The following is a 47856-nucleotide window of genomic DNA, read 5'->3' on the forward strand; positions in this document are numbered from 1 at the left end:
CATTGAGGGCCGGGCCGGTACGGGAGCACGCAATACCGCGTCATAAAAGGCTCGCGGGGAACGCGGTATCGGTGTCAGAACACTGGCCCTGCAATCGTCCGACAGGGGGATCAATCGTCGGTCAATCTGGCGCAAGGCCGTAATCTGAGCGCTCAGTCTAATGGCGCGGGTCTGACATGGTCCTGAAAGTGCGGATCTCTTTTTCGCCAGGGCGTAGCGGAAAGGGGCGGCCTGAACGGAGGCAAAAAAAAAGCTCCATAAGGAGCTTTTGAAAGGCCGGGCGGGCGCAGCAGTCCCGTCCGGCGGGGGATGGCCGTTTATGCGTTGATGTCGTTGTCCTTGGATTCGCGCACGAACAGCGTGCCGATGACCAGGGTCATGACTGCAATGATGATCGGATACCACAAGCCGTCGTAGATGTTGCCGGTTGCGGCAACCACGGCGAAGGCGACCGGGGGCAGGAAGCCGCCGAACCAGCCGTTGCCGATGTGGTAGGGCAGGCTCATCGACGTGTAGCGGATGCGGGTCGGGAACATTTCCACCAGCATGGCGGCGATCGGGCCGTACACCATGGTCACGTAGAGCACCAGGATGGTCAGCAGCACCACGACCATGACGTTGTTGCTTTGCGCCGGGTCAGCCTTGGCGGGGTAGCCGTGGCTGCGGATCGCGGTGGTCAGCGACTTGTCCAGTTCGGCGGCCTTGGCCTTGAAGTCCGCCGGGGCCATGGTCTTGCCGTCGAACGAGGCGAACTCGTCGTTGCCGATCTTGACCTTGGCGACCGAGCCGGCCGGCGCTGCTTCGTTCTTGTAGTTCACCGAGTTGCGGGCCATGAACGACTTGACCACGTCGCAAGAACTGGTGAACGACGAGGTACCCACCGGATTGAACTGGAACGAGCAGGTGGCCGGGTCCGCGATCACGGTGACCGGGGCCGTGGCCTGAGCCTTTTCCAGCGCCGGATTGGCGAAGTGCGTGATGCCCTGGAAGATCGGGAAGTAGGTGATCGCGGCGATCAGGCAGCCTGCCATGATGATGGGCTTGCGGCCGATCTTGTCGGACAGCGCGCCGAAGACCACGAAGAACGGAGTGCCGATCAGGAGCGCGATGGCGATCATGATGTTGGCGGTATTGGCGTCGACCTTCAGCGTCTGCGTCAGGAAGAACAGGGCGTAGAACTGGCCCGTGTACCAGACCACGGCCTGGCCGGCGGTCAGGCCCAGCAGCGCCAGGATCACGACCTTCAGGTTCTTCCATTGGCCGAACGATTCAGCGATCGGCGCCTTGGAGCCCTTGCCTTCTTCCTTCATGCGCTTGAAGGTCGGCGATTCGCTCAGTTGCAGGCGGATCCACACCGAGATGCCCAGCAGCACGACCGAGATCAGGAACGGAATGCGCCAGCCCCAGGCCTTGAATTCGTCTTCGCCCATGAACGTGCGGATGCCGAGGATGACCAGCAGCGACAGGAAGAGGCCCAGGGTCGCGGTGGTCTGGATCCAGGACGTGTAGAAGCCGCGGCGGCCATGCGGCGCGTGTTCCGCGACGTAGGTCGCGGCGCCGCCGTACTCGCCGCCCAGCGCCAGGCCTTGCAGCAGGCGCAGCACGATCAGGATGGCGGGAGCGGCCAGGCCGATGCTGGCGTAGCTGGGCAGCACGCCCACGAGGAACGTGGACAAGCCCATGATCACGATCGTGACCAGGAAGGTGTATTTACGTCCGACCAGGTCGCCCAGGCGGCCGAACACCAGCGCGCCGAACGGCCGCACGGCGAAACCGGCGGCGAACGCCAGCAGGGCGAAGATGAAGCCCGCGGTGGGGTTCACGCCCGAGAAGAAGTGTTGCGCGATGATGGCTGCGAGCGAGCCGTAGAGGTAAAAGTCGTACCACTCGAAAACCGTGCCCAGCGACGACGCAAAGATGACGCGGCGCTCATCCTTGGTCATCGGGCGCGGATCCGCGGATGGACCGCGGCCTGCCATGGTTGTTGTGCTCATGATGTCTCCTCGGTTTTTATGGCCGGCGGTTGTCCGCCGTGCTCCGCCCGCAGCCGGCGAGACCGACATTGAGCTATACGCAACATTGGGGGGCGAGGCTGACGAGGTTCTGACGAGATCCTTACTTGAGTCTTAAAATTGAAACAATAAGTAACTGTTCCCTGGGGCGCTAGGGATAGTCCTAGGGTGCAGCGGACGAATCCGGGGCCTCGGCATAAAGCGGAAAGACCACGCGGATGCGCATGCCGGGCAGGTTCGAATGCGCCGTGGGGTGATCGTTGATTTCGACGCTGGCCTGATGTTTCTGGGCGATCTCCCGCACGATGGCGAGGCCCAGTCCGCTGCCGTCGGACTGGGTGCCCAGCACGCGGTAGAAGCGGTCGAACACGCGTTCGCGTTCCTCTGGCGGAATGCCGGGGCCTGAGTCTTCCACCTCCAGCACCGCATGCCCGTCCTGGACCTGCGCGCGCACGGTGATATGGCCGCCGCGCGGCGTGTAGCGCAGCGCGTTGTCCACCAGGTTGTTGAGCAGTTCGGCCAACAGCAGGGGGTTGCCGTTGATCTCCACCGGGTGGTCGGAGCCTTCGAAGCCCAGATCAGTGCTCAGCGCGAGCGCCTGCGGCACCCAGTGCATGGCCTGTTCGTAGGCGATGGTATTGATGTCCGTGCGCGTGAGGCCGATGGCGCTGGGGTTTTCGGCCCGTGCCAGCAACAGCAGCTGGTTCACCAGGCGCGTGGCGCGCTCAGAACCGGTCACCAGTTGGCGCAGGCTGGACTGCATTTCCTCGGGGCTGGCGTCGCGCAAGGCCAGTTCGGCCTGAGTGCGCAGCCCGGCCAGTGGGGTCTTCAACTGGTGCGCGGCGTCGGCGACGAAGCGGCGTTGCGCCTGCACGTTGGACGAAAGCCGGTCCAGCAGGTCGTTCATCGCGGCCACCAGGGGCGCGATCTCGGTCGGCGCGGCGCGCTCGTCGATGGGGGAAAGGTCGTCGGGCCGGCGCGCCCGCAGACGCTGCTGCAGCGCGTTCAACGGCGCCACCCCGCGCGACAGCCCGAACCACACCAGCAGCACGGCGACGGGCAATACCACGAACTGTGGAATGATCACGCCCTTGATGATGTCGTTGGCCAGTTGCGTGCGTTTTTCGACGGTTTCGGCCGCGATCAACAGCGCCGGCTGCGTATCGGGCAAGTGCAGGTCCACCCAGGTGAACGCAAGCCGGATGCCGAAGCCGCGCAAGGTGGCGTCTTCGTATTGCACTTCGCCCGGGCGGGGCTGGCCCACGGTGGAGGGCAGGGGCAGCGCGCGGTCACCGCCCAGGTATTCGCCGCGGCTGCCCAGCGCCAGCCAGAACACGCTGTCGGTCTCGTCGGCGTGCAGCACCTCGCGTGCGGTGTCGGTCATCTTCAGCACGGCCCGGCCGTCCTGCGCGTGGACCTGCAGGGTCAGGACGTGGAGGTTGTTGGCCAGCGCGCGGTCGTAAGGCACGTTGGCGATGTTCTGGGCCACCACGTAGGTGATGGCCACGCTCATGGGCCACAGGAGGAATAGCGGCGCCAGCATCCAGTCCAGGATCTCGCCCAGCAGGGAGCGCTGCGGCGGCGCGAAGCTCGGACCCTTGGCCCCCGCCCGCATGACATCCAGTGCTTCCTGGTTCAGCGCTTCCGGCGGCGCCGCTTCAGCTTGCGAGGTACGCCGCACCCTGGTCCCGCTCAAGACAGTAGCCCAGGCCGCGCACGGTCACGATCTTCACGCCGCTGGGTTCCAGCTTCTTGCGCAGGCGGTGGACGTAGACCTCGATGGCGTTGGTGCTGACCTCTTCGCCCCATTCGCACAGGTGGTCGACCAGCTGGGTCTTGCTGACCATGCGGCCGCTGCGCGTCAGGAGGATCTCGAGCAGGCTGACTTCGCGCGCCGACAGGTCCAGGGTCTGGTCGTCGACCATGGCGACGCGGCCTGTCTGGTCGAACAGCAGGCGGCCGTGCTTGATCATGGTGGCGCCGCCGCCCGCGCCGCGCCGGGTCAGGGCCCGCACGCGGGCCTCGAGCTCGGATAGCGCGAAAGGCTTGGCCATGTAATCGTCGGCGCCCAGGTCCAGGCCCTTGACGCGCTGCTCGATGCTGTCGGCCGCCGTCAGGATGAGCACCGGCAGGGCGGAGTTGCGGGCGCGCAGGCGCCGCAGCACTTCCAGCCCGGCCAGTTGCGGCAGGCCGAGGTCCAGGATGAGCAGGTCGAACGCCTGGGCCGCCAGCGCTGAATCGGCCGCCAGCCCATCGCGCACAGCGTCCACGGCGTAGCCATTGTGGCGCAACGAACGGGACAGGCCGTCGGCCAGGATGCTGTCGTCTTCGGCGATCAGGATGCGCATGGGCTACAGTGAGAAAAGACCCCGCGGCGCAAAGGGGACAAAACGCCGGGTTCGTCTGGCATTCTGGCATAGGGCGCCATGCTTGCCACTCAGGGTATACGTGCAAAACACTGGCACACTGGTTTTATGTACAGTATAATCCGATGCCATAATCTGACCCGTTGCTCAAAGCACCCGCCTAAACCTGCGGCACTTCCCTAGACACCAGATACGTTACAGACAGGACTCTACATGGACGACAAAACCACCAAGGCCGCCGCATCGGAAAAGGCCAAGGCGCTTGCCGCCGCGCTTTCGCAGATCGAAAAGCAGTTCGGCAAGGGCTCGATCATGCGCTACGGCGACAACGATGTTTCGCATGACATCCAGGTGGTTTCCACGGGCTCCCTGGGGCTGGACATCGCGCTGGGCGTCGGTGGCCTGCCGCGTGGCCGCGTGGTTGAAATCTACGGTCCGGAATCCTCGGGCAAGACCACGCTGACCCTGCAAGTGGTCGCTGAAATGCAAAAGCTGGGCGGCACCTGCGCCTTCGTCGACGCCGAACACGCGCTGGACGTGCAATACGCCTCCAAGCTGGGCGTGAACCTGGCCGACCTGCTGATCTCGCAGCCGGACACGGGCGAGCAGGCCCTGGAAATCACCGATGCGTTGGTGCGCTCCGGTTCGGTTGACCTGATCGTCATCGACTCGGTGGCCGCGCTGGTGCCCAAGGCCGAAATCGAAGGCGAAATGGGCGATTCCCTGCCCGGCCTGCAAGCCCGCCTGATGAGCCAGGCGCTGCGCAAGCTCACCGCCACCATCAAGAAGACCAACTGCATGGTCATCTTCATCAACCAGATCCGCATGAAGATCGGCGTGATGTTCGGCAACCCCGAAACCACCACCGGCGGCAACGCGCTCAAGTTCTACGCCTCGGTGCGCCTGGACATCCGCCGCATCGGTTCCATCAAGAAGGGCGACGAGGTCGTCGGCAACGAAACCCGCGTCAAGGTCGTGAAGAACAAGGTCGCGCCGCCGTTCAAGCAGGCCGAATTCGACATCATGTACGGCGCCGGCATCTCGCGCGAAGGCGAAATCATCGACCTGGGCGTGGCCGCCAACGTCGTGGACAAGTCCGGCGCCTGGTACAGCTACAACGGCAACCGCATCGGCCAGGGCAAGGACAATGTCCGCGAGTACCTGAAAGAGCACAAGGCACTCGCCATCGAAATCGAGAACCGCGTCCGCGAGAACCAGGGCATCGTCAGCCGCGCGGCCGAGTTCGTGCCGACCGCGGAAGACACCGCCGAAGAGTAATCGGATCGGGGGCGGGCCTTGCGCAGCGGATTCATATCTGCCGCCAGCGGCCCGCATATCTCGTCGGGGCAGCCCGAACATGTGCGGCAGGCGCCAGGACGGGCCTGCCGTTATGCATAGCAAGCAGGATACGCATGAGCTGGAAACCGCCGCCCGCTACAGCCGAACGCCTACGCGCCAAGCTGGACGATGAATTCGAAACCGTGGCCAAGCCCCAGGGCTTGCGCCGCACGTCGGATGCGCGCCGCGAGCAGGAAGTGGAATCCGGCGAGGCGCCGGATTCATGGAGCCGCAGCTCGGAAGCGGGCAGTGTGCGGCGCGGGCGCCGCGCCGCTGCGGCCGAGGACGGCCCGGATGCCGATGGACAAACAGCCCGCAAGGGGCCTTCGTTGAAGATGCGGGCCGTAGGCTATCTGTCGCGACGTGAACATGCCCGCGAGGAATTGGCGCGCAAGCTTGCCGCCCACGCCGAGGATCCGGCCGAGGTCGAGGCCGTGCTCGATGCCCTGGAAAAGGAAGGCTGGCTGTCCACCGAGCGTTTTGCGCAAAGCCTGGTCCATCGGCGCGCCGCGCGCCAGGGGGCGGCGCGCATCGTGCAGGAATTGCGCCAGCACGGGGTGGACGACAACCAGGTCGCCGAATTGCGCGAACAGCTGCGGGCCACCGAGTACGACCGCGCGCTGGAGGTCTGGAAGAAGCGCTTTAGCGCCAAGCCGGAAGACCGTGCGGCCTATGCCAAGCAGGCCCGCTTCCTGGCCAGCCGCGGCTTTGCGCATGACGTGATCCGCCGGATACTGGGCGAGGGCGACGAGGATTGAGCAGCCCTGTTCAGGGCTTGTCCGTATGCCTATGAAAATCCGTCGCGGCGGATTCTCCAAAAGCGAGCCGGCGGGCGGGGCGGGCCTTATTCCTGGATGGCAGACAGGAAGTCCGGGTCCTTGGCCAAGGCTTCGGTGCTGAGCCGTATCGAATCGTTTAGCGAAGTGAAGAAATTGGCGAACTTGTTCGTGCGTCGCTTGGTTTCCTTGGTTTGCGTATACACGGGCTTCTGCGTGGCCTTGTCGGTCACGACATAAGCAATACGCAGTGTCCAGTCCACCGAATAACCCAGGTCGTCCGCCAGGAATTCCTCGACTTCGGCGGTCAATAGACGGCGTTGTTGGTTGCCATTGACCTTGACGCCGATGAAGCGCAGTTCGGCAAAGGTGGCGTCCCGGACAAAGTCCTTGACGTCCTTTTCGAGCAATATGTTTCCGATCGCGGTGTTGCGGACCTGATTCGGAGCGATTTGCGGAGCGCGGTAGCTGCCAGCGGAGTTCGGTGAGCTGGCCTGCTGGGAGGTCGACAGGCCGGCGTTGGCGTAGCGCTGGGATTTGGGCTGTTCTGCAGTCTCTTTCTTGTTGGGTTCGTAAGTGAAGTCACCGACTTCGACGGCCCCTTCAGCGCTGATCACCGACGAAGGCGAGTACTGGACCGGGAGCGTGTTCGGAACGTTGCCACAACCCGCCAGCAAGGCGATGGAAGCAAGAATGGTCGAACGCCCGATAACGCGCGCTGAGAACAACGATTGCAAGAACATGTTTTGCTGCCGACTCGAAGGTTTGAGGGAGCAGCATTCTAAACCTTATGTACCAAATTGAATCTTATTATTTTTTAATGTATCGCGAGTCGGCGGCGCACGGCAGGGGCGCTATTTCGCCGATTTGATCCCCGACAAGGTCTTGAAGCACACATTCCGGGTGATGGTCAGGAACTCATCGATATACGACGCGTCCGTGTCTTCGCTGCGCACCGTGGCGTACAACGTGCGCCATACGCCTTGCGGGCCCAGTCGACACTGCCGCAGCCAGCCCTGATTCATGTATTCCGTCAGCGCCCAGTTGGGTAGCGCGGCCACGCCGCGGTTGCTGGCCACCAGTTGCGCAATGATGGGTGTGAGCTCCGCGCGGCGGATGGCGGCGGGTTCCACGTCGGCCGGGTCGAGGAACGCCGTGAAAACGTCCAGGCGCTGCTTGTCCACCGGGTAGGTGATCAGCGTCTGGTCGGCCAACTGGTCCGGCATGACGAACTTGCTGCCGGCCAGGGGATTGGATTCCGACACTGCCAGCACCAACTCATATTTGAACAGCGGCAGGTATTCCACCGCGTCCAGCGGTTGGGGATCGGACGTAATGACCAGATCCAGGTCGCCGCGCACCAGGGCGGGCAGGGGAGCGAAGGAAAACGCCGCCGACAGATCCAGCGCCACGTCTGGCCATTGCACCCGGAAAGCATCCAGCGCCGGCATCAACCACTGAAAGCAGGAATGGCAGTCGATCGCCAGGTGCAGCCGCCCTGTGCGGCCCGCGGCCAGCCGCTGCAGGTCCCGTTCCGTCGCGCGGATGCGCGGCAGCACCTCGTCCGCCAGCGCCAGCACCCGCAGGCCCGCTGTCGTCAGCCGCGCCGGCCGCGTGCGGCGGTTCAGCAAAGGAGTGCCCAGCCGGGTTTCCAGGTCGCGCAACTGGTGCGACAAGGCCGACTGGGTCAGATGCAGGCGCTCGGCAGCTTCCTGCAGGCTGCCGCCGTCGCGGATGGCGGTGAGCGTTTCAAGATGGCGGATTTCAAGCATGGGTGACTGCAGGGATCGGGAATAAGCTCATATTGTATGAGATTTCCTCATTTTATGAATGTAGACATTGATTTTGATTCATTTTGGTTTGGCCTCAGAATAGCTGCCACTTGAACAAATTTTGTCTAAGGGCGGTGATGTCATGACTATTATTCATAATTTGGGGTTCCCCCGCATCGGTGCTCAGCGTGAACTGAAGCGCGCGGTTGAGGCTTATTGGGCCGGCAAGCAGACCGCCGAAGAACTCGAACAGACCGGTCGCGACCTGCGCGCCAAGCACTGGAAGCTGCAGGCTGCAGCCGGCCTGAAGTTCGTACCGGTGGGTGACTTCGCCTGGTACGACCAGATCCTGGAATGGACCACGCTGCTGGGCGCCGTGCCCGCCCGTTTCGGCCAGAAGGACAACGAGCCCGTCACGCTGGACACGCTGTTCCGCATGGGGCGCGGCCGCGCGCCGTCGGGCAAGCCCGCCGCCGCCTGCGAAATGACCAAGTGGTTCGACACCAATTACCACTACATCGTGCCGGAACTGGTGCCGGGCCAGACCTTCCGCATCGCCCGCGAATCGCTGTTCGAACAGATCCAGGAAGCACAGGCGCAGGGTTACGCCGTCAAGCCCGTGATCCCCGGTCCGCTGACCTGGCTGTACCAGGGCAAGGGCGACGCCTTTGCCGCTGGCGCCGCCGACGCGGGCAAGCTGCAACTGCTGGCCGCGTTGCTGCCCATCTACCAGGAAGTGCTGGCGCGCTTCGCCAAGCTGGGCGTGCAGTGGGTGCAGATCGACGAGCCCATCCTGGCGCTGGATCTGCCGCAAGCCTGGCGCGATGCGTTCAAGCAGACCTATGACCAGTTGTCCGCCAGCCCGGTCAAGCTGCTGGTGGCCACCTATTTCGACGGCCTGAAGGACAACCTGCCGACTGCGCTGGGCCTACCCGTGGCCGGCCTGCACGTGGACCTGGTCCGCGCGCCCGAGCAACTGGCGGAAGTGGTTTCCGGCCTGGGCGCCGAGCAGGTGCTGTCTGCCGGCGTGATCAATGGCCGCAACATCTGGCGCACCGACCTGGACGCCGCCATTGCCACGCTGACCCCGATCAAGCAGCAATTGGGCGACCGCCTGTGGCTGGCGCCGTCATGCTCGCTGCTGCACGTGCCGGTGGACTTGGCCCATGAAACCGAGCTGGACGCCGAACTCAAGAGCTGGCTGTCCTTCGCCGCGCAAAAGCTGGAAGAACTGAGCCTGCTGGGCCGCGCCCTGGACGGCGCGACGCAAGCCGCCGCGCAGGACGGCCTGGCCAGGCAGCGCGCCGCGCTGGCCGCCCGCCGTTCTTCGACCCGCATCCATAATCCGGCCGTCGGCCAGCGCATGGCCGGCGCCGCCGCCGTGTCGCGCGATCGCGCGCCGTTCGCCGGCCGCATCGCCCGCCAGCAGGAACAGCTGGGCCTGCCCGCCTACCCGACCACGACCATCGGGTCCTTCCCGCAGACTGCCGAAATCCGTGCGCTGCGCCGCGACTGGAAGTCGGGCGCGCTGACGGACTCGGGCTACGAGACTGCCATCCGCAAGGAAATCGAGGAAGTCATCCGCTTCCAGGAGAAAGTTGGCCTGGACGTGCTGGTGCACGGCGAACCCGAGCGCAACGACATGGTGGAGTACTTCGGCGAGCTGCTGGCCGGCTTTGCCTTCACCAAGAACGGCTGGGTCCAGAGCTACGGCTCGCGTTGCGTCAAGCCGCCGATCATTTTCGGCGACGTGGCCCGTCCCGCGCCGATGACGGTGGGCTGGTCGTCGTACGCGCAGTCGCTGACCGACAAGCCGGTCAAGGGCATGCTGACCGGGCCGGTCACCATCCTGCAATGGTCGTTCGTGCGCGACGACCAGCCGCGCGAGCAGACCTGCCGCCAACTGGCGCTGGCGCTGCGCGACGAAGTGGTGGACCTGGAATCCGCCGGCATCAGCGTCATCCAGATCGACGAGCCCGCCATCCGCGAAGGCCTGCCGCTGCGCCGCGCCGATTGGCAGGCCTACCTGGACTGGGCCGTGGATTGCTTCCGCCTGTCGACCGCCGGCGTGCGCGACGAGACGCAGATCCATACGCACATGTGCTATTCGGAGTTCAACGACATCATCGAATCCATCGCCGCCATGGACGCGGACGTGATCACGATCGAAACGTCGCGCTCCAACATGGAGCTGCTCAAGGCCTTCGAGGACTTCCGCTATCCCAACGACATCGGTCCTGGCGTGTACGACATCCATTCGCCGAATGTGCCCGAAGTGGATTGGATGGTCGGCCTGATGGAGAAGGCTGCGGCCCGCCTGCCCAAGGAGCGCCTGTGGGTCAATCCTGACTGCGGCCTGAAGACGCGCGCCTGGCCTGAAACCGAAGCCGCGCTGATCGGCATGGTGGAGGCGGCGCGGGCCTTGCGCCAGGCGGCCTGAGCAGACAGCTAGCCGTTGCGCCGCCGGATTCCATGGGTCCGGCGCCCACCCTGATCCGCGCATGCCGCGCGCGGATCAGGGTTTTTTCTTTGCAGCCGCAAGGTCTCTGTGATGGCTGCAAACCACAGCTTGGGCGCGGCGCCGATGTTTTTTTCAATCCTGCTTGAACGAAATTTCGCGGCATGGGTCAATACGCAAAATCCCATTGCTGGATCCTTGTCGTTCCTATGATTCTCCAAGGCCCCTGTCGGCCCGATCTGCTGCTAGCAGAGACGCTGCCCGACATTCTGGAAGCCACGATCCGCCGGCATCCCGCCGCCGCTGCCATTCATTGGCTGGATCAAACCCTCACTTACGACATGCTCGGCCAGCGCGCCGACCTGGCCGCGCATCATCTGATTGCGGCCGGCGTGCGCCCCGGCGATATCGTGGGCCTGTGCCTGCCGCGTGGGGCGGACCTGCTGGTGATGCAGGCGGCCATCGCCAAGGCCGGCGCCGCCTGGCTGCCGTTTGAATCGGATACGCCACCGGACCGCATGCAGGTCTGCCTGCAGGATGCGGGGGCCAACGGCTTGATCGCGGGCGCCGAGGTCCGGTTGGACGGCATGTCTACCTGGACCACCTGGGCGCTGTCGGAACCGGTGGACGGCGCCTTGCGCAGACGGGACGGGCTGCGGCCCGAGCATCCCGCCTACGTCATCTACACCTCGGGCTCCACCGGCAAGCCCAAGGGCGTACCCATCAGCCACGCCAGCATCTGTCATTTCCTGCGCAGCGAAAACGAAGTGCTGGGCGTGCGCCATGAAGACAAGGTCTACCAGGGCTTCTCGGTGGCCTTCGACATGTCGTTCGAAGAGATTTGGATCAGCTATCTCGTGGGCGCGTCCTTATGGGTCGCGCCCAAGATGCTGACCACGGATCCGGAAGGCTTGCCGGACGCCCTGGCGCGGGAAGGTGTCACCGTGCTGCATGCGGTGCCGACCTTGCTCGCCCTGTTCGCGCGCGACGTACCCGGACTGCGCATCGTCAACCTGGGCGGCGAGGTCTGTCCGGACTTCCTGGTGCCGCGCTGGGCCACGCCCGGCAGGCGCCTGTTCAATACCTACGGTCCCACCGAGACCACGGTGTCCGCCAGCCTGGCGGAACTCCTGCCCGGCCAGCCCGTGACCATAGGCGCGCCGCTGCCCAACTACGGCATGCTGGTGCGCGGCGAGGACGGCGCGGTGCTGCCGCAAGGACAAGTGGGTGAGCTGTGCATCACCGGTCCCGGCGTGGCCGGCGGCTATCTGGGCAGGCCCGAGCTGACGGCCGAGAAATTCCTGGCGAACCCTTGGCCTTGCGCCGATTACGACACCCGCATGTACCGCAGCGGCGATCTGGCGCGGATTGATGAGCATGGCCAGATCCACTGCCTGGGCCGCAGCGACGACCAGGTCAAGGTACGCGGCTTTCGCGTCGAGCTCGGGGAAATCGAGGCCGCGCTTTACCGTTTGCCGGGCGTGGGCGCCGCGGCCGTGGTGCTGCGCGATCTGGCGGGCATCGAGCAACTGGTGGCCTTCCTCAAGCCCGAGGGCGAGGCGCGACTGGACCCGCATGCCTTGCGCGGCGCGCTCGCCGCGGACTTGCCCGCCTACATGATTCCCGCCCGGTTCGAACTGGTGGCCGACGTTCCGCGCCTGACCTCGGGCAAGATCGACCGCAAGGTGCTGAAGGCGCGCGAGCTGGACGCCGTGTCCGAGCCCAGCGGCGAAGACGATGAACCCGTCACGCCGGGCGAACTTGCCTTGCTCGAGGCCTTGCGCCCGCTGTTCCCGGGGCAGCCGTTGCGGCTGGCCAGCGACTTCTTCCGCGACCTGGGCGGCCATTCGCTGCTGGCCGCGCGCCTGGTGTCGGCCTTGCGCAAGCATCCGCATTTTTCCGCGCTGACCATGCACGAGCTGTACCAGCATTCCGTCCTGGGCGTGCTGGCAGCCCGGCTGGACGCGCTGGCCGCGGCCGAAATGGCCGCGACCGCACCGGCCGGCGTCGCCGGAACTGGCAACGATCCGGCGGCCGCGCCCGAGTGGCGCCGCTGGACCTGCGGCCTGGCGCAGTTGGCAGCCTTGCCGCTGCTGATCGGCGTGCGCATGCTGATCTGGCTGACGCCGTTCTTCACCTACCACTACTGGACGGGCGACGAGGGCGACTCCGTCTGGCGCGCGGTGGCCCTGTCCATCGCCAGCTACCTGGCGTGCAACCTGCTCAGCTTCGGCGTGGCCGTGGCCTGCAAGTGGGGCATCCTGGGCCGGCTCAAGCCCGGCCGCTACCCACTGTACGGCTGGCTGTTTTACCGCTGGTGGCTGGTGGATCGGGTACTGGACATACCGCCCGCGCATCTGCTGGCCGGATCGCCGTTGCAGGTCTGGTACTTGCGGGCGCTGGGCGCGCGCATCGGCCGCGACGCCGCCATCAGCCGCGTCTCCGTGCGCGCGCCCGACCTGCTGTCGGTGGGGAACGGCGTGAGCATCGGCGCGGCGGTCAACCTGGAGAATTTCTCGGTGCGCGGCGGGCAGTGGAGCGTGGGGCCGATCACGCTGGCGGACCAGGCCTACATCGGTTCCTATTCGGTGCTGCAGGGCGATGTGACGATGGGCGAGGGCGCCCGGTTGGACGGCCTGTCTTCCCTGGCGCAGGGCGCCCGCGTGCCCGCAGGTCAGATCTGGAGCGGCGCGCCGGCGCGGCACGATCAGCAGGCCCGCGCTCCCGAGCTGCCGCCGCGGCCCAGGCGCCAGGGCATCTGGAGCCGGCTGGACTGCGTGGCCTACGCGGGCGGCGGCACGCTGATCGCCGCGCTGTTCTTCATGCCGGTGTTTCCCAGTTTCGTGCTGATCGACTGGATCGACGCGCGTTGGCTGGACCTGATGGGCGCGCGCGTGCCCTGGCCCCAGGCCTTCCTGAGCTATCTGCTGCTGGCCTTGCCCGCCAGCGCCTTGCTGCTGATGTTGACTGTGCTGGTGTCCGCGTTGCTGCGCTGGACGCTGCTGCCCCGGCTGGCCAGCGGCCGTTGGCCCGTGTACGGACAGATCTATTTGCGGCGTTGGCTGACCAACCAGATCCAGGAATCGAGCCTCAGCGTGCTGCACGGCCTGTACGCGTCGATCTATGCCGGCAACTGGTACCGCCTGCTGGGCGCCAAGGTCGGGCGCGGCACGGAAATCTCCACCGCCATGGGCGTGGTGCCGGACATGCTGACCCTGGGGCGCGACAGCTTCATCGCCGACGGCGTCATGCTGGGCGACGAGGAAATCGACGGCGGCTGGATGACCATGCGCCCCACCGTCATCGGCAACCGCAGCTTCGTCGGCAACGGCGCCTACGTGCCGGACGGTTCTGTGCTGCCCGACGACGTGCTGATCGGTGTGCAGAGCCGAGCGCCGGCCAATGCCCGCATGGCCAGCGGCCAGACCTGGCTGGGCAATCCGCCGCTGGCGCTGCCCGCGCGCGAGCAGACCGCGGGCTTTCCGGCACACCTGACTTTCCGGCCCAGCGTGGGCCGCAAGATCCTGCGCGGGGGCGTTGAAGGCATGCGGATGATCCTGCCGCTGGCCGTGGTGATCGCGGTGGGCTATCTGACTGTGATGAAGGTCATCCCCATGGCGGCGCGCGAAGGCTTCGTCTCCGCCTTCGACGAACTGATGCTGGCCGGCGTGCTGTACGGCGTCGGCGCCTTCCTGTTCCTGGTGGCGCTGAAGTGGACGCTGATTGGCCGCTACCGGCCGCGCGCCGAGCCGATGTGGACGCCCTTCGTCTGGAAGAGCGAAGCGGTCACCAGCCTGTACGAATCCATCGCAGTGCCGAACTTCTTCAACTTCCTGCGGGCCACGCCCTGGCTGCCGCTGGCCTTGCGCTGCATGGGCGCCCGCATTGGCAAGCGGGTCTTCATGGACACCACCGACATCACCGAGTACGACTGCGTATCGATTGGCGACGACGCGGTGCTGCACGCCTGGTCCGGTCCGCAGACCCATCTGTTCGAAGACCGGGTGATGAAGATCGGCCTGGTCCGCATCGGCGACGCCGTCAACGTGGGGCCGCGCAGCACCATCCTGTATGACACCCGGGTCGAAACCGGTGCGCGTCTCGGTCCGCTGACGCTGGTGCTCAAGGGCGAGGCCATTCCGGCGGGCCAGGCCTGGATCGGCAGTCCGGCCACGCCTTGGACCCAGGGGTGATCCCGGCCCTGAGGCTGACCGGGGAGGGCGCTCCGGTCGAGATGTGGCTGTTACACCTGCCGGCGGCCCGGCCGGCGCAGCGGCAGGCGGCCAGGGACTGGCTGGCCGAGGAGCTGGCGCGGCGCGATCCGGCCATGCCGCCGGAATGGACCGAAACCTCCAAAGGTCCGCGGATGCGGCAGGGCGCGCGCTGGCACAGTTCGTTTTCCTATTGCGGCCCCTATATTCTTTGCGGCCTGTCCCGGCAGGGCGCGCCGGGCGTGGACCTGACCAGCGCACAGGCCTGGCCGGGCGATGCCGACGTGCTGGCCCTTTACTGCGGCCCGCAGGCGGCCGCCGAACTGGCCGCCAGTCCGCCCGGCGGCCGGGCGGATGCCTTCGCCCGGGCCTGGAGCGCGCTGGAAGCGCGCCTGAAAGCCTGCCAGCGCGGGCTGGAGGAGTACTCGCCGCAGCGCGAGCGGCACCTGGCCGCCGCCCAGCTTACCTGCCAGGTCCGGCACCAGGGCTTGTGGGCCGCCGCTGCCCTCTGCGGCAGCGCGCCAGGCGCCGGGCAGGGGTCTTGATCGCAGGCTGCCTGCGCTATACTTTGAAGGTTTTGTTGCCGCGCACCATGCGCAGGCATCTCGCCCCGCAGGCCCCCAGCATGCCCTTGCCACCGCCGGACTATCCTCGCCAACCATTGCATACGCGTTCCATACGCGTGCAGTCGTATGCGCGCGAAGACGGGCTCTGGGACCTGGAAGCCGAGCTGATCGACGTCAAGGCGTACGATTTCCCCAAGCGCGACGGCGAGATGTTCAAGGCCGGACAACCCATCCACCACATGCATCTGCGCATCACCATCGACGAGACTTTCTCGATCGTGGCGGCGCAGGCCGTCTATGACGCGGCTCCCTACGGCGAGCATTGCATGGCCATCGAACCGGCTTACACTGATCTGATCGGCATGAACCTGCTCAAGGGGTTCCGCGGGCAGGTCAAGGAGCGGTTCGGGCACGTGGCGGGCTGTACCCACATGACCGAACTGTCGCAGGTGCTTCCCACCGCGGCAGTCCAGACCATGGCCAATCGCCGGCGGCAGGAAAACAACCCGAACCGGCGTCCATTCCAATTGGACGGTTGCCATGCGCTAAGCACCAGCGGCCCGGTGGTGGCTGAGCACTATCCCAAGTGGTACACCGGGGGTAGCGCTGAGGCATCGGCCGATTCGTCCTCCGATTCACCTTCTTTTTCTCATACGTCCTGACAGGTAACACATGAAAATCCACGAGTATCAAGGCAAGGAACTGCTGAAGCAATTTGGCGTCCCCGTGCCGCGCGGGATTCCCGCTCTTTCCGTCGACGAGGCCGTGGCTGCCGCTGAAAAGCTGGGTGGACCGGTGTGGGTCGTCAAGGCACAAATCCACGCGGGCGGCCGCGGCAAGGGCGGCGGCGTGAAGCTGGCGCGCTCGCTGGACGACGTTCGCAAGCTGGCCTCGGAAATCCTGGGCATGCAGCTGATCACGCACCAGACCGGCCCGGAAGGCCAGAAGGTCCGTCGCCTGTACATCGAAGACGGCGCTGACATCCAGAAGGAATACTACGTGTCGCTGGTCACCGACCGCGCCACCCAGAAGGTCGCCTTCATCGCCTCCAGCGAAGGCGGCATGGACATCGAGGAAGTGGCCCACTCCACTCCCGAGAAGATCATCACCGAATACATCGACCCGCTGACCGGCCTGTCGGCCGAGCAAGCCACCAAGATCGCCAACGCGATCGGCCTGCCCGCTGATTCCACCGCCCAAGCCGTGGACGTGTTCCAGAAGCTCTACAAGTGCTACATGGACACCGACGCCTCCCTGGTCGAAATCAACCCGCTGAACCGCGACAGCAAGGGCAACATCATCGCCCTGGACGCCAAGTTCAACTTCGATCCCAACGCCCTGTTCCGCCACCCGGAAATCGTCGCCTACCGCGACCTGGACGAAGAAGATCCGGCTGAAATCGAAGCCAGCAAGTTCGACCTGGCCTACATCCAGCTCGACGGCAACATCGGCTGCCTGGTGAACGGCGCCGGTCTGGCCATGGCCACCATGGACACCATCAAGCTGTTCGGCGGCGAGCCGGCCAACTTCCTGGACGTCGGCGGCGGCGCCACGGCCGAGAAGGTCACGGAAGCCTTCAAGATCATGCTCAAGAACAAGAGCGTGAAGGCCATCCTGGTCAACATCTTCGGCGGCATCATGCGCTGCGACGTCATCGCCGAAGGCGTGATCGCTGCTTGCAAGGCCGTCAACCTGAACGTGCCGCTGGTCGTCCGCATGAAGGGCACCAACGAAGAACTCGGCAAGAAGATGCTGGCCGACTCCGGTCTGCCGATCATCAGCGCCGACACGATGGCCGAAGCCGCCACCCGCGTCGTAGCCGCCGTCAAGTAAAGAAAAACCCAAGGATTCACAAATGTCGATTCTGATCAACAAGGACACCAAGGTCATCACCCAGGGCATCACGGGCAAGACGGGCCAGTTCCACACCCGCATGTGCCGTGAGTACGCCAATGGTAAGGCCGCCTTCGTGGCCGGCGTGAACCCCAAGAAGGCGGGTGAAGACTTCGAAGGCGTGCCGATTTTCGCTTCGGTGAAGGACGCCAAGGCTGACACTGGCGCGACCGTGTCGGTCATCTACGTGCCGCCCGCGGGCGCCGCCGCCGCCATCTGGGAAGCCGTCGAGGCCGAACTGGATCTGGTGATCTGCATCACCGAAGGCATCCCGGTCCGCGACATGCTGGAAGTCAAGAACCGCATGAAGGCCAAGGGCAGCAAGACCCTGCTGCTGGGCCCGAACTGCCCGGGTCTGATCACCCCCGACGAAATCAAGATCGGCATCATGCCCGGTCACATCCACCGCAAGGGCCGCATCGGCATCGTCAGCCGTTCGGGCACCCTGACGTACGAAGCCGTGGCGCAAGTCACCGAGCTGGGCCTGGGTCAATCCAGCGCCGTCGGCATCGGTGGCGATCCCATCAACGGCCTGAAGCACGTCGACGTGCTGAAGATGTTCAATGACGATCCCGACACCGACGCCGTCATCATGATCGGCGAAATCGGCGGTCCGGACGAAGTCAACGCCGCCGAGTGGGCCAAGGACAACATGAAGAAGCCGGTCGTCGGCTTCATCGCCGGTGTCACCGCTCCTCCCGGAAAGCGCATGGGCCACGCCGGCGCGCTGATCTCCGGCGGCGCCGACACTGCCGACGCCAAGCTGGAAGTCATGGAAGCCTGCGGCATCCGCACCACGCGCAACCCGTCCGAAATGGGCAAGCTGCTCAAGTCGGTGCTGTAAAAAGCTCCAGGCCGGGTGTCCGGGCGCTTTTGCGTCCGGCGTCGCGAGCCTGCTGGCGCAAGCCTGGTCCTGGCGTCAAACCCCTGATTTCCAGCGACCTGCAAGCACCATCCCAAGCCCGCCATGGCGGGCTTTTTTTCGTCTTTTTTCCGCAATCCTAGGGAAATCCCGCGTCCATGCCGCGGCCTGGCAAACATACGGAAAGCTGAACGAAACTATAATGAAAGAAATTCCACGCGTACCAAGCAAGAATGTCGCCGGGCTCGCACCAAGGCGGTCAGTACGTTTTTTTCGTCTTATTTCACCCATTCATTTGGTTTGTCCTAGGGGGATCACACCTAGGAAAGAGAGGCATGGAACTCAGTTCAGCGGCATTCTGGATAGCGTTGCTCCAGATCATTTGGGTCAACATTCTGCTATCGGGCGACAACGCCGTGGTTATTGCGCTGGCGGCGCGTTCGCTGCCTCCGGCCCAACAGAAAAAAGCGATCGTGGTCGGCTCCGCCGCAGCGATCATCATGCGTATCGTGCTGACGCTGGTGGCGGCCAAGCTGCTCTTGCTGCCGTGGCTCAAGCTGATCGGCGCGCTGCTCCTGGTCTACATCGGCGTGACGCTGCTGTTGCCTGAAGGCGAGGAAGACGGCGCGGGCAAGACGCAAGGCAATCTGCTGACCGCAATCCGCACTATCATGATTGCCGACCTGGTCATGAGCCTGGACAATGTGGTGGCCGTCGCCGCCGCCGCCATGGGCGATACGACCTTGCTGGTATTGGGCTTGGCCATCAGTATTCCGCTGGTCATCTTCGGCAGCACGCTGCTCCTGAAGGTCATCGAGCGTTTCCCGGTCATTGTCTGGGTAGGCGCGGCGCTGCTGGGGTTCATCGCGGGCGAACTGCTGGTGGGCGATCCGGCCTTGCAGGAACCGGTGGCGCGTATCGATGCGGCACTGGGGATCACGCAGCATAGCTTTGCGCTGATGACGGGCGTGCTGGGCGCGGTCCTGGTGCTGGCTATCGGTAAAGTTTTGCTGATGCGCCAGAAAGCTGACTGAAAGCTGAATTATACTAATAAGTTGTACTGAATAAGCTCGCCGCGCCTAGCGCGGCGAGCCATGCCGGACCGGGACCGGCCACTCTTTTCATAAATGCCTTCGGGGGTTCATAGTGCTTGAGTTTCTACAGACGCTGAGTTGGACAGCGGTATTCCAGATCATCCTCATCGACATCCTGCTCGGCGGTGACAATGCCGTCGTGATCGCGCTGGCCTGCCGCAATCTGGCGCCCAAGCAGCGCATGCAAGGCATTCTGTGGGGTACCGCGGGCGCCATCATCCTGCGCGTGGTCCTGATCGCCTTCGCCCTGACGCTGCTGTCGATTCCGTTCCTGAAGGTCGTGGGCGGTCTGCTGCTGGTCTGGATCGGCGTCAAGCTCCTGGTCCCCGAGGACGACGCCCATGGCAACGTGAAGGGCGGCACATCCATTGCCGCCGCGATCAAGACCATCATCATCGCCGACTTCGTGATGAGCCTGGACAACGTGATCGCCATCGCCGGCGCAGCCCAGAACGCCCATGCCGACCATCAGATCGGTCTGGTTGCCTTCGGCCTGATCGTCAGCGTGCCGATCATCATCTGGGGCAGCACCCTGGTGCTCAAGCTCATCGACCGCTATCCGCTGGTGGTTACGTTTGGCGCGGCTTTGCTGGGCTGGATCGCCGGTGGCATGCTGATTACCGACGTGGTTGTCGAACGTCAATTCGGTGTTCAGCCCACTACGGTTAAAATCGCTGCAGAAATTATCGGCGCCTTGCTCGTTGTTGTCCTTGGACGGTGGCTGGCAAGCCGCAAAACCGCTTCCAAGGAATCAGCACATGAGTCTGCGTAGATCCGTCGATCCCCAGCAATCCGAATCGGGCCTGAGCCTCCTTCAGGGCCTTTTCGTGCTGGCCATCCTCGGGGTAGTCGCGACGGTCATCGTCTCCAATTTCGTTTGATGCCGTCTCGTGTCTCTACCGCAACGCCTGGTCATCGCGACCCGCGCCAGCCGGCTTGCCCTGTGGCAAGCCGAGCATGTGCGCGACCGGCTGCGCACGCTGTACCCGGCGTGCGCGGTTGAGCTGCTCACCCTGACGACCCGAGGCGATCAGATCCTCGACCGCACGCTCTCCAAGGTGGGCGGCAAGGGTCTCTTCGTCAAGGAACTCGAAAACGCGCTGCTCGACGGACGCGCCGATCTGGCCGTGCACTCCTTGAAGGACGTGCCGGTCGATCTGCAAGCCCCGTTCGAGCTTTGCGCCGTCCTCGATCGCGCCGATCCGCGCGATGCCTTCGTCTCCAACACGCATGACACGCTGGCCGATCTGCCGGCGGGCGCCGTCGTCGGCACGTCCAGCCTGCGCCGCGAATCCCAGATCCGCGCGCGCTATCCCGAACTGGTGGTGAAGCCGCTGCGCGGCAATCTCGACACGCGCCTTGGCAAGCTGGACAAGGGCGAATACGACGCCATCGTGCTGGCTGCGGCAGGCCTGGAGCGACTGGGCCTGGGCGCGCGCATCCGCAGCCTGCTTGAACCGGAAGATAGCCTGCCGGCGGCCGGGCAGGGCGCCCTGGGCATCGAGATCCGCGACGACCGCGACGACATGCGCGCATGGTTGGCGCCGCTGGTCAGCGCCGATACCACTTCCTGTGTGGTGGCCGAGCGCGCCGTGTCCCGCAAGCTGGGCGGCTCTTGCCAGGTACCCCTGGCGGCGTACGCCGAGATCGCCGGCGGCACCTTGTCGCTGCGCGCGCTGGTGGCGTCGCCCGACGGCGTGCGCATGGTCCATGCGTCCCGCAGCGGGCCCGTGGCGGATGCCCAGGCCATCGGCGAGGCGGCGGCCCAGGCACTGCTGGACGCGGGCGCGCAGGACATCCTGCGCGAACTGCTGCAAGACGAACCCAGGCCCGACTGATGGTCACGGCGTCCGCAGCCGCCGAGCTGCCGCGGGTCGCCATCCTGACGCGGCCCGATGGCCGCAACGAGGCGCTGGCCGGCCGCCTGCTCGGCGCCGGCTGGACGCCCTGCATACTTCCTGCCCTGGAAATCCAGGCCTTGCCGGCCATGGATGGCGGGCCGCCGCGCCCCTCCGACTACGACATGGTCGTGTTCGTCAGCGGCAACGCGGCCAGGCTATACCTGGAGCAGTGGGCCCAGGCGGACGGGCCCGTCCCTTGGCCGGCCGAGGTCATCGCCGCCACCGTCGGGCCGGCCAGCGCCCAGGCCTTGCGCCAGTCCGCCTGTTTTGGCGCGAATACAACAGTTCTGCATCCCCCTGAAAATGCTCCCAGCCATGATTCCGAGGCGCTCTGGGAGGTTCTGCAGGTTCTGCCGCAACGACCCCGCCGCGTGCTGCTGGTGCGCGGCACGCAGGGCAGGGACTGGCTGGGCGACAGGCTCGAGGCGCACGGCGCGGCGGTGACCCGCCACGCCGCCTACCTGCGCCGCCCGGCGAACTGGGGCGCCGATCAACTTGCCAGCCTGCGGCGCTGGGCTGGCGCGGGCATTCCTGCGACCTGGCTGATCACCAGCGGCGAAGGGGCGGACGCGCTGCGGGCCGGCCTGGATGCCGCCGGCCTGGCGGACTGGTGGGCGCGTTGCCGCTTCGTGCTGACGCATCCCTCCCTGGAGCGCCGCGTGCCACAGGCCTGTCATGAAGGCGGGGCGCGGCCGATGGTAAAAATCTGCCTGCCCAACGACGAGTCGATATTCCAGGCTTTTGTTGCTGCTTGATTCGTTGCATCGGACTGACACCGAATACAATCGCGTCATGACAGACAAGACTCCCGCTACCGATCCGGTCGTTCCGACGGCCGCCCCGGGTGCAAGCGCGCCCGCGTCGGCCCCGGCCGATTCCGTCAAGGCCCGCCCGGCCAAGCGTGGCAGTGGCCCGCTGGTCCCCGCCCTCATCATTCTCATCCTGCTGGCAGCCGGCCTGGGTTACGCCCTCTGGATGCAGCGCACCCAATTCGTGTCCGCTGGCCGCGAGGTTGCCACGCGCCTCGAAACGCTGACCACCGATCTCGCGCAGGCCCGCAAGGACACGCGCGAGGCCCTGGCCCTGGCGCAAGCCCAGGCCGGCCGCGTCGGCGAGCTCGAAGACACCGTGCGTGAAACGCAAAGCCAGTACAACGCTCTGCAATTGGCCTGGCAGAACTTCAACGACAGCGCCAGCGACGAACTGCTCGCCAACGACGTCGAGCGCTTGCTGACCATCGCGAATCAGCAACTGCGTCTGGCCGGCAACGTCTCCAACGCGATCGTGGCGCTGGAAACCGCGCAATCGCGCCTGGCGCGCGCCGACCGCCCGCGCTTCTCCAGCCTGCAGCAAGCCATCAACGGCGACCTGGACCGCCTGCGCGCCGTGTCCACCGTGGATATTCCCGCCCAGTCGGCCCGCATCGACCGCCTGGTGGCCCTGATCGGCAAGGCGCCCCTGCTGGTGCCGGACGCCGCCGCGCCGGGCGTGGCGCCTGCCGGCGAAACCGCTCCCACGGCCACGCCGGCCCCCGCGGTGGATCCGCTGGCCGGCCTCCCGGCCGACGCGCCCTGGTGGCAGCGCTGGCGCGCCGAGATGGCCTCCTGGCCCGGCCGCGCGGGCGCCGCGCTGGCCCATGAACTGGGCGGCCTGATCACGATCCAGCGCGTGGACGAGCCCGCGGCCCTGCTGCTGTCGCCCGAACAGGCCGACCAGGTGCGCGGCACCCTGCGCCAGCGCCTGCTGACGGCGCAACTGGCCATGCTGATGCGCCAGCCTGCCGTGTGGAAGAGCGAATTCGACAACGTCGGCGTCACGCTCGCGAAGTATTTCGACAACCGTTCCCCCGACACCGTCGCCGCCCAGACGCTGGCGCGCGAACTGGCGCAGACCGACATCGCCGTGCGCATGCCGGAAGTGGCCGACAGCCTGAACGCCGTGGCTGCGCTGCGCGCCGCGGGCTTCAAGACCAGCGGGCAGGACTGAGGCTTATGCGTACCTGGTTCTGGACACTGCTGCTCGCCGTCGTCGCCGTCGCCCTGGCGGTGGTGCTGCGTTCACACTCCGGCAACGTGCTGTTGCTGGTCTGGCCGTGGCGCATCAACATGTCGCTGACGCTCGCGGTCCTGCTCATCGTTGCGGCCTTTATCGTGCTGTACGTGGGCCTGCGCCTGCTGGCATGGCTGCTGGCCATCCCCGACCGCGTGCGGGCCTGGCGCGGCAAGCGCGCCCAGGCGCGCGACCACGAATTGCTGGAGCGCGGCTGGATCGGCCTGCTGGAAGGGCGCTACACCACCGCCGAAAAAGATCTCACCAAGCTGCTGGACCAGACCAAGGTCCAGACGCGCCGCGTGCTGGCGGCCTTGTCCGCAGCCCGCGCCACGCATGGCTTGGGCGAATTCGACCGCCGCGACCGCCTGCTGGCGACCGCGCAGGAACAGGCCGGCACGGACGCCGGCCTGATCGAAGCCACCGCCACGGTGTCGGCCGACATGCTGCTGGACCAAGGCCGCGCCGAGCGCGCGCTGGGCGTGCTGGAGCCGCTGGCCGACGGCGGCGCGCGCCATCTGCACACCATGCGCCTGCTGCTGCGCGCGCATACCGCCCTGCATCACGACGAACAGGTCTTCACGCTGGCGCGCGGCCTGGTACGCCGCAATGCCCTGGCCCGTGCCGAAGCCGACCTCCTGATCGACGCTTCGGGCGCGGCGCGCCTGCGCGCCGCAGCGGCTGGCGGCAGCGAGGCCTGGCGCGCCATCTGGAAGGACCTGAAGGCCGAGGAACGGCTGCTGCCGGAAATCGCGCTGGCGGGCGCGGCCGCGTTCGAGGCCGCCGGCGAAGCCAGCGAGGCCGCGCGCGTGCTGGAAGCCGCAGTCGCCGTGAAGTTCAATCCGGCTTTGGTGGCGGCCTACGCCCGTTGCGAAGCCGAACAGGTTTCGCGCCGGCTGGCGCGCGCCGAGACCTGGCTGCAACAGCGTCCCACCGATCCCGACCTGCTGACCGCGCTGGGCATGCTGTGCCTGAACGGCCAGCTCTGGGGCCAGGCCGAACGCTATCTGCTGCGCAGCCTCAGCCGCCGCAGCGACGCGCAGACGCATGCGCTGCTGGGCAGCCTGTATGACCGCCTGGAACGTCCCGCCGACGCGGTGCGCCACTGGCGCCTGGCAACGGCGGCCAGCATGGCGTTGCCGGTGCTGGCGGCGGATGCCGCCTTGCCGGCCGCGGATACCGGTTCCGATCCCTATCGCGTGGACGCCGAAGGCGGTTATGCGGTGGGTCTGTCCGATACCGACGGCGACGCCGAACTGGGCGGCGATTACCCCGCGCTGCCTCCGGCCGTGGCGGCCTCGGCTTCCGACTACGTGCTGGATCCGGACGCCCGCGTGAATAAAGAGCAGCGCGAACGCGCACTGGCTCCCGAAGACGCCCCGCTGGCTGGCGGCAGTACCTCCGACATCGACGAGTACTTCGATAGCGCCCCCATTCCGGCGGCGGCTTTCGATGATCCCGTGCCCACGTACGCGCCGGCCACGCCCGCAGGGTCCAAGCCCGCGCCGGCCGACGCGCCCGTGCCGGCTACCAAGCCGCCGTTCAAGGACGACGGCTCGATTTGAACAATCCTTCAGACACACAACAAGGTTGAATCATGAGTCTTGATCGCGTCTCCCCTGGCAAGAAGCTGCCGGAAGACTTCAACGTCATCATCGAAATCCCCATGAACGCCGACCCGGTGAAGTACGAGGTCGACAAGGACACGGGCGCGATTTTCGTTGACCGCTTCATGCTGACCGCCATGCACTATCCGTGCAACTACGGCTACATTCCGCAAACCCTGTCCGAAGACGGCGACCCCGCCGACGTGCTGGTGCTGACCCCGTTCCCGATCCAGATCGGCGCGGTCGTGCGCTGCCGCGCCATCGGCGTGCTGGAAATGGACGACGAATCGGGCGGCGACGCCAAGCTGTTGGCCGTGCCGATCGAAAAGCTGTACCCCCCGTACCGCAACATCAAGTCCTACGAAGATCTGCCGGCGGAAGACATCTCCCGCATTCAGCATTTCTTCGAGCACTACAAGGACCTGGAAAAGGGCAAGTGGGTCAAGGTCAAGGGCTGGAAGGGCCTGGACGCCGCGCACGAGGAAATCGTCCGCAGCGCCGAGCGCTACAACAAGGCCTGATTACGGTTTCCTGGTTCTGGCCGGCGTTGCTCCGGCCGGGGACTTGGTGCGGCGCGGCCGCGACGGCATGATGCCGATCGCCGCCGCGCCGTTGCTTTGCGGGGCCTGCAGATTGCGCGACACCTGCGCGGCCGCGATCTGGATGCGCGCCTGTAGTACCCCCAGCCGCTCGGCCGAGGTGCGCGCTTCCGCGGCGATGAACACCAGACTGCCCACGACCTTCTGTTCGGCGCTGAAGATGGCCGAGCCTATGCCTATCAGCCCCGGGTCGACCTCGCCATGCGACACGTACACGCCGGCGGCGCGCAGGCGCTTGAGGTTGGCGCGGAACTCATCCCAGTCCTCGCCCAGCCCGGCCTCGCGGATTTCGGCCGCGTGCCACAGCATCAGGTTACGCAGCTGGTACGGCGGCAGGTTGGCCAGGATGGGCTTGGCCGTGGCGCCATGGAACATGGTGTAGGGACGGCCGCGCGCATAGCTGGATTCGATGGAGTCGTCGGTCCAGTAGCGGTCCACGCACATGACCTTGTCGCCGTAGTAATTGCACAGCATCAGGTTGGCGTGCAGCTCGTCGCCGGTGGCGCGCATGACCTCGCGCGCCGCCCGCATCAGGGGATCGTGTCGGCGCAGATGACGGTCCAGCTCGATGATGCGCGATCCCAGCACATAGGCGCCGCCCGCAGTGGGCGCGAGCAGCCCGCTTTCGGTCAGCGACTTCAGGTAGCGGTAGGCCGTGGCGCGCGAGCAATCCAGATGCGCCATGACGTCTTCCTGGAACGCGGCGGTGGTGTCGTCGCGAAAGAGGTCGAGGATGGACAACATGCGGTCTGGAGTGCTCATTGCGGAAGGGCGCGCCTAGTGAATGTGGAAGCCGCCATTGACGTCGACCACGATGCCGGTTGAGTAGGAGGACAGGTCCGAGGCCAGAAAAAGTATGGCCTGGGCGACTTCGGCGGGCGAGCCGAAGCGCTGTAGCGGAATGCCCTGTTTGAGTTCTTGTTCCCAATTTTCGCCGAATTTCCCCAGCGTCATGTCCGTCTCGATGATGCCGGGCGCCACGCAGTTGGCGCGCACGCCGCGCGGGCCGAGTTCCCGGGCCAGCGCCTTGGTGAAGCTGATGACGCCGCCCTTGGAAGCGGCATAGTGCGACCCCCCCAGGAGGCCGCCGCCGCGCAGCGCGGCGGTGGAGCCCAGGTTGACGATGGCCGGGCGCCGCGGGCTTTGCAGCAGCTCGGGCAGCGCCGCATGCGTGATGTTGTAGGTGCCGGTCAGGTTGACTTCGACCATGCGGCGGAACTCGTCCTCGGGCAGGTCCCAGATGCGCGTGGCGGCGACGATGCCGGCGTTGTTGACCAGTACGTCGATGCCGCCCAGTGCATCCCTGGCGCGCTCGATCGCTGCCTCGCAGGAGGCCGTGCGCGACACGTCGCAGTGCAGGTCGATGCGGCCGGCGGCCAGCGTCGCGCTGGCGCCTTCCGGATAAGCCTGGTCCAGCACGGCGACGGCCGCACCCTGCGCGATGAAAAGGTCGACGATGGCGGCGCCTATGCCACGGGGGTTGGCGCCCCCCGTGACGATGGCGCGCTTGCCGGCCAGCAGCCCAAGCGCGCCGTCCATCACGATTTCACCAGCGGGCAGGCGCCGTCCTTGAGCGGGCGGAAGGCCTGTTCGGCCGGAATCTTGCGCACCAGGTTGTAGTAATCCCAGTCGCGCTTGGACTCCGAAGGCTTCTTGACCTGGAACAGGTACAGGTCGCGCATGATGCGGCCGTCCTCGCGGATGCGGCCGTTCTCGGTCATGAAGTCGTTGATGGGCGTCTCATGCATCTTCTTGAGCACCGGCTCGGAAGCGTCCGTGCCCGCTGCCTTGATGGCGTTCAGGTAGTGCATGGCGGCGCTGTAGTTGCTGGCCTGGACCATGGACGGCATACGGCCGGTGCGCTTGAAGTAGCGCTCGGACCATTGCCGCGACTTGTCGTCCAGGTCCCAGTAGAAAGGTTCCACCAGGTTCAGGCCCTGCGCGTATTCCAGCCCCACGCTGCGCACGTCCACGATGCTCATGAAGAGGGCGGCCACGCGCTGCTTGCTGCCCATGATGCCGAACTCGAAAGCCTGCTTGATGCTGTTGATGGTGTCGCCGCTGCCGTTGGCCAGGCCGATCACCTGGGCCTTGGACGCTTGCGCCTGCAGCAGGAACGAAGAGAAATCCGCGCTGGCGATGGGATGGCGCACGCTGCCGACCACCTGCCCGCCCTTGGCCTTGACCACCGCCATGGCGTCGCGCTCCAGCGAATGGCCGAAGGCATAGTCGGAGGTGATGAAGTACCAGCTCTTGCCGCCGTCTTCCATGACGCCATTGGCCACGCCGGTGGCGTAGGCGTAGGTGTCATAGGTCCAGTGCATGCCGTTGGGCGAGCAGGCCTTGCCGGTCAGGTCGGCCGAGCCGGCGCTGGTGAAGATCACCACGCGCTTCATCTGGCGGGTCAGGTCCTGCACCGCCAGCGCGATGGCGGAATTGGGCACGTCCAGGATCAGGTCCACCTTGTCGTTCTCGTACCAGCGGCGCGCGGTCGCCACGCCGATGTCGACCTTGTTCTGGTGGTCGGCCGAGATCACTTCGATGGGCTTGCCCAGCACGCTGCCGCCGAAATCCTCGACGGCCATCTTCACGGCTTCCACGCCGAACTTGCCGGACAGGTCGGCCATCATGCCGGACTGGTCGCCCAGCACGCCGATCTTCACGACGTCATCCGACACTTGCGCCTGGGCGGATACGGACAGGGCGCCCAGCACGCAGGCGGCCAGGCTGTTCTTCAAACGGGTCTTCATGGGTATGTCTCCTCGGGGGCTTTGTTCTTGCGCGCCGCCCTGTGCCGGACGGTCGCGCCGGGTCTTCTTGTGGGGGCTTATTCCAGCGTCTGGCCGGCGTAGGCGTCGATGAACATATTGGGTTTCAGGAAGAAGCTCAGCACCAGGGCGCCGTTGGGCGCGCGCGCCACATGCTGGTTGCCGCGCGGGCGCCACACGTAATCGCCGGCGCAGACTTCGCCTTCGGCGTCGACGATCGAGCCTTCCAGCACGAAGGTTTGTTCGACCTCCACGTGCTCGTGCAAAGGCAGTTCGGTGCCAGGCTGCCAGCGGAACAGGGCGGTCAGGAGGCCGGTCTCCTTGTCCTGCATCAGCACCTTCATGTCTATGCCTTCCACCTGCGTCGGCTTCCATGGCAGATCAGCAACCTTGAGGAAGCGTGAAGCCAGGGGCGGCAAGGCGTTGGCTGCGGGGCAGCCGGGAGTTTCCAGGGCCATGATGTCTCCTACCAGAACTCTTTATGAGAGATAAAGTAAAAATCTTGTTATTGAGTGTTTAAAAATAGTCGCGTATATTGAGATTTATGTCAATCGTGTTTTCGCCTGACGAGAGCATGCAGCGACACAGGCCGGGCCAAGAAATCCGGCACATATAAGACCAAGGAGACAAGCTTGAAACACGACTATCTGGACCGCACCTTCGGTCTGGCGGGGCGCGTCGCGCTGGTGACCGGCGCAGCACGGGGACTGGGTTACGCCATCGCGCGGGCATTGGGCCAGGCGGGCGCCCAGGTGGTAATCAACGATCTGTCGGGCGACGCTTGCGCCGCCGCCTGCGAGCGCCTGGCGGCCGAGGGCATCAAGGCCCATGGCGCGCCTTTCGACGTGGCCGACGAAAAGGCGGTGGCCGATGCCGTCGCACAGCTGGAGATCGCTGGGCTGGCGATCGACGTGCTGGTCAGCAGTGCCGGCAACCAGAACCGCAAGCCGGTGGTGGAAATGAGTTCCGCCGAATGGCAGGCCTTGCAGAACGTGCACGTCAACGGCGCCTTCCATTGCGCGCGGGCGGTTCTGCCCGGCATGGGCAAGCGCGGCTTTGGCCGCATCGTGCTGATGTCGTCCGTGGCGGGGCAGGCCACTATGCCCAACATCGCCGCCTACGCCACCGCCAAGGGCGCGATCGCGGCCTTCGCCCGCGCGCTGGCGGTCGAATACGGCGCCAGCGGCATCACCTGCAACGCGCTGGCGCCCGGCTTCGTGCGCACCGATTTCACGCAGGGGCTGCAGGACAATCCGCAGTTTCAGTCCTTCCTCGCCACGGCGGTGCCCGCTGGCCGTTGGGCGGCGCCGGAGGACATTGCGCCGGCCGTGGTCTACCTGGCCTCGCCGGGCGCTTCGTTCGTCAACGGACACGTCCTGGCGATCGACGGCGGCCTGCTGGCCCGCATGTAGGAGGGCGCCCATGAACACCCAAGCGGTCCTGTCCGCGCAGGGATTGATCAAGCGGTTCGGCGGCTTCAACGCCGTCGACGGCGTCTCCTTGTCCCTGCGCGAAGGCTCCATCCATGCCTTGATCGGCCCCAACGGCGCAGGCAAGACCACCTGCTTCAACCTGCTGACCAAGTTCCTCGCGCCCGACGCGGGCGTCATCCACTACCGCGGCCGCGACATCACGGCGCTGGCGCCCGAGCAGATCGCGCGCCTGGGCATCGTCCGCTCGTTCCAGATATCGGCGGTGTTCCTGGGCCTGACGGCGCTGCAGAACATGCGCGTGGCGCTGATGCGTCAGCACGGCGACGGCTGGCGCTTCTGGCGCAGCCGCAGCAGCATCGACCGCCTGAACGGCCGCGCCATGGAGCTGCTGGACGCCGTCGGCCTGAGCGGCCTGGCGGATACCACGGCGGCCCTGCTGCCTTATGGCCGCAAGCGCGCGCTGGAGATCGCGATGACCCTGGCGCTGGAACCGGAAATCATGCTGCTGGACGAACCCATGGCGGGCCTGGGCCAGGAAGACGTGACCCGCATCGCTGCGCTGATCCGGCGCGCGTCGGCCAACCGCAGCATCCTGATGGTCGAACACAACCTGTCGGTGGTGGCGGACCTGTCCGACACCATTACGGTGCTGGCGCGCGGTGCGGTGCTGGCCCAGGGCGACTACGCCACCGTGTCCAGCGACGAGCGCGTCATCACCGCATACATGGGCTCGGACGAGGAGGCGCACTGAGATGCTGGAGATCAAGGACCTCAACGCCTGGTATGGCGAATCCCACGTGCTGCACGGTGTGGACATGGAAGTGCGGCGCGGCGAACTCGTCACCATCCTGGGCCGCAACGGCGCGGGCAAGACCACTACGCTGCGCGCCATCATGGGCATCATGGACAAGCGCCGCGGCTCCATCCGCCTGAACGGCCACGAGACCGTGGGCATGGCGCCGCACCGCATTCCACGCTTGGGCGTGGTGTATTGCCCGGAAGAGCGGGCCGTGTTCCGCAGCCTGGACGTGACCGAGAACCTGATGCTGCCGCCGCGTCTGGCCGACGGCGGCATGTCGCTGGACGAGATCTACGCGCTGTTTCCCAACCTGCGCGAGCGCAGCGCCAGCTCCGGCGGCAACCTGTCCGGCGGCGAACAGCAGATGCTGGCGATCGCGCGCATCCTGCGCACGGGCGCCCAGCTGATCCTGCTGGACGAACCCACCGAGGGCCTGGCGCCAGTCATCGTGCAGCAGATCGGACAGGCCATCCGCACCTTGAAGGAGCGAGGCTTCACCATCGTGCTGGTCGAGCAGAACTTCCGTTTCGCGACCAAGGTGGCCGACCGCCACTACGTCATGGAGCACGGCTGCGTCGTCGATCAGCTGTCGGCCGAAGAAGCGCGCAACGATCCAGAGCGGATCAAGCGCCGCCTGGGTGTCTGAGGGGAGAATCCACGTGTTCGAAATTTTCGGCGTGCCGTCCACGGCACTATTCGGCCAGCTGCTGCTCGGCCTGATCAACGGCTCGTTCTACGCGCTGCTGTCGATCGGACTGGCGGTGATCTTCGGCCTGTTGAATATCATCAACTTCGCCCATGGCGCGCAGTACACCGCGGGCGCGTTCCTGGCCTGGATGCTGCTGAACTATCTGGGCGTGAATTACTGGGCCGCGCTGGTGCTGGTGCCGCTCATCATGGCCGTGTTCGCCATTGTGGTCGAGCGCCTGCTGATCTCGCGCACCTACCGCATGGACCATCTATATGGCCTGTTGCTGACCTTCGGCATCGCGCTATTGATAGAAGGCGGCTTGCGCCAGGCCTACGGCGTGTCGGGGCTGCCCTACACGATACCCAAGGCGCTGACCGGCGGCATCAACTTGGGCTTCATGTTCCTGCCCTGGTATCGCGGCTGGGCGGTGGCGGTGTCGCTGGTGCTGTGCCTGGCCGTCTGGGTGCTGATCGAGAAGACCCGCGTGGGCGCCATGCTGCGCGCGGCCACGGAAAACCCGACGGTGGTGCGCTCCTTCGGCATCAATGTGCCGCTGCTCATCACGCTGACCTACGCGTTGGGCGTGGCGCTGGCGTCGGTGGCGGGCGTGATCGCCGCGCCCATCTACCAGGTCAGTCCAATGATGGGCTCCAACCTGGTGGTGGTGGTGTTCGCGGTGGTGGTGATCGGGGGCATGGGCTCCATCATGGGCGCCATCGTCAGCGGCTTCGGCCTGGGCATCATCGAAGGCCTGACCAAGGTGTTCTATCCCGAGGCCGCCAATCTGGCGATCTTCATCATCATGGTGCTGGTGCTGCTGTGCAAGCCCGCGGGCCTGTTCGGCAAGCCCCTGCAAGTGCAGAACGTGCTGGCCGCCGAGGCGACGCGCGAGCCGGTGCAACTGAGCCGCCGCGGCATGCGCGTGGCGATGGCAGCGCTGGCCTTGGCCGCCGTGGCCGCGCCCTGGTTCATCTATCCGACCTTCCTGATGAAGGTGCTGTGCTTCGCGCTGTTCGCCGCGGCCTTCAATCTGCTGGTGGGCTATGTGGGCCTGCTGTCGTTCGGCCATGCCGCGTTCTTCGGCGCGGCAGCCTATGCCACCGGCATCGTGATGAAGCTATTGAGCGCCACGCCCGAGCTCGGCCTGCTGGCCGGGGTGGTGACGGGCGGCTTGCTGGGCCTGGCGTTTGGCGCCATCGCCATCCGCCGCCAGGGCATCTACTTCGCCATGATTACGCTGGCGCTGTCGCAGTTGGTGTACTTCATCGCGGTTCAGGCGGGCTTTACCGGCGGCGAGGACGGCCTGCAGAGCGTGCCGCGCGGCAAGCTGTTCGGCATCTTCGACCTGGAAGGCGTGATGCCCATGTACTACTTCACGCTGGCGGTGTTCGCGCTGGGCTATGCCTTCGTGCTGCGCGTGTTGAATTCGCCCTTCGGCGAAGTGATCCGCTCGGTGCGCGACAACGAACAGCGCGCACGTTCGCTGGGGTACTCCACGTCGCGCTACAAACTGATGGCGTTCACGCTGTCGGCCTCGGTGGCGGGGCTGGCCGGCGGCCTGAAGGTGCTGGTGTTTGGCGTCGCCTCGCTGACGGACGTGCATTGGCACGCCAACGGCGAAGTGGTGCTGATGGCGCTGCTGGGCGGCATCGGCACGGTGTTCGGCCCGCTGGCCGGCGCCTTCACCTTCGTGTCGCTGCAGAACTACCTGGCGCCGCTGGGCTCATGGGTGCTCATCGTCCAGGGCGCGATCTTCGTACTCTGCGTCCTCTTGTTCCGCGATGGCATCATGGGTCTGGTCTCGCGGGCCTGGCTGGCGCTTACCCGCAAGAGAAAGGAATTCTGATGTTCTTGCATGTCGTAATGCTGCAACTGTCCAGCGCCGCCGATGCGCGCTTCCATGACCGCGTCCAAGGCTATTGCCAGCGTATCCTGGCCGAGTGCGACGGGGTGGCGGGATACGCCTTCCGGCCCAACCAGGCCAGCCGTTCGGACGGCCTGACCCACGCCGTGGTGGCGGCGTTCGCCGACAGTCCCGCGCATGACCGCTACCAGGTCTCCCCGGCGCACCAGGAAATGAAGGCCTACATGGCGGGCTTCATCGAGCGTCTGGTGGTGTACGACGGGGAAATTCCTACTTTCAGCTGAACGTCCCGGACCGCGCCTTGCCCTCCGGAAAGGGATAAACTCGCGGATGGCTTTTCCCAGTCCGGCCCGCCTCCAGAGGGGTACCCGCGGTAGCGGCCGCCTCGCGGGCCTGGCTGTATTCTTCTGCCGGATTCCGGCCACGTATTCTTCATAGGTCGAGTGAACATGGACTACGTATTGCCCCCCCAGCCGCCCGTCGCGGTTCCCGTTGCCGGCAGCGCCGCGCTGTTCCCGGTGCGCCGCGTCTATTGCGTCGGCCGCAACTACGCCGAACACGCCAAGGAAATGGGCTTCACCGGCCGCGAAGATCCGTTCTTCTTCTGCAAGCCCGCCGATGCCGTGCTGAGCGTGGCCGACGGCGAAACCGGCAAGATGCCGTATCCGCCCAAGACTTCCAATCTGCACTACGAGATGGAACTGGTCGTGGTGCTGGGCAAGGGCGGCCGCGACATTCCGGTGGAGCAGGCCAATGATTGCGTGTGGGGCTATGCGCTGGGCCTGGACATGACCCGCCGCGACCTGCAAGGCGAAATGAAGAAGCAGGGCCGTCCCTGGGAAATCGGCAAGGCCTTCGACCTGTCCGCGCCGCTGGGCCCGATCCATCCGCGCAGCGTCGTCGGCACGCTGGACAAGGGCGCCATCTGGCTGGACGTGAACGGCCAGCGCAAGCAGTCCAGCGACATCTCGCAAATGTTGTGGAACATCCCTGAAAGCATTGCCTACCTGTCCGGCCTGTTCGAGCTGCAACCCGGCGACATCATTTTCACCGGCACGCCCGAAGGCGTGGGCGCCGTACTGCAAGGCGATGTGATCACCGGCGGCGTCGAAGGCCTGGGTGAACTCCGCGTCCAGATCGTTTAAAGTACGCCCCGGATCCGTTTTCATCACTTCAGGAGCGCCAGCATGCGCAGCAAGATCGTGCTGACCGCCTTCGTCGTGTTCGGCTTTGTTCTCGCCGGTTGCAACACCGTCGCGGGCATGGGCAAGGACATGTCAAAGGCTGGCAGTGCCATTACCAATGCCGCCGACAAGTAACCGTCGCCTCCGGCAAAAAAAAGCCCCTTGATCGCTCAAGGGGCTTTTTCCTTTGGCGGCAAGGGTTTACAACACATCCCCGGCGTAGTCGGCCAGGCGCGAACGCTCGCCGCGCTGCAGTGTGACGTGCCCTGAATGCGGCCAGCCCTTGAAGCGGTCGACCACGAAGGTCAGGCCGGAACTGCCCTCGGTCAGGTAGGGCGTATCGATCTGGGCGATGTTCCCCAGGCAGATCACCTTGGTGCCCGGACCCGCGCGCGTGACCAGCGTCTTCATCTGCTTGGGCGTCAGGTTTTGCGCCTCGTCGATGATCAGGTACTTGTTCAGGAAAGTGCGGCCGCGCATGAAGTTCAGGGACTTGACCTTGATGCGCGAACGGATCAGGTCCATGGTGGCGGCGCGCCCCCAGTCGCCGTTGCCTTCGCCTTCACCCATGTTCAGGACGTCCAGGTTGTCTTCCAGGGCGCCCATCCAGGGCAGCATCTTCTCTTCTTCCGTACCCGGCAGGAAACCGATGTCTTCGCCGACCGGCACCGTGACGCGGGTCATGATGATTTCGGTGTAGCGCTTGGTTTCCAGTACCTGGGTGATGCCCGCGGCCAGCGCCAGCAGCGTCTTGCCCGTGCCTGCCTGGCCCAGCAGCGACACGAAGTCGCATTCGGGATTCATCAGCAGGTTCATGGCGAAGTTCTGCTCGCGGTTGCGCGCGGTGATGCCCCAGACGTTGTTCTTGCCGTGGGTGTAGTCGCGCAGCGTCGCCAGCACCGCCATCTTGCCGCTGACCTCGCGCACCTGCGCGTACAGGGGCATCTGGCCTTCGAAGTAGACGAACTGGTTGACCACGAATTGCGAGCATAGCGGGCCGTGGATGCGGTAGAAGGTGGTGCCGCCCTGTTGCCAGGATTCGACGTCCTTGCCGTGTTTGTTCCAGAAGTCCTCGGGCAGCTGCATCACGCCCGAGTACATCAGGTCCGAGTCCTCCATGACGTGATCGTTGAAGTAGTCTTCAGCGGCCATGCCCAGCGCGCGCGCCTTCAGGCGCATGTTGATGTCCTTGGACACCAGCACGACTTCGCGTTGCGGGTACTTTTCCTGCAGCGCCCGCACCACGCCCAGGATCTGGTTGTCGGCCTTGCCCATCGGCAGGTCGGACGGCAGGGTGCTGTGGATCGCGGTCGTCTGGAACATCAGGCGGCCGGTGGCGTCCTTGTTGCCCAGTTTGGTCAGCTCCAGCCCTTCGTCCAGCTGGCTCGCGTCCTGCACCAGCGCGTCCAGCGAACGGCTGACCTGGCGCGCGTTGCGCGCCACTTCCGACATGCCTTTCTTCTGATGGTCCAGCTCTTCGAGCGTCATCATCGGCAGGAAGATGTCGTGCTCTTCGAAGCGGAACAGGGAGCTGGGATCGTGCAGCAGCACGTTGGTGTCCAGCACGAACAGCTTGCGCGGTTCGTGCTGGGCGCGGGCTTTCGTGCGCTTGGCGGGCGCGGGCTTGGCGCGGCGCGTTTCGGTGCGCGCGGCGGGAGCGGCTGGCGCCGGCGGCGGCACCTGGCGGGCGGGCGCCGGGATCTGCGCCTTGCGGGCCGGTGCGGCCAGACCTTCGAGTTCGGGCTGGACGAGCAACTCGTCTTCGTCGTCCTCGGCGAGGACTGCCTGGGTACTGGACCGCGCAGCGGCGGTCTTGGTGCTGCGGGCCTGCGCCCGGGCGGATTCGCCCGAGGGGAAGGTCAGGATGGCTGCGGGACGGGTGGGCAACTTCGGAAGCGGCATATTTGTCACTCTCCAGTGTGGGCCGGCTATAGCGCCTGACGGGTAAAACCTGTGCTTACACGGCTAACCGATGCTTTTCGCTGCCTGCAGGACTTCCTTGGCGTGGCCCGGGACCTTCACCCCGCGCCACTCCTGCACCAGCACGCCATAGGCATCGATCAGGAAGGTGCTGCGCTCGATGCCGCGCACCTGCTTGCCGTACATATTCTTTTGCTTGATGACGCCGAACAGATTGCAGACGGTTTCGTCGGCGTCGGAGATGAGAGGGAAAGGAAGTTCGTACTTGGCCTTGAAGTTCTCGTGCGACTTCAGCGAATCGCGCGAGATGCCGATGACGACGGCGCTGGCCGCCAGGAACTCGGCGTTCAGGTCGCGGAAATCCTGGCTTTCGGTGGTGCAGCCAGGGGTATTGTCCTTGGGGTAGAAATACAGGATCACGGCGCGGCCCTGGCACTGCTCCAGGCTGATCGGACCTATGGTGCTTTCAGCGGTGAACAGCGGGGCGGGTTTGCCTATGGTCGGCGTCATTTCTGGGATTCTCCGTTGGGGGGGATGAGGGCCACGACCACGCGCCGGCCCTCCGCCATCAGGATGTTGTAGGTGCGCGAGGCGGCGTGCGTGTCCATGATCTCGACGCCGATGCCGGCCGCCAGCAGGGGGCGCAGCACGTCGGGGCGCAGGAACTGCTGGCGCCCGCCGGTGCCCACCAGCAGCACTTCCGGCGCATTCGCCGGGCGGCTGGGGGCGGCTTCCGGTTCGTCCAGAAAGGCCATGGGGTCGCGGACGGGCTCGGACAATCCGGCCGCCTGGCGCAAGAGAGTGGGGGTGATGTCGGCCGGCGACTCAACGGGCCAGTGGGTCACTTCGCCTTCGGGGCCGAATGCGACCGAGGAGGAAAAACGTACCTGGTTGACCTCGATATAGCCATCACCATAGGCGGTGACGGTATTCAGAGCGGCCGTCGCAGGATCGGTATGCAGCTTCAATAAAAACTCCGGCTATATGGCCCGATAATAGCGCATCAGGATGACGCCATGTTGCAGGGTATCCACGTGTGGGGAAGGGCCCCCACGCCGCACTCGCTGCGCTCGCTTGCTGCCCCCCGAGGGGGCGCGTTTTGCCTTGGGGCGGCCCGGCGGCAAAACGGAGTCCTCACGCCACGCGATTCCTCTCGAGGAACCCCCGAAATCGGCCCCTTTTTTTCCCCATTTGCCGCACAGGCGTCCTTGCGCTAGATTACAGGGTTTTGCTGCACTGCAATCTCATGCCGGCGCAGCGTTTCGGACCCTTTTCCCCTTCGCGCATTCGCGCCCTGGTTTTTTGCCCTTTTATCGCCCCTAAGGATTCCCATCATGAGGAAGTTCTCCCGCATCGAGCGTTTGCCCCCGTACGTTTTCAACATTACCGGCGAGCTCAAGATGGCGGCGCGTAGGCGTGGCGAAGACATCATCGACATGTCGATGGGCAATCCGGACGGCGCGACTCCCAAGCACATCGTCGACAAGATGGTGGAAGCGACGACGCGTCCGACCACGCACGGCTATTCCGTGTCCAAGGGCATTCCGCGCCTGCGCAAGGCGATCTGTGACTGGTACCAGCGCCGCTACGCGGTCGAGTTCGATCCGGATTCCGAAGCCATCGTCACCATCGGCTCCAAGGAAGGCCTGGCCCACCTGATGCTGGCCACGCTGGACCGCGGCGACACCGTGCTGGTGCCGAACCCCAGCTACCCGATTCACATCTACGGCGCGGTCATCGCCGGCGCCAACATCCGTTCCGTGCGCATGACGCCGGGCGTGGACTTCTTCGAGGAACTGGAACGTGCCGTGCGCGAATCCATCCCGAAGCCCAAGATGATGGTGCTGGGCTTTCCCAGCAACCCGACCGCGCAGTGCGTGGACCTGTCGTTCTTCGAACGCGTGGTGGCGCTGGCCAAGGAACACGACATCCTGGTGGTGCACGACCTGGCCTACGCCGACATCACGTTCGACGGCTACGTGGCGCCGTCCATCATGCAGGTGCCCGGCGCGCGCGATGTCGCCGTCGAGTTCTTCACGATGAGCAAGAGCTACAACATGGCCGGCTGGCGCATCGGCTACATGGTCGGCAACCGCGAACTGGTCAACGCGCTCGCGCGCATCAAGAGCTATCACGACTACGGCACGTTCACGCCGATCCAGGTGGCGTCCATCGCCGCCCTGGACGGTCCGCAGGACTGCGTGAACGAAATTGTGGCGCAGTATCAAAGCCGCCGCGACGTGCTCGTGCGCGGCTTGCATGAAGCAGGTTGGAATGTGGAAATTCCCAAGGCGTCCATGTACATCTGGGCGCAGATCCCCGAACCCTACAGGGCGATGGGCTCTTTGGAATTTGCCAAGCGCGTCCTGTCGGATGCGAAGGTAGCTGTGTCCCCCGGGATCGGCTTCGGCGAGTATGGCGACGAATACGTGCGCTTCGCCCTGATCGAAAACGAGCAGCGCACCCGGCAAGCGGTGCGAGGCATCAAAGACATGTTCCGCAAGGACGGATTGCTGAAGTAGAGCCCACCCCCGAAGCGCTGCGCGCTTCCCCCTCAAGGGGGCATGCCGGCGGAGCCGGATCCGCGGCATCCCGATAGGGGGGGGCACCGTATCAGGGGGCGCAGCTCTCGCACAGCAGTTATGGAGAACCGAAAATGAATTCCCCTCAACGCCCGCCCGCAGAAGGCGCCGCGATGAAACCCATGAAAGTCGGCCTGCTCGGCCTGGGCGTGGTTGGCGGCGGCACCTGGGCGGTGCTGTCGCGCAACGCGGAAGAGATTGCGCGCCGCGCTGGCCGCCGCATCGAGGTGACCCGCGCCGCCGTGCGCGACGTGGCCAAGGCGCGCGCGCGCGTGGGCGACGCGATCCTGGTCGATACCGATGTGCACGCGCTGGTGCGCGACCCTGAAATCGACATCGTCGTCGAACTGATCGGCGGCGACACGCTGGCGCGCGAGCTGGTGCTGGAAGCCATCGCCAACGGCAAGCACGTCGTGACCGCCAACAAGGCGCTGCTGGCCAAGCACGGCAATGAGATCTTCGCCGCCGCCCACGAGCGCGGCGTGATGGTGACCTTCGAGGCCGCCGTCGCCGGCGGCATCCCCATCATCAAGGCGATCCGCGAAGGCCTGACGGCCAACCGCATCCAGTGGGTGGCCGGCATTATCAACGGCACCACCAACTTCATCCTGTCTGAAATGCGCTCGCGCGGCCTGCCGTTCGCCGACGTGCTGGCCGAGGCCCAGCGCCTGGGCTACGCCGAAGCCGATCCCACGTTCGACGTGGAAGGTGTGGACGCGGCCCATAAGCTGACCCTGCTGGCTTCGCTGGCTTTCGGCGTGCCGGTACAGTTCGACCGCGCCTATATCGAAGGCATTTCGCAGCTGGCTGCCGAAGACATCGAGCATGCCGAACGCCTGGGCTACCGCATCAAACTGCTGGGCGTCACCAAGCGCCGTCCGGACGGCATCGAGCTGCGCGTGCATCCGGCGCTGGTGCCGGCCGAACGCCTGCTGGCCAACGTCGAGGGCGCGATGAACGCCGTGCTGGTCAAGGGCGACGCCGTCGGCCCCACGCTGTATTACGGCCAGGGCGCGGGCGAAGAGCCCACCGCCTCGGCCGTGGTGGCCGACCTGGTCGACGTGACCCGCCTGCACACCGCCGACCCGGGCAACCGCGTACCGCACCTGGCTTTCCAGCCGGACGCCATGTCCGACACGCCGATCCTGCCGATCGAGCAGGTCAGCACCTCGTACTACCTGCGCCTGCGCGTGGACGACCAGCCGGGCGTGCTGGCCGACATCGCCCGCATCCTGGCCGACCGCTCCATCTCCATCGGGTCGATGATCCAGCAGCCGTCGCACATCGGCGGCGCCGACATCATCTTCCTGACGCACGAAGCGGTCGAAGGCAACGTCAACCAGGCGATCGAACGCATCGAAGCCCTACCGTTCGTGCGTTCGAAAGTTACGCGCCTACGCGTGGAAAACCTGACATGAAATACATCTCTACCCGCGGCGGCATGGCCGCGATGGAATTCTCGGACATCCTGCTGGAAGGCCTAGCGCCGGACGGCGGCCTGGCGGTGCCGGAGCAACTGCCCCAGGTCTCGGCCGAAACGCTGGAGTCCTGGCGCGGCCTGCCGTATGCCGACCTGGCGTTCGAAGTGCTGTCGCTGTTCGCCACCGACATCCCGGCCGAAGACCTGCGCCGCCTGACGCGCGCGGCCTACACCCAGCAGATCTTCAACAGCGAGGACATCGTCCCGCTGCGTCCGCTGGACGGCGGCCTGTCGCTGCTGGGCCTGTCCGAGGGGCCGACGCTGGCCTTCAAGGACATGGCCATGCAGTTCCTGGGCCAGGTCTTTGAATACGTGCTGGCCAAGCGCGGCACCACCCTGAACATCGTGGGCGCAACCTCCGGCGACACCGGTTCGGCGGCGGAATACGCCTTGCGCGGCAAACAGGGCGTGGCGGTGTTCATGCTGTCGCCGCATGGCCGCATGAGCGCCTTCCAGCGCGCCCAGATGTATTCGCTGCAGGACGAGAACATCCACAACATCGCCGTGCACGGCGTGTTCGACGAAGCCCAGGATATCGTCAAGGCCCTGGCCGGCGATCTGGCGTTCAAGACCAAGTACCGTTTGGGCGCGGTCAACTCCATCAACTGGGCGCGTATCGCCGCCCAGGTGGTGTACTACTTTCACGGCTGGCTGCGCGCCACCAGCAAGGCTGGCGAGCAGGTGTCGTTCGCGGTGCCCTCGGGCAACTTCGGCAACATCCTGTCCGGCCACATTGCGCGCCGCATGGGCCTGCCCATCCGCCGCCTGGTGCTGGCCACGAACGAGAACAACGTGCTGGAAGAGTTTTTCCGCACCGGCGTCTATCGTCCGCGTCCCGCCGAGCAGACCTACGCCACCTCCAGCCCGTCGATGGATATTTCGCGCGCCTCGAACTTCGAGCGCTTCGTGTTCGACCTGGTCGGCCGCGACGCGGCTCGGGTCAAGGAACTGTGGGCCGGCATGGCGCGCGACGGGTCTTTCGACCTGTCCGATCTGAAGCCGCAATTCGAGGAGCGTTATGGCTTCGTATCGGGCGTGAGCTCGCACGAAGACCGCCTGGCGACGATCCGTTCGGTCTACGACGAAACCGGCGTGCTGATCGATCCGCACACCGCAGATGGCGTCAAGGTCGCGCGTGAATTCGTCGAACCCGGCGTGCCCATGCTGGTCCTGGAAACCGCCTTGCCGGCGAAGTTCTCGGAAACCATCGAAGAGGCGCTGGGCCGTCCGGCCACGCCGCCGGGCAATCTCGCCGATCTCGAGTCGCTGCCGCAACGCGTGGAAATCATGGATTGCGATCAGGCCGCCGTGCGACGCTTCATCGAGGCGAACGCCAAGGTGTAAAGGCCGCTTGCGTCTTGTGTGCGTGTGCAACCCCTCGCAAGCTGGTCTTGCGAGGGGTTTTTTGCGTTTTGGCGGGTCGGCTGGATTACCTTCGCATGCATTTTGACCACAACCGGTCACGAATGAGGGGGCAGTGTCCGATACAGTAAATCCACGATTCACTTTCGGAGAACACGCCCATGAAACTGAAGACCATGACGCTTGCCCTGGCCGTGACCGGATTCGGGGTACTGGCCGGATGCTCGTCTCCGTCGGTCATTCAGCAGCGGGACGGCAGCTCGACCGTGACGCCCGATACGCCCAAATACGACAAGGATTCGGGCATGTACGAATATGACAAGGACGGCAAGAAGGTCCAGATCAACAAGGACGACGTGAAGTCCATTGAACAGGTGAAGTGACCGCCGTTCCGGCCATCCTTCAAAGACAAAGCCCCGGCCGCACAAGGCGCCGGGGCTTTTTTCATGGGCGCGGAGCGCCTGCGGAATTACTGCTTGGCAGCCTCTTCGGCGTGGTAGCGGCCGACGCGGTCGACTTCGTTCTTCGAGCCCAGGATCACGCTGACGCGCTGGTGCAGCTTGTCGGGCTGGATCGCCATGATGCGCTGCTCGCCGTTGATCGCGGCGCCGCCGGCCTGTTCGACCAGGAAGCTCATGGGGTTGGCTTCGTACATCAGACGCAGCTTGCCGGCCTTGCCGGGCTCACGGGCATCCCAGGGGTACATGAAGATGCCGCCGCGGGTCAGGATGCGATGCACGTCCGCCACCATGGAGGCGATCCAGCGCATGTTGTAGTCCTTGCCCAACGGACCGGTGGCGCCGGCCAGGCAGTCGTCGACGTAGCGCTTGACCGGGGCGGCCCAGTGGCGCATGTTCGACATGTTGATGGCGAACTCCTTGGTGTCTTCCGGCACGCGGATGTTCTCGTGCGTCAGCACCCACGAGCCCATTTCGCGATCCAGCGTGAAGCCCACCACGCCATTGCCGATGGTCAGCACCAGCATGGTTTGCGGACCGTAGACGGCATAGCCGGCCACGACCTGCTTGTCGCCCGGCTGCAGGAAGTCCTGTTCGCACACGGGCGCGCCCGATACGTTGTGCGGCGCATGCAGCACCGAGAAGATGGTGCCGATGGAGACGTTGACGTCGATGTTCGAGGAGCCATCCAGGGGATCGAACAGCAGCAGGTATTCGCCCTTGGGATAGCGGTTCGGAATCAGATGGATGGTTTCCATCTCTTCGGAGGCCATGGCCGCCAGGTGGCCGCCCCATTCATTGGCTTCCAGCAGGATCTCGTTGGACAGCACGTCCAGCTTCTTCTGCACTTCGCCCTGGACGTTCTCGCTTTCCAGGCTGCCGAGGACGCCGCCGAGCGCCCCTTTGCTCACCGCATGGCTGATGGCCTTGCAGGCGCGCGCGACCACTTCGATGAGCAGCCGCACTTCCGGCGCGAGGGCTTGGGCAGAGCGCTGTTGCTCCACCAGGTATTGGGTCAGTGTTTTGCGTTTCAAAGGAACCTCCTATGCTGCGAATTCTAAAGCCTTGGATACGATTTCCTGCACGTTGCGCGAAAGGCCTTCGTGCGCGCGCACCTGCTGCAGGGCTGCCTGCATGGGCGTGCGCAGGGCGGGCACGAAGCGCGACCAGTTGTCCAGCGCGCGCGCCAGACGGGCAGCGATTTCGGGATTGAGCGCGTCCAGCGCCAGCACCTGCTCGGCCCAGAAGGCGTAGCCCGTGCCGTCGGGATGATGCATGCCGCGCGCGTTGTTCAGGCAGAACTGGAAGATCAGCGAGCGGGCGCGGTTGGGATTGCGCAAGGTGAACGCGGGGTGCCGCATCAGTTCGCGCGCGGTCTGCACCGTGGTTGAGCGTGCCGCGGCCTGCAGGGCGAACCACTTGTCCACCACCAGGGCGTTGTCGCGCCACTTGTCGTAGAAGGCGGCAAGCGCCTCTTGCGGGAACTCGCCCTGGCCGAAATTGATCAGGGCGGACAGCGCGGCCATGCTGTCGGTCATATTGCCTGCCTTGCCGTACTGCTGCTCGGCCAGGCGCAGGGCGTCGAGTTCGCCCGCCGCCATCAGGTGGCTGAGCGCCAGGTTCTTCAACGCGCGCTTGCCCGCCGGAACCGGCGCCGGGCTGTATTCGCCCGGAGTCTGGTTGTCGTCGAAAGCCTGGCGGAATTCGGCGGCCAGCTGGCGTCCCAGTTCGGCACGCAGGAAGTCGCGCGCGACCGCGAGGGCAGGCGGATCCACCTGCTGCATGCGCTCGGCCAGGGTCTTTTCCGACGGCAGCGCCAAGGCGCGGGCACGGTAGGCGGCATCGATCTCAGGATCGGTCAGCAGCGCGCGCCAGGTGTCGATGAAGGCGGAATCGGCATGCAGCGTTTTGCCGGCCTGTTGGGCCTCGGCCAGCGCCAGGATCTGGCGAGTGGCGAATTCCTGGCCGGCCTCCCAGCGCGCGAAGGGATTGCTGTCATGCGCCGACAGCAGCGCCAGCTCTTCGTTGGTCCAGCTGTAATCGACGATGACGGGCGCCGAGAAGTCGCGCAGCAGCGACGGCACGGGGCGCTCGGCGATATCGTCGAATACCCATTGCTGGCTTTGCTGCGTCAGTTCCAGCAACGCGGTTTCCTCGACCTCGTCGCCCTGGCGCAGCGGCAGGGGGCGGCCGCTCGGATCCAGCAGGCCGATGGCGAAGGGGATATGGAAGGGGGCCTTGACGTAGTCGGCTCCGGCCTTTCTTTCCACGCCGACCGGCGGGCATTCCTGAGTGAGCGTCACGGTGCAGCGGCGCGCGGCGGCGTCGTGCTCGAGCTTGACGGTCACGCGCGGCGTGCCGGCCTGGCGGTACCAGCGGCGGAACACGGACAGGTCGCGGTCCGGATGTTGGCGCACGTAGACGGATTCCATGGCGGCGACGAAGTCGTCGCAGGTCACGGCCTGGCCGTCATGGCGACGGAAGTACTCGTCCATGCCGGCGCGAAAGCCTTCCTCGCCCAGCAGGGTGTGCTGCATGCGGATGACCTCGGCGCCTTTCTCGTACACGGTGGCGGTGTAGAAATTGCCGATTTCCTGGTAGCTTTCCGGCCGGATGGGGTGAGCCATGGGACCCGCATCTTCCGGGAACTGGGCGGCCCGCAGCGCGACCACGTCGTCGATTCGCTTGACCGCGCGGGCGCTTGCGGCTTCGGCGGCATCCATGCCGTGGGCCATCATGTCGGCGCTGAACTCCTGGTCGCGGAAGACGGTCAGGCCTTCCTTCAGGCTCAACTGGAACCAGTCGCGGCAGGTGACGCGGTTGCCGGTCCAGTTGTGGAAGTACTCGTGTCCGATGACGGACTCGATGCCTTCGTAGTTGGCGTCCGTAGCGGTGTCCGCATCCGCCAGCACGTAGGCGGCGTTGAAAATGTTCAAGCCCTTGTTTTCCATCGCGCCCATGTTGAAGTCATGGACGGCCACGATCATGAAGCGATCCAGGTCCAGCTCCAGGCCGAAGCGGCTTTCGTCCCAGCGCAGCGCGCGCACCAGCGAATCCAGCGCCCATTCGGTCTTGGACTCCGAGCCCGGATCGCTATAGACCTGCAGCAGCACGTCGCGGCCGCTGGCGGTCTTCACGGTGGTTTCGCGGTGCGTGAGCTTGCCGGCCACCAATGCGAACAGGTAGCAGGGCTTGGGGAAGGGGTCTTCCCATTCGACTTCGTTGCGGCCGTCGGGTAATTGGCGCGTGGCCAGCAGGTTGCCGTTGGACAGCAGCACCGGGTACTCCGGCTGCGCGCGCAAGGTTACGCGGTAGCGCGACATGACGTCAGGCCGGTCCGCGAACCAGGTGATGCGGCGAAAGCCCTCGGCTTCGCACTGGGTGAAGAAGTTTCCGCCCGAGACGTACAGGCCCATCAGCGTGGAATTGGCCGAAGGCTTGCAGCGGCTGACGATTTCCACCGTGGCGCTCGGCGGCAGGCCGTATAGGGCCAAACTGTGTTCGGACAGGCGGTAGCTGTCGGCGGGCAGGGCCGCGCCATTCACGCCTACCGAGACGAGTTCCAGGTCTACTCCGTCCAGGACCAGGGCGGCGTCGGCGCTGGCCCCGGCCTTGCGCTGCACTTGCATCGTGCAGCGCACTTCGGTCGCGTCCGGCGCGAGATCGAAGGCGAGGGCGACTTCGGGAATGTCGTAGGGGTAGGGCTGGTAATCCTTGCGATATACGGTTACGGGCGTGTCTGTGCGCATGGGATTGCAGTCCTGTATGAACGAGGCCTCTATTGTAGTGGTTGGGCATGGCGCGCCGGCCTGGGCCTTTTGGCTTACCGTAAACTTTTTGTAGCGGTTCGAGTCAAAGTCAGTATCATGGCGCCGTCGCGCGCCGGAGGGGTTGCAAAATGTCGAGGTTGTCCATGTTCAATGCACGCCGCTGGGCGGGCCTGATGGCTGTTGCGGGGGCGCTCGCCCTGACGGGTTGCGCGGCGCCGACGGTTTCCGCGCGGGTGACTTCCTTTCAGCAATGGCCCGCGGGCGTAGAGGGGCAGACATACCAATTCATCGCCGCCGACGCCTCGCAAAACAACAATCTCGAATATCAGTCCTATCAGGACATGGTGCGTGCCGGCATAGGCGCAACCGGCCTGGTCGAAGCCAGGCCTGGAGCCAAAGGCCGTTTCGACGTGTCGTTCAATTACGGCACCTCGCAGACCCAGATAATGGTGCAGCGTCCATACGACCCGTACTTCTACGGCGGCTACGGCTATGGCTACGGCGGCTTCTACGGCCCGCGGCCCTGGGGCGCCGGCTATGGCTATTGGGGGCCGGACTGGGTGGATGTGCCGATGGCGGTGCAGCGCAATACCCTCACCCTGCATATCTATGACACGCAGCGGGGCGGCGCGGAGGTGTACCGTTCCAGCGCTTTCATATTGAGCGAGCGCGACGATTTCCTGCGGACCATGCCGTACCTGGTGCGCGCAATATTTGATAATTTTCCCGGGAATAATGGCGCTGAGCGCGAAATCCGTTTCCCGGTGCAATAAATTCCGGCGGTCTTTGCGGACCAGCCTTTAAATAAAATCGGCGCACCATTTTGGTGCGCCGATTTTTTTATTACTGGCGAATAGGTTCTTATTCTTTGATAAGAAAACTGTCGCGGGTCGCGCCTGCGGCTTCTTCCGCGGCGAGCCAGCGGGGAGCCTTGCCACGGCCGCTCCACGTTTCCCCTGTTTGAGGATGGCGGTACTTGGGCGCAACGGCGCGTTTGGCGGCGTTGGCGGGACGGGCAGCGGCGCCGGCCTTGCGGCGGCCGCCTGTGGCGGCGCGGGCGGGCTTGCCGGCGCCATAGGCTGCAATGATCTCTTCAGGCGTGATTTCGTACTCGCGCATCGACGTGATGATCTGCGTGATCACCGGCTTGCGGCGCTTGGTTTGCAGGACTTCAGCCTTCTTTTGTAGCTTGTTGATTTCCTTTTCGATCTTTGCTTGCAGTGCTGCGTAGGATTCTCGGGCCATGGTTTATTCCTGATTATGGAACTGCTGTAATCGCCGGCGAAGTTATGTGTAATTGTTGTGCTTCGCATAATACAGAAGTTGCGGCTTGACTTCCCGGTTTTCGAAGCAATTACTTTGTATCAAAAGAGCCCGATACCGTTTTTCGGTCTGGGAATGCCTGCAATGAGCCAAGTGCTGGGAAGGATATTCTTAAATTTGGGACAACTTGAAACAATAGGGATATTGGTTCACGAGGCGGACAAATGGGCCGTTGAACCCTTGCGCCTGCGCGGTTTGTCTCGCAGAGCGTGCAAATACGCGGCTTCCGGGCTGCCGCCATCGATCGTGCAAGCTGCCTGCCCGGCGCTGGTGGAGGTCTGATGACGGTATGCAAGGGAACGAATGAATTGTCCTGTAGTCCGATATTTATGCGGTCCCGTCTGATGTGATCCCGTATTGGGCGCCGGGCGTTCCCTTGGCGCATTTCATTTTCATGTCAAGTTGTATGACGAGTTTGGCGTGTGCGTTCGAGATATCGTGGGGTCTATATGCCGACGAGCCGCCCATGTCTTCCGGAACAGGGAAAGAGGGGCGTATCGAACATTGTTTGGGCCTGCGTTTGAGCCAGCCTGTCCAGCTTGATATGTAATATTCCGGCCCCATCCCATGTCCCATAGATAATGCCCGTGGTATTTTTCGCCGCCCGCGTGCCGCTCGCTGAATCCTCTGCGCCGGAGCGTCCCCGCCACTGCGGGTCCGCGCCGGCCTCTCGTCATCATCTCTGTCTCCTGTCCACATCTGACGCTGCCGACGACCA

At 65.2% G+C, this 47856-nt stretch carries 44 protein-coding genes; 29 read left to right on the plus strand and 15 right to left on the minus strand.

Features of this window, described 5'->3' with window-relative positions; translation table 11 throughout:
• Positions 1-317: 317 nt before the first annotated feature.
• The 3 genes from AC6LKD_RS20745 to AC6LKD_RS20755 all read right to left on the minus strand — a co-directional run bounded on the left by AC6LKD_RS20745 (position 318) and on the right by AC6LKD_RS20755 (position 4360).
• Positions 318-1979 carry an MFS transporter gene (locus AC6LKD_RS20745; RefSeq protein WP_041652979.1) on the minus strand — a complete coding sequence of 554 codons (1662 nt, stop codon included), beginning with the start codon at positions 1977-1979 and terminating at the stop codon, positions 318-320.
• A gap of 196 nt (positions 1980-2175) precedes the next feature.
• The gene (locus AC6LKD_RS20750; protein WP_085947850.1) at positions 2176-3555 is read right to left on the minus strand and encodes a sensor histidine kinase; all 1380 of its coding nucleotides are present in this window, start codon (positions 3553-3555) and stop codon (positions 2176-2178) included.
• A 115-nt stretch (positions 3556-3670) separates the two neighbouring features.
• Positions 3671-4360 carry a response regulator transcription factor gene (locus AC6LKD_RS20755; RefSeq protein ID WP_013392535.1) on the minus strand — a complete coding sequence of 230 codons (690 nt, stop codon included), beginning with the start codon at positions 4358-4360 and terminating at the stop codon, positions 3671-3673.
• Positions 4361-4591: 231 nt separating this feature from the next.
• Here AC6LKD_RS20755 and recA point away from each other — a divergent pair, with 231 nt between their 5' ends.
• Both recA and recX read left to right on the plus strand, forming a co-directional pair.
• On the plus strand, positions 4592-5656 hold the full coding sequence (gene recA, locus AC6LKD_RS20760; protein ID WP_013392536.1) for a recombinase RecA: 1065 nt from the start codon (positions 4592-4594) through the stop codon (positions 5654-5656).
• Positions 5657-5790: 134 nt separating this feature from the next.
• Positions 5791-6474: a recombination regulator RecX gene (gene recX, locus AC6LKD_RS20765; protein ID WP_498117317.1), complete on the plus strand. Its 684-nt coding sequence runs from the start codon at positions 5791-5793 to the stop codon at positions 6472-6474.
• Positions 6475-6560: 86 nt separating this feature from the next.
• On the opposite strand, the gene AC6LKD_RS20770 is transcribed toward recX, so the two are convergent.
• A complete protein-coding gene (locus AC6LKD_RS20770) occupies positions 6561-7235 on the minus strand; it encodes a hypothetical protein (protein ID WP_013392538.1) in 675 nt (224 codons plus the stop codon).
• A 111-nt stretch (positions 7236-7346) separates the two neighbouring features.
• Complete coding sequence (locus tag AC6LKD_RS20775; protein WP_013392539.1) at positions 7347-8264, minus strand: LysR family transcriptional regulator; 918 nt, start codon at positions 8262-8264, stop codon at positions 7347-7349.
• Positions 8265-8406: 142 nt separating this feature from the next.
• On the opposite strand from AC6LKD_RS20775, the gene metE reads away from it, so the two are divergent.
• From metE to ppa, 14 genes are all read left to right on the plus strand, one after another.
• Positions 8407-10704 carry a 5-methyltetrahydropteroyltriglutamate--homocysteine S-methyltransferase gene (gene metE, locus AC6LKD_RS20780; RefSeq protein WP_498117318.1) on the plus strand — a complete coding sequence of 766 codons (2298 nt, stop codon included), beginning with the start codon at positions 8407-8409 and terminating at the stop codon, positions 10702-10704.
• A 227-nt stretch (positions 10705-10931) separates the two neighbouring features.
• Entirely contained in the window at positions 10932-14915 is a 3984-nt protein-coding gene (locus AC6LKD_RS20785) for a Pls/PosA family non-ribosomal peptide synthetase (RefSeq protein ID WP_498117319.1), read from the plus strand.
• A 41-nt stretch (positions 14916-14956) separates the two neighbouring features.
• On the plus strand, positions 14957-15478 hold the full coding sequence (locus AC6LKD_RS20790) for a 4'-phosphopantetheinyl transferase family protein (RefSeq protein WP_498117320.1): 522 nt from the start codon (positions 14957-14959) through the stop codon (positions 15476-15478).
• Between the two features lie 80 nt (positions 15479-15558).
• Positions 15559-16161 carry a DUF2889 domain-containing protein gene (locus AC6LKD_RS20795; RefSeq protein WP_013392543.1) on the plus strand — a complete coding sequence of 201 codons (603 nt, stop codon included), beginning with the start codon at positions 15559-15561 and terminating at the stop codon, positions 16159-16161.
• Between the two features lie 10 nt (positions 16162-16171).
• The gene (sucC, locus tag AC6LKD_RS20800; protein WP_013392544.1) at positions 16172-17332 is read left to right on the plus strand and encodes an ADP-forming succinate--CoA ligase subunit beta; all 1161 of its coding nucleotides are present in this window, start codon (positions 16172-16174) and stop codon (positions 17330-17332) included.
• A gap of 22 nt (positions 17333-17354) precedes the next feature.
• Positions 17355-18236: a succinate--CoA ligase subunit alpha gene (gene sucD, locus AC6LKD_RS20805; protein WP_013392545.1), complete on the plus strand. Its 882-nt coding sequence runs from the start codon at positions 17355-17357 to the stop codon at positions 18234-18236.
• Between the two features lie 353 nt (positions 18237-18589).
• Positions 18590-19288 (plus strand): TerC family protein, encoded by a 699-nt coding sequence (locus AC6LKD_RS20810; protein WP_013392546.1) that lies wholly within the window; start codon positions 18590-18592, stop codon positions 19286-19288.
• 112 nt (positions 19289-19400) lie between these two features.
• Positions 19401-20120: a TerC family protein gene (locus tag AC6LKD_RS20815; protein ID WP_013392547.1), complete on the plus strand. Its 720-nt coding sequence runs from the start codon at positions 19401-19403 to the stop codon at positions 20118-20120.
• Entirely contained in the window at positions 20107-20229 is a 123-nt protein-coding gene (locus AC6LKD_RS20820; protein WP_006218348.1) for a hypothetical protein, read from the plus strand. Before AC6LKD_RS20815 ends, AC6LKD_RS20820 begins: the two co-directional genes overlap by 14 nt.
• A 9-nt stretch (positions 20230-20238) precedes the next feature.
• On the plus strand, positions 20239-21186 hold the full coding sequence (gene hemC, locus AC6LKD_RS20825) for a hydroxymethylbilane synthase (RefSeq protein WP_013392548.1): 948 nt from the start codon (positions 20239-20241) through the stop codon (positions 21184-21186).
• Positions 21186-22004 (plus strand): uroporphyrinogen-III synthase, encoded by an 819-nt coding sequence (locus AC6LKD_RS20830; RefSeq protein ID WP_498117321.1) that lies wholly within the window; start codon positions 21186-21188, stop codon positions 22002-22004. Before hemC ends, AC6LKD_RS20830 begins: the two co-directional genes overlap by 1 nt.
• 37 nt (positions 22005-22041) lie before the next feature.
• Positions 22042-23235, plus strand: a complete 1194-nt coding sequence (locus AC6LKD_RS20835; protein ID WP_492274688.1) for a uroporphyrinogen-III C-methyltransferase — start codon at positions 22042-22044, stop codon at positions 23233-23235.
• A gap of 5 nt (positions 23236-23240) precedes the next feature.
• Positions 23241-24863 carry a heme biosynthesis HemY N-terminal domain-containing protein gene (locus AC6LKD_RS20840; protein WP_498117323.1) on the plus strand — a complete coding sequence of 541 codons (1623 nt, stop codon included), beginning with the start codon at positions 23241-23243 and terminating at the stop codon, positions 24861-24863.
• A gap of 32 nt (positions 24864-24895) precedes the next feature.
• A complete protein-coding gene (ppa, locus tag AC6LKD_RS20845) occupies positions 24896-25426 on the plus strand; it encodes an inorganic diphosphatase (RefSeq protein ID WP_013392552.1) in 531 nt (176 codons plus the stop codon).
• Here ppa and AC6LKD_RS20850 read toward each other — a convergent pair whose 3' ends face one another.
• The 4 genes from AC6LKD_RS20850 to AC6LKD_RS20865 all read right to left on the minus strand — a co-directional run bounded on the left by AC6LKD_RS20850 (position 25427) and on the right by AC6LKD_RS20865 (position 28730).
• Positions 25427-26266: an IclR family transcriptional regulator gene (locus tag AC6LKD_RS20850; protein WP_498117324.1), complete on the minus strand. Its 840-nt coding sequence runs from the start codon at positions 26264-26266 to the stop codon at positions 25427-25429. It lies immediately after the preceding gene.
• Between the two features lie 15 nt (positions 26267-26281).
• Positions 26282-27043, minus strand: coding sequence for an SDR family NAD(P)-dependent oxidoreductase (locus AC6LKD_RS20855; RefSeq protein WP_498117325.1), 762 nt, complete (start codon positions 27041-27043; stop codon positions 26282-26284).
• Positions 27043-28254, minus strand: a complete 1212-nt coding sequence (locus tag AC6LKD_RS20860; RefSeq protein WP_013392555.1) for an ABC transporter substrate-binding protein — start codon at positions 28252-28254, stop codon at positions 27043-27045. The genes AC6LKD_RS20855 and AC6LKD_RS20860 overlap by 1 nt, the downstream gene beginning before the upstream one ends.
• 77 nt (positions 28255-28331) lie before the next feature.
• Positions 28332-28730: a cupin domain-containing protein gene (locus AC6LKD_RS20865; RefSeq protein ID WP_013392556.1), complete on the minus strand. Its 399-nt coding sequence runs from the start codon at positions 28728-28730 to the stop codon at positions 28332-28334.
• A gap of 174 nt (positions 28731-28904) precedes the next feature.
• On the opposite strand from AC6LKD_RS20865, the gene AC6LKD_RS20870 reads away from it, so the two are divergent.
• The 7 genes from AC6LKD_RS20870 to AC6LKD_RS20900 all read left to right on the plus strand — a co-directional run bounded on the left by AC6LKD_RS20870 (position 28905) and on the right by AC6LKD_RS20900 (position 34378).
• The gene (locus tag AC6LKD_RS20870) at positions 28905-29684 is read left to right on the plus strand and encodes an SDR family NAD(P)-dependent oxidoreductase (RefSeq protein WP_013392557.1); all 780 of its coding nucleotides are present in this window, start codon (positions 28905-28907) and stop codon (positions 29682-29684) included.
• Between the two features lie 10 nt (positions 29685-29694).
• Positions 29695-30456 (plus strand): ABC transporter ATP-binding protein, encoded by a 762-nt coding sequence (locus AC6LKD_RS20875; protein ID WP_498117326.1) that lies wholly within the window; start codon positions 29695-29697, stop codon positions 30454-30456.
• 1 nt (position 30457) lies between these two features.
• Positions 30458-31150 (plus strand): ABC transporter ATP-binding protein, encoded by a 693-nt coding sequence (locus tag AC6LKD_RS20880; RefSeq protein ID WP_498117327.1) that lies wholly within the window; start codon positions 30458-30460, stop codon positions 31148-31150.
• Positions 31151-31163: 13 nt separating this feature from the next.
• Positions 31164-33041 carry an ABC transporter permease gene (locus AC6LKD_RS20885; protein WP_013392560.1) on the plus strand — a complete coding sequence of 626 codons (1878 nt, stop codon included), beginning with the start codon at positions 31164-31166 and terminating at the stop codon, positions 33039-33041.
• Entirely contained in the window at positions 33041-33343 is a 303-nt protein-coding gene (locus AC6LKD_RS20890) for a Dabb family protein (RefSeq protein ID WP_013392561.1), read from the plus strand. Before AC6LKD_RS20885 ends, AC6LKD_RS20890 begins: the two co-directional genes overlap by 1 nt.
• Positions 33344-33508: 165 nt before the next feature.
• Complete coding sequence (locus AC6LKD_RS20895; RefSeq protein ID WP_013392562.1) at positions 33509-34204, plus strand: fumarylacetoacetate hydrolase family protein; 696 nt, start codon at positions 33509-33511, stop codon at positions 34202-34204.
• Positions 34205-34246: 42 nt separating this feature from the next.
• The gene (locus tag AC6LKD_RS20900) at positions 34247-34378 is read left to right on the plus strand and encodes an entericidin A/B family lipoprotein (RefSeq protein ID WP_013392563.1); all 132 of its coding nucleotides are present in this window, start codon (positions 34247-34249) and stop codon (positions 34376-34378) included.
• A 66-nt stretch (positions 34379-34444) separates the two neighbouring features.
• Here the strand turns inward: AC6LKD_RS20900 and AC6LKD_RS20905 are convergent, their stop codons facing one another.
• The 3 genes from AC6LKD_RS20905 to AC6LKD_RS20915 all read right to left on the minus strand — a co-directional run bounded on the left by AC6LKD_RS20905 (position 34445) and on the right by AC6LKD_RS20915 (position 37131).
• On the minus strand, positions 34445-36145 hold the full coding sequence (locus AC6LKD_RS20905) for a PhoH family protein (RefSeq protein WP_498117328.1): 1701 nt from the start codon (positions 36143-36145) through the stop codon (positions 34445-34447).
• 63 nt (positions 36146-36208) lie between these two features.
• The gene (locus tag AC6LKD_RS20910; RefSeq protein WP_013392565.1) at positions 36209-36673 is read right to left on the minus strand and encodes a peroxiredoxin; all 465 of its coding nucleotides are present in this window, start codon (positions 36671-36673) and stop codon (positions 36209-36211) included.
• Complete coding sequence (locus AC6LKD_RS20915; RefSeq protein ID WP_013392566.1) at positions 36670-37131, minus strand: Mth938-like domain-containing protein; 462 nt, start codon at positions 37129-37131, stop codon at positions 36670-36672. The genes AC6LKD_RS20910 and AC6LKD_RS20915 overlap by 4 nt, the downstream gene beginning before the upstream one ends.
• Before the next feature lie 366 nt (positions 37132-37497).
• Here AC6LKD_RS20915 and alaC point away from each other — a divergent pair, with 366 nt between their 5' ends.
• The 4 genes from alaC to AC6LKD_RS20935 all read left to right on the plus strand — a co-directional run bounded on the left by alaC (position 37498) and on the right by AC6LKD_RS20935 (position 41970).
• Positions 37498-38685: an alanine transaminase gene (alaC, locus tag AC6LKD_RS20920; RefSeq protein WP_008164319.1), complete on the plus strand. Its 1188-nt coding sequence runs from the start codon at positions 37498-37500 to the stop codon at positions 38683-38685.
• 173 nt (positions 38686-38858) lie between these two features.
• Positions 38859-40163 (plus strand): homoserine dehydrogenase, encoded by a 1305-nt coding sequence (locus AC6LKD_RS20925; protein ID WP_013392567.1) that lies wholly within the window; start codon positions 38859-38861, stop codon positions 40161-40163.
• Positions 40160-41569 carry a threonine synthase gene (gene thrC / locus AC6LKD_RS20930; RefSeq protein ID WP_498117329.1) on the plus strand — a complete coding sequence of 470 codons (1410 nt, stop codon included), beginning with the start codon at positions 40160-40162 and terminating at the stop codon, positions 41567-41569. Before AC6LKD_RS20925 ends, thrC begins: the two co-directional genes overlap by 4 nt.
• 179 nt (positions 41570-41748) lie before the next feature.
• Positions 41749-41970: a YgdI/YgdR family lipoprotein gene (locus tag AC6LKD_RS20935; protein ID WP_013392569.1), complete on the plus strand. Its 222-nt coding sequence runs from the start codon at positions 41749-41751 to the stop codon at positions 41968-41970.
• Positions 41971-42056: 86 nt separating this feature from the next.
• On the opposite strand, the gene AC6LKD_RS20940 is transcribed toward AC6LKD_RS20935, so the two are convergent.
• On the minus strand, positions 42057-43079 hold the full coding sequence (locus tag AC6LKD_RS20940) for a class 1 fructose-bisphosphatase (protein WP_492274683.1): 1023 nt from the start codon (positions 43077-43079) through the stop codon (positions 42057-42059).
• Positions 43080-43088: 9 nt separating this feature from the next.
• The gene (pepN, locus tag AC6LKD_RS20945) at positions 43089-45794 is read right to left on the minus strand and encodes an aminopeptidase N (RefSeq protein ID WP_498117330.1); all 2706 of its coding nucleotides are present in this window, start codon (positions 45792-45794) and stop codon (positions 43089-43091) included.
• 149 nt (positions 45795-45943) lie between these two features.
• Between pepN and AC6LKD_RS20950 the strand changes: the two genes are divergently transcribed.
• Complete coding sequence (locus tag AC6LKD_RS20950) at positions 45944-46588, plus strand: DUF4136 domain-containing protein (protein ID WP_013392572.1); 645 nt, start codon at positions 45944-45946, stop codon at positions 46586-46588.
• An 88-nt stretch (positions 46589-46676) separates the two neighbouring features.
• Here AC6LKD_RS20950 and AC6LKD_RS20955 read toward each other — a convergent pair whose 3' ends face one another.
• Positions 46677-47060, minus strand: a complete 384-nt coding sequence (locus AC6LKD_RS20955; RefSeq protein ID WP_013392573.1) for an H-NS histone family protein — start codon at positions 47058-47060, stop codon at positions 46677-46679.
• 162 nt (positions 47061-47222) lie between these two features.
• Between AC6LKD_RS20955 and AC6LKD_RS20960 the strand changes: the two genes are divergently transcribed.
• Entirely contained in the window at positions 47223-47420 is a 198-nt protein-coding gene (locus AC6LKD_RS20960; RefSeq protein WP_492274681.1) for a hypothetical protein, read from the plus strand.
• The last annotated feature ends 436 nt before the right edge of the window (positions 47421-47856 follow it).

Source organism: Achromobacter sp. D7-1 (assembly GCF_059760445.1).

Bases quoted from the DNA above. Each gene is read 5' to 3' on its own strand.
- AC6LKD_RS20750 (WP_085947850.1), bottom strand. From the start codon at position 3,555: ATGCTGGCGCCGCTATTCCTCCTGTGGCCCATGAGCGTGGCCATCACC.
- AC6LKD_RS20775 (WP_013392539.1), bottom strand. From the start codon at position 8,264: ATGCTTGAAATCCGCCATCTTGAAACGCTCACCGCCATCCGCGACGGC.
- recX (WP_498117317.1), top strand. From the start codon at position 5,791: ATGAGCTGGAAACCGCCGCCCGCTACAGCCGAACGCCTACGCGCCAAG.
- AC6LKD_RS20850 (WP_498117324.1), bottom strand. From the start codon at position 26,266: ATGAGCACTCCAGACCGCATGTTGTCCATCCTCGACCTCTTTCGCGAC.
- AC6LKD_RS20895 (WP_013392562.1), top strand. From the start codon at position 33,509: ATGGACTACGTATTGCCCCCCCAGCCGCCCGTCGCGGTTCCCGTTGCC.
- sucD (WP_013392545.1), top strand. From the start codon at position 17,355: ATGTCGATTCTGATCAACAAGGACACCAAGGTCATCACCCAGGGCATC.
- AC6LKD_RS20860 (WP_013392555.1), bottom strand. From the start codon at position 28,254: ATGAAGACCCGTTTGAAGAACAGCCTGGCCGCCTGCGTGCTGGGCGCC.
- AC6LKD_RS20745 (WP_041652979.1), bottom strand. From the start codon at position 1,979: ATGGCAGGCCGCGGTCCATCCGCGGATCCGCGCCCGATGACCAAGGAT.
- AC6LKD_RS20950 (WP_013392572.1), top strand. From the start codon at position 45,944: ATGTCGAGGTTGTCCATGTTCAATGCACGCCGCTGGGCGGGCCTGATG.
- ppa (WP_013392552.1), top strand. From the start codon at position 24,896: ATGAGTCTTGATCGCGTCTCCCCTGGCAAGAAGCTGCCGGAAGACTTC.
- AC6LKD_RS20790 (WP_498117320.1), top strand. From the start codon at position 14,957: ATGTGGCTGTTACACCTGCCGGCGGCCCGGCCGGCGCAGCGGCAGGCG.
- AC6LKD_RS20830 (WP_498117321.1), top strand. From the start codon at position 21,186: ATGGTCACGGCGTCCGCAGCCGCCGAGCTGCCGCGGGTCGCCATCCTG.
- AC6LKD_RS20880 (WP_498117327.1), top strand. From the start codon at position 30,458: ATGCTGGAGATCAAGGACCTCAACGCCTGGTATGGCGAATCCCACGTG.
- AC6LKD_RS20770 (WP_013392538.1), bottom strand. From the start codon at position 7,235: ATGTTCTTGCAATCGTTGTTCTCAGCGCGCGTTATCGGGCGTTCGACC.
- AC6LKD_RS20785 (WP_498117319.1), top strand. From the start codon at position 10,932: ATGATTCTCCAAGGCCCCTGTCGGCCCGATCTGCTGCTAGCAGAGACG.
- AC6LKD_RS20795 (WP_013392543.1), top strand. From the start codon at position 15,559: ATGCCCTTGCCACCGCCGGACTATCCTCGCCAACCATTGCATACGCGT.
- AC6LKD_RS20810 (WP_013392546.1), top strand. From the start codon at position 18,590: ATGGAACTCAGTTCAGCGGCATTCTGGATAGCGTTGCTCCAGATCATT.
- AC6LKD_RS20955 (WP_013392573.1), bottom strand. From the start codon at position 47,060: ATGGCCCGAGAATCCTACGCAGCACTGCAAGCAAAGATCGAAAAGGAA.
- AC6LKD_RS20835 (WP_492274688.1), top strand. From the start codon at position 22,042: ATGACAGACAAGACTCCCGCTACCGATCCGGTCGTTCCGACGGCCGCC.
- metE (WP_498117318.1), top strand. From the start codon at position 8,407: ATGACTATTATTCATAATTTGGGGTTCCCCCGCATCGGTGCTCAGCGT.
- alaC (WP_008164319.1), top strand. From the start codon at position 37,498: ATGAGGAAGTTCTCCCGCATCGAGCGTTTGCCCCCGTACGTTTTCAAC.
- recA (WP_013392536.1), top strand. From the start codon at position 4,592: ATGGACGACAAAACCACCAAGGCCGCCGCATCGGAAAAGGCCAAGGCG.
- AC6LKD_RS20910 (WP_013392565.1), bottom strand. From the start codon at position 36,673: ATGACGCCGACCATAGGCAAACCCGCCCCGCTGTTCACCGCTGAAAGC.
- AC6LKD_RS20865 (WP_013392556.1), bottom strand. From the start codon at position 28,730: ATGGCCCTGGAAACTCCCGGCTGCCCCGCAGCCAACGCCTTGCCGCCC.
- AC6LKD_RS20890 (WP_013392561.1), top strand. From the start codon at position 33,041: ATGTTCTTGCATGTCGTAATGCTGCAACTGTCCAGCGCCGCCGATGCG.
- AC6LKD_RS20935 (WP_013392569.1), top strand. From the start codon at position 41,749: ATGAAACTGAAGACCATGACGCTTGCCCTGGCCGTGACCGGATTCGGG.
- AC6LKD_RS20905 (WP_498117328.1), bottom strand. From the start codon at position 36,145: ATGCCGCTTCCGAAGTTGCCCACCCGTCCCGCAGCCATCCTGACCTTC.
- thrC (WP_498117329.1), top strand. From the start codon at position 40,160: ATGAAATACATCTCTACCCGCGGCGGCATGGCCGCGATGGAATTCTCG.
- AC6LKD_RS20855 (WP_498117325.1), bottom strand. From the start codon at position 27,043: ATGGACGGCGCGCTTGGGCTGCTGGCCGGCAAGCGCGCCATCGTCACG.
- AC6LKD_RS20840 (WP_498117323.1), top strand. From the start codon at position 23,241: ATGCGTACCTGGTTCTGGACACTGCTGCTCGCCGTCGTCGCCGTCGCC.
- AC6LKD_RS20820 (WP_006218348.1), top strand. From the start codon at position 20,107: ATGAGTCTGCGTAGATCCGTCGATCCCCAGCAATCCGAATCGGGCCTG.
- AC6LKD_RS20960 (WP_492274681.1), top strand. From the start codon at position 47,223: ATGAGCCAAGTGCTGGGAAGGATATTCTTAAATTTGGGACAACTTGAA.
- sucC (WP_013392544.1), top strand. From the start codon at position 16,172: ATGAAAATCCACGAGTATCAAGGCAAGGAACTGCTGAAGCAATTTGGC.
- AC6LKD_RS20900 (WP_013392563.1), top strand. From the start codon at position 34,247: ATGCGCAGCAAGATCGTGCTGACCGCCTTCGTCGTGTTCGGCTTTGTT.
- AC6LKD_RS20755 (WP_013392535.1), bottom strand. From the start codon at position 4,360: ATGCGCATCCTGATCGCCGAAGACGACAGCATCCTGGCCGACGGCCTG.
- AC6LKD_RS20925 (WP_013392567.1), top strand. From the start codon at position 38,859: ATGAAACCCATGAAAGTCGGCCTGCTCGGCCTGGGCGTGGTTGGCGGC.
- pepN (WP_498117330.1), bottom strand. From the start codon at position 45,794: ATGCGCACAGACACGCCCGTAACCGTATATCGCAAGGATTACCAGCCC.
- AC6LKD_RS20875 (WP_498117326.1), top strand. From the start codon at position 29,695: ATGAACACCCAAGCGGTCCTGTCCGCGCAGGGATTGATCAAGCGGTTC.